Here is a 57,671-nt window from a genome sequence, read left to right on the forward strand (position 1 = left end):
CTCGGACTGATCGAGAAGCAGAACAAGGCTTTCCGCACCAAGGAGGCGATGTTCAACTGCGAGATGATCCCGGCCGAGAACGTGGGCGTGAAACATGCGAAATGGGACCGTGAGGACGGATACTTCGTGCCGCGCGACTGCTACAACAGCTACTTCTACCGCGTAGAGGACAACTCGCTGACCATCCTCGACAAGTTCAAACTGCACGGTGCGCCCTACATCGAACACCTTACGGGTGGTTCCGCCCTCCACATGAACCTCGAGGAGCATCTCTCAGAACCACAGTACCGCCAGCTCCTGCGTGTTGCGGCACAGGAAGGCTGCAATTACTTCACCTTCAACATCCCCAACACCATCTGCAACGACTGCGGCTATATCGACAAGCGTTATCTGCATGAGTGTCCCCGCTGTCACTCCAAGAACGTGGATTACCTCACCCGCATCATCGGCTACATGAAGCGCGTCAGCAACTTCTCCGTTCCCCGTCAGGAAGAGGCACACCGACGCTACTACATCAAGACTTCTGCCGAATCTTCCCAGAAAGGAAAGGGCGTGGAAGAACGTGAGAAAGCACCGGCCGAAGTGAAATGACATAGAGCCACATTTACTCATCACGACCAGCGGAAGCCTGACAGTGTATTGTCCCAGAAGGGGCAGCACTGCCAGGCTTTTATATTCGGCACACAGCATCTCATATAAATTACAGCACCGCATTTGTCTTCCCGGGAGCCGGGACATCTGTCCCCAACAGCCGGGAACACTTCAAGATGAAGTTCAATGCTTGAGGTTGACTACCTTTCATCTTACATTCAAACCTGGTCGACGAGGATTCCTGTAGTATGACGATCCGGATGGTTGACGATAAAAACAGTATTCAACTTTCATCTAACGTTTTCATGGACTTTCCTCTAAAGAGAAAAGCAAATTCTTTATCCCGAAGACTTAGAAATCACAGATTTTATGTAAATTTGCAATGTGAGGAATAAAAACAGACAAGCTATGAAGCATTTACGCACAATCCTGACAGCAGCAATGCTCAGCATTGTTCTCTGTTCATATAGCCAGGAACAGAAACGGTTCCGGATCGTCAACGGGAATGGCATGGAGGCGGTCATCAGCAACTATGGAGCACGCCTCGTCTCGCTGACAGCCTACAACTGGAACGGCAGACTGGAGCCAGTCGTAAAAGGTCATGCCCATGACAATGATTACCAGAACGACAAGAGCCTGGGCGCCACCCTCGTCTACTTCGGGAAGAACAATGAAGAGACGCTGTCTGGGAAGACATGGGAAGTGGTCAGCTCGGACAATCAGTCCGTCTGCCTGCGATATGTGACTTCCGAAGGAGAGAACGGACTGGACGGGAAACTGAATGTGACCGTCACCTATACCCTGTCGGATCAGAATGCACTGGACGTGGACTATCGCATCACGACGACGGCCCGGACACAACTGGAAGTGACAAACGGGATCTGCTTCAATCTGTCGGGAGACATGCACCGCTCCATCCTCAAGCAGCATCTGTGGATCGACGCTTTCCTGTCCAACGCCTACAACAAGCAAAAGCAGCTGACGGGAGTACTGCAGCGCATAAGGAACACACCGTTCGACTTTACCAAACCACGTGAGATCGGCGAGCGCATCAGGCGCACGAACAACGGATATGACAATGCCTACCAGCTGCGCCATCCTGACAATATGCAGAAGCCGGCCGCCATCCTCTTCGACGCACAGAGCGGCCGCGCCATGACCGTCTATTCAAGCGAACCGACACTCTGCATCAACACTTACGGCAAGGCAAGCAGCAGCATCTCCCTGCAGCCCCTCCACTCAGGATACAATAGCGGCATGGAAAAGATAAGCCAAGGACTCGAGCCCGGGCAGGTCTTCCACGGTGCTACGGTGTTCTTCTTCACCACCGATCCTCCATTGCTTATGCGGACAAAATAACACGGGACTATCCAGCTCGTCCTGCTGCTCCCTATAAGTTCCTACCTACAGGTATCCATCGCCTATGCAACTTGAAAAAGCTCTAATTATCTTTAAAATACTTGTCGGGTGACTACTGAATACTTATATTTGCAAGTGAATGAGAAAATATATTTTCATAATAGCAGCCGTTCTGTGTACACCGCTGTATGCACAGAACACAGAAGGGGAACACAACGGTGACACTTCCGCTGTGGAACCCATAGAGTCGGCACGTCTGCAAGGACCACGTGAAGCCACCGAAGCGGAGAAAGCGTATGCGAGGAGACTGGCAGAAGACCGGGAACAGCAGGCACAGATAGACAACAACCTGCCTCTCATCACAGAGAACGGTCAAACCGTTACACCCGGCGGGTTCTATTATCCGGGCTGGGGATACGGCATCGGGCTATGGAGACTGCATGAGGGACTGAATGTAAACCTCGGTGCATCGGCCTTTGCGAGCTTCGGGCATGGAGACTATCACGGTGCAGGCTTCTCACAGGATGTCTCGCTGATGTATGTTACCAACCTGTCAAAGAAAGCGACATTGGCAGTAGGCGGATATGTGAATCATCTCACTTACCGCGGCGACAACTACTTTGTAGGCGGTGTCAATGCTGTTCTCGGCTATCAGTTCAATGAACATTGGAGCGCCTACGCATTCGTACAGAAAGCCTTTACTTCAGACAACTTCCGGAATACCTTTGGATATGCCGGTTACGGTTCACCTTACTGGGGCGGCTATGGAACCTGGGGATACTCCTCCTTCGGCTACGGTCTGGCAGCATACGGATACGACCCGACAGGATGGGACTACGGTGCCGGCATCAGCCGCTATATGGACAGAATCGGTGGCGGCGTAACCTATCAATGGGGTTCCCACAATCAGAACTCCATCTCCGTCAATGTCGAATTTGACCATGTCCCCGCTCAACGCAACGGCTGTTACAACACCGGCAGATATGATTATCCGGTAAGATAAAGGATCATCAACAATCAACAGGAATCCTGACAGGCAGCAGACTGCCGTTTGTCAGGATTCCTGTTTTCATTTCGTCCACCTCAGGCGGAGGCTGTTAAGCACGACACTGACACTGGAGAATGCCATCAGGGCACTTGCCCATGAGGGGGTAATCTGCCAGTCAATGCCGAAAGCATAGAGCAAACCGGCGGCAAGAGGGATGCAGACGATGTTATAGACAAACGCCCAGAAAAGGTTTTCCCAAATCATACGTACCGTATTGCGACTCAGCCGAATCGCCTCCGGAATCGCAGAAAGGTCATTCCCCATAAGCGTCATCTGGGCGACATCCATGGCGACATCCGTCCCCTTCCCGATGGCAATACTTACATCCGCCAGTGCCAGAGCCTGTGTGTCATTGATGCCGTCACCGACCATGGCGACACGCTTCCCTTCGGCCTGCAGCTGCCTGACAAGATTCTCCTTGTCCTGCGGCAGAACCCTGCTGTGGTAGTGCCTGATGCCCGCCTTGTCCGCCCAGTAGCGGGCCGCTTCCTCCTTATCACCGCTCATCATATAGACATCTATTCCGTCCTTCTGCAGGGATTCCATCGCTTCACGGGCATGAGGCTTCAATGTCTCGCGTACTTCAAGGGGAAGGTTGTCAGCCTTTGTAAAGTCGATGTTCCTGTCAGGAATGGTCAGTGTCCCGGTCTTGTCCGTTATCAAGACATTCACCTTGCGCAGGCTTTCCAGAGCTGTGGCATCCTTAATGAGTATCTGCTTCTGGGCGGCTTTTCCGATACCCACCATGAGAGCCGTCGGGGTCGCCAGCCCCATGGCACAGGGACAGGCGGTGACCAGCACCGCCACAGCCGACATGATAGCCTGAGGAAGGAAAGCGCTTCCTCCGATAATCCACCACGACAGGAATGTGACAAAGGAAATACATGCTACGACTGGGACAAATACCAAAGCCGCCTTGTCTACAACCCGCTGCACGGGAGCCTTTGACCCCTGCGCCTCCTCCACCATACGGATGATGTGAGCCAGGGCCGTGTCTTCACCGACCTGACAGGCACGCATACGGAACTTTCCCTGACTCGGTATCGTTCCGGCCAGTACCTTTGCACCCTTCTTCTTCTCTGCCGGAGTCGGCTCTCCCGTAATCATGCTCTCATCGACGTATGCGGCATCTGCCGTCATGAAGCTTTCCGCAGATATAACCTCACCGTCAACAGGCACTTTCTCGCCGGGACGCACCTCCAAGACATCCCCCACTTCTATTGTCGAGACAGGGACTTCCTCTATCTTTCCGCCCTCAACGACATGGGCGGTCTTGGGTGCCATGCCCATCATCTGGCGAATAGAGGACGCCGTACCGTCTTTGGCTTTCTCCTCCAGCAGGCGGCCTGTCAGAACAAAGGTAATGATCATTACCGACGCATCGAAATAAGTATGCCACACAACACCTCTACCCGTCCATGCCACATCACCCCAAAACGTATTGAAGGAGCTGAACAAGAAGGCTATGCCGGTAGACAATGCCACCAAAGTATCCATGCTGGCAGCACCATGGAGCAGCTGCTTCCATGAAGAGACATAGAACTGACGGCCGCAATAAAGCATACTTGCCAGGGCTATCAGCAATGACACCTGGTTGGAAACATCATGCGAACCAAGGTCTATCCACTGCATCGACACACACATTACGGCTATTGCAAACAGCCATGACAGCAGCGTCCTGCGCTTCAGCAAGATGTGCTCATGCTTTTCTATCTCCTCTGCCGACGTCTTCCTGTCAATGACCAGATCATAACCGATTCCATTGATCTCGGTCTTCATCTTCTCAAGTGAAATCCTGTCAGGATCATAGTCTACAAGAGCCGACCGGGCCGGAAGCGACACCGAGGCAGAATTAATGCCGTCAAGTCCATTCAATTTCTTTTCTATATTGGCCGAGCATGCCGAACATGCCATACCAATAACAGGAATGGTCTGTTTCATAATCTATCACTTTTTATCGAATAATTCTTCTGTACAAGGGAAAAGAACCCTTGCCAGATCCACAGAAAGAGACCCCTGCAAAACTCTATTTGTCTCAAAACCATATATTTGATTATCAATAGTCTACGCTTTACGAGGGTCTCATGCAAGGGAGCTTTGCAGAAGTCTCAGAAAGTGGGCAAACAACTCGGACAAGTAAAACCTCATCTGCGGATCCGCCACCACTTTCCACGATTCCATCAGACTTAATATGTCTCTTTAGACCGCACACTCCATCCAGACGAAGAACCAACTATCCGGATGAATCGCAGCGGCTTACAGACTCATTTCATAGCGTCCACTATTGTCAACGGCCGCTTTCAGTTGATCAGGAGTCACCTTGTTCTCATCATACTCCACCGTGACATCAGCATCCTCAAGACTGGCTTCAGCAGTCCGGACACCTGCAACAGCCTTTAAGGCTTTCTCCACATTGGCCTTGCAATGTACACACTTCATACCACTTACTGCAAATACTTTCTTTTTCATTATTCCTGTTCCTTTCTTCATTAATACAATTCATAACAATAGAGGATACTCATCCCCTATCGACTGCAAAGATACATATATATAACAAAAGGTACGTTATAGAATTATGGATAAAAATTACAAGATTCCCTCCATTATCCATAACCAACCAAACAAACACACGAAGCACACTTGGCCAACAACATATTTTCTTGACCAAATCTATCCATTTACGGTTAAGTAACAAGAGAAAAAGACAAGAATATTGTTAATTTAATGTTAAATAAAGGATTTACTTAACCGAAAAAGCTTATTTTATATACCTTTGTGGACAAGTAAAGGCAAGTACTTAACCAAACAGAAAGTGATAAGCCCCCATGGATGCAGAAGAACTAAAAACAATCATCTCATTAGGAGAGAACAGCCGCGTTGAGTTCAAAGAACACTTCAGCAAAGACATTGCCATTGCAGACGAGATTGTCGCATTTGCAAACAGCAAAGGCGGCTACCTCATCTTCGGTGTAGAAGACAAGTCGGGTAAAGTCAAAGGATTAAGCTACGAAGAGATACAGAGAATCAGCGGCCAAGTAGGCAATACAGCCAACGAGAACATTCGCCCTACGCTTTATGTAGAAAGTGAAACCGTAGCCATTGAAGGCAAGAAACTACTTGTCATACATGTCAAGGAAGGCATAAGCAAGCCTTACAAGGACATCAGCGGGAATATTTTCGTCAAACAGGGAGCAGACAAACGACGTATTACAGAGAACAATGAACTTCTGGAGCTGTTCTACGAATCTGGTACTTATCATCCTGATGAAGAAGGCGTAAAGCATACAAGCATCGCAGACCTTGACAAATGGCTGGTAGACAAGTACCTCATGGAAGTGTTCCACAAGAAAGCCTCCGACTTCAGCCTCCCTTTTGAAGCCCTGATGCGCAACATGCAGATCACGACCTTAGACGGCAGGCTGACCTTGGCCGGACTTCTCTATTTCGGCAACATGCCGCAGATGTTCCGTCCGGAAATGGTCATTAAGGCGGTTTCATTCTACGGCAACAGCATCGGAAGTACCAGCTATCGGGACAGCAGAGACATTGACGGGACGATTCCAAGGCTCTTTTCCGAAGGGATGTCGTTCCTCCGAAGCAATCTGCATGCCTTACAGGACGGACAGAACTTCAATTCCGTTGGTCACCTGGAGATTTCAGAGATCGCCTTGGAAGAAGTCCTGCAGAATGCACTCGTCCATCGCGACTATCTGAAACCAGCCGCTATCCGTCTGCTCATCTTCGACAACCGGGTGGAAATCATATCTCCCGGCAAACTGCCTGGAGGAATGGATGTAGACGACATAAAGCTCGGCAACAGCTTCATACGCAACCGTCTGATGGCAAGTTTCTGTGCGAAGACGATGCTTTACCGCGGATTGGGTTCGGGTATCATCCGCGCCATGAACGAGTATCCGAAGATCGACTTCATCAATGACGAATCGGGAAACCAATTCAAATGTGTACTTTACCGTCCTGTTTCGTATGACATGCCGGACATGGTGTCCGAGCCCATAATGGAATATGGCCATCCGTCAAGGCGCATTTCCAGTATAGAGCGATACTGTCCAGAACTTCCCAAGGAAGAAAAAGAACGTGCAGAGAAGATCCTCAGGTTCTGCATGACACCCAAATCGATACTCAACATGATGGAACTGACAGGATATAAAAGCCGGACGAGTTTCCGTCGAAGGATTCTCACACATCTGCTGGATGCACATTTACTGGAACCTACAGACAGGAAGAGTCCCAACAGTCCGAGACAGACTTATATCACAACCTCACTTTATTGAGGCTGTGATATTTTCGGTTCTTCCATTTTAATCAGAGACATAGCCAAGACCGTCAACCGTCTGTGCTGTTATCATCCTCCGATACAAAACCATTTTCATTTTAATACGTGAAAACACAGACAAGATTTTGAAAAGTCATTACATAATTTCAAATAAATCAACTGCAAATAAAAACAAAGCGTGCAAAAATCAGGTCTGTAACCAACAGTCAATCAATAGGTTATTAAGCCGTCCGCAAAAGGTACTTGATTGGACTTCAAAAGGGCGTTGGTAACGTCGTAAGATAATTCTTAAAATGTATCTAATTGATAAAGAAGAAGTTACCTTGTGATACAAACTAAACAGGTAACGATTTGGAAACGAGCGAAGTGCTATTAATCGCATGTTTCTACATCAACAAAGAACGCTTGTTATTCTGTTTGCAAAGATAATCATTTGCTTTGAATAACAAGCGTTTTTGATAAGAATTTCGCTCTTTTACTTCATCATTGAGTTTTTGAGCGATTGGAAATAGATAGGAGCTGTTATATACTTCTCCCTCGCTTCTTCTTTTTCTTGATTTGGTTCCTAAGTTTATGTTGCCATGCCATCTCGGCATAATCATCACCGTGTGTCTGTGGATTGATAAGTCCACCTGCCCCCGAAATCATTTCTTCGGCTGCATTCAAGGCGGTGCTTGCTACATTTCCTACGGCTTGTGCAATAGATGAACTTTCGTTTGCTTTTGTAGGCGGTATGTATGAACGACTGGGAGGAACAAGTTGATAGCCTGTGTCTGATTGAACTTTATTCTTTGTAGTCTTATCTGCTATTGTGTGAGCTTTTGTTATCGTCTCCTTTGTTTCGGCTTTATTGGCTATCTCAAAGTTCTTCTGCAAGGAACGGTATCCGAACTCTCTGCCGATTTCAGAAGCTTTGAATGTCTGGCCACAGTGGGAGAACTTCAAACCATATACTTTGCCCTGCTTGTTCTTCAAGCGTTCGATGGTTACACCACTCTTGTTAAGGTCGTAGAGGAACATGGAGTGTCCCGTGATGCCTGTGCCTTTGTATTTTTCAAGTAGGGCATAGCAAATCTTCTGTATTTGTTGCTTGGTCTGTTCTCTCGTAGGATTGGCTTTTGCTTTCTGATGCTTTCTTTCCGCCCTGACCTCCTTTGCGATAGTCAAGCCTTTCGAGCGGCTGATTTCCTCCGCCACTCTTGCTGCCCTGTTGCTCACGAAGGTTGTATCGTAGACCTCTCCGTACAGACTGATGCGGTTGGCAATGATATGAATATGCCTGTTGTCGGTATCTTTATGCGTTACTGCTACCCATTGGTGGTTGTTAAGTCCCATTTGGTTGGCAAACAGATGGGCTATCCGCATGAGTCCAGAAACGGACAGCTTTTCCTCATCCTGTGGTGCTATACCGATTTCGATGCGGAGGAACTTGTTTCTGCATCGTGTGTTGTAATCGCTGACCACTTTCATTTCCTCGTAGATAGCCTTCGGTTCCCTGCTGCAAAGATTGTGAAAGGCAAGCCGATTGCCAAGCTTGCCCTCCCGGAAAATATACTCCAGCGCATTGCTGCCGTGCGCTATTGCCTTACACTTTCCTATCATCTCTTGTCATATTTAAGACCTTATATATCTCATCGTCCACACGAAAATGAGGGTCGTAGAATCGCTTAAATGCCTCTTTTGCAAATAAGGAAAGGTTCTGTGTAATATGTACCCACCTCTCGTCTTTTACTTTGATAAGGTTGGAAATCTGCCCATAGAACCTGCCCGTATGCTGGAGTATGGCAATAGCTTCCCTTTCATTGTCGGTCATCTTAGGAACAGTAGCCACTTCTCCATTTAGGAGTATCTCACGGCAGTAGTCTGAGAATTTCCGCCTCGTACTTTCTGCCTTTGACTTGATACGTTGCTTTTCCTCTAAGGTACATCTTACCTTGATGAACTCCGTCTTGTTCATCTTTTGCTCTTCCTTATTCTGTTGCTGCCATTTGGCAGTCTTTTTATTATATCTGTTCATATAAAAGTCCTCTTTTCATTGTTTCTTAAATTCTGAACACTGACCGATGAGAACGGAGTAATTACGGTCTAACCTCCCCGACAGTCTGACAAGGGGAGCAAGAGCAGTTTGTGGGTACAAACTGACGTCTTGCAATGTCAGTGATAAGACCATTTACGCACGAGGCGTTTTGCAGTCGAAAAGTGAATGCCGTGCATTCTGTGTTTAACTGTGTTCGTGGTGTTCTCATTATTCAGATGTCTGCTTGCTAAAAATATGATGTCATATTTGCCCAAATATGACGTCTCATTTACGAGAATATGACATCATATTTTAATGCGATAGTAGGATTAGAGCGGGAAATAAATCTTTTGAAATTCATCCCTCGCCCCCTTCCTGCGGTTTATAACCTTCTCCATTTCTCTATGTCTTCTCCATATTCATCCAGATGCTGACGAACGATGTTCTCAACAAAGCTTGAAAGGTTGCTGCCTCTGTCGCCTAATCTACGCACGATGAAGTCGGCACGTTCCTGCGTTTCCCTACTCAGATAGACCGCCTTCCGGTTGTTCAACTTAGTCGGCACAAGATAGGCTTGCTTGTAGGCTTCGAGTGTTTTCTTTCTCATCTTGGCACTGATGCGTTTCTGAACGGTTACGTTCTCAGCATTCCTTGCAGGCTCGGAGTGCATGGTATTCTCTGTGTCCTGCTTGTTTGTTGGTCTTTCTCTTTCAGGAACCGCAGTCGCTTCTTGTGAAGTAGATTCGTTCTCTGTTTCATCTTCCACACCCAAGAACCATGAAAGGTCTTTGTCGCTCATCATAGTTTCCTTTTCCATTTCTATTTCATTTTAAGTTTAATCTGTTTTGATTTCTTGTTTTGTCCTGTAATTGATATGTGTGTCTGTTCCTGCGCTTTCCGTTTCTGCTGCTCACGGACACGGCTGACATGAAAATCGTTGAGATCCTTGAAGTCTTGGAAATGTATGTTCATGTCCTCAACATGGAAGCCTGCCTTTATGAAATCTTGAACAGCCCTCCGTCCTGCTTCATCATTGTCAAGGAAGGCACACGGATATGGGTGAGGTGTCGGTCATTCAAATAGCGGATAGTCCTTGCCACGTTGCTCACGGAGTTCATCACAAGGCAGCGGTTGACAACTTTTTCTTTCATTGAAAGGAAAGATAAAAAGTCCATAAACCCTTCGAATACACAGATTGGTTGCATTCTGTCCGTTATCTTATCCGTGAATATCGGAGTAATGTCCTTCGGGGCTATCGTTCCCTTGAACGTCTTGTCGTCCCGAAGCTCATAGCCGCCAGAGAGATTGGCAAAGCCAATGGCTTGATAGCGCCTGCCCCTTACCTCATAGCTGATACATTTGAGGAAAGGCATAGCCTTTTCCAAGTTGATGCAACGCACCTTTGTAAGGTACTCCTGAAAATGTGGTGGCAGAGTGTCTGATATTTCTATCAGTCTCCTTGCTCCATTTACAACCATCACAGGCTGGGAATTATTTGACACGAAGTCATTAAGAGAGCTATATGTGCCATCATCGGGAGCGTTCTGCCCCAAACGGCGGATGGCTTCAGATAGCGTGCAGCCCTCCATACGAATACAGAGGTCGATGATACTTCCACCCCTACCTTCGCCATAATCTATCCAAAGGTTCTTCTCTGTGTCCACCTTGAAACTCGGATGCGTTTCCTCTCTGAGTGGTGAGCGGTACAGCGCATAGGAAGGTGTCCTACGTACAGGTTTGAAACCTTTCCTTTCAAGATACTCTACGATAGAGTATCGCTTGATGAGTGATAAATCTTCTTCTTTCATTGTGATATGTTTTAATTGAATTGATTAAATAATTTTTGTTTGAATGACAATAGTGTGTTTGAATGATATTTGAATGGTAGTTGAAAGAAAAACTCTTTTCTGAAGTTTTTCCCCTCCAAACTTTTTCATCTTTCTTCTTACTACATATTGTTTTAAGTTAAGTAATTGATTTACAATATATTTTTGTAGTACCAAGTCATACTACGAACTTACGACATACGGCTACTACATTTGGTTGCTGCAATAACTTGGCAAGGGACAAGGGAGTATCTTCCTTATCTTATACACATAAATAGGACTGCCACCCTCACGCCGCTTGCTCACTTTCTCAAAGCCAGCCCTTTTAAGGGCTTCTCCCATACGTTTGGAAGTCAGGGGCTGCCGTGTATAGATACCCAGATAGGTAAGGATTTCCGTAGTGGTCATATAGGAGCAACGGGGATTATCATCAGTTGGCTTCTCGAAGCAGCGCAATAGCAGTTCCGTTTCTGCGGTCTGCACTTGAAACTCCTCGCTCTCCTGGTATAGTTCTGCTATCTCATCATCGTCAAACCAATAGCGGAAACCTGCGCTGAGCAGGGCTTGGGCTTCAGCATAGACACTGTCCATAGATATACTCTTGGCCCCCTCAATGTCAATGGACAGCACTTCAAAGGGCAGAAACCGTCTGCTGCCTGTCGGGTCTGTCAGAAAGTCGTTGCCGTTCACTGATGCCACGAAACTTGCCAAGTGGGGATGTTCCTCGACATACTTGTCGTAGGGCATGCGGTACTTGACCATCGGGCAAGTGATGAGGTTCTTCAGTTCATTCTCGTCACGCTTGTTGAGTGCTTTGAGTTGGTCGTCGATGTTTACGATAAGATTCTGCCCGATATAGGTGAGCGTGTCCTTCTCCTGCGGATATATCTTGCCCGTATAGCTGTAACTGTGCAGGATAGGAGGGCATAATAAATCCAAGAATGTTGTCTTGAACTTTCCCTGCTCACCTGTCAGCACGAGGCAGGTGTGGTTACGGCACTCACGATCGTCCATAGCATTGGCAACTACTGCCACGAGCCATTTGGTGAGATATGGTAGCCATTTTTCATGATTGCGCACCACAACGCAACTTGCCAGTTCGGGAATGGCTTTCAGTGAAAGAGAGGAGATACTACTATTACCTTCATCACAGCCTATATCCACCAATGGCAATGCCTTGAAATACTCCTGTATGGGATTGATGCGTGGAGAGAAACTGCTCTCGATGATGGAGTACAGGTTATCCGATGAGGTTATTATCCCGATGTCATTGTCTATCTCCCTGCGGAGTGTATTGATTTCATAGCGACCCACCTTTGAGAAGTGAGCATCATTCTTGCTACGATATTCGGTTCTTCCCAATACCGTATTGTATCTGAACTCGTAGTGAGTGGAGAGATAGGCTTCTATCTCCGAGTTCTTGGAAAACTTCCTTCTTGTATGAAATTCGCTGTTTCCGCCCTCAGATTTGCCTTTATCTGCATTCTTCTTCATTATATGATTGGTTTGGTTTCTGAGAGTGAAGTTATGAAGAGAACAGGAAAGTGCCAAGCATTCGGAGAGTGCTTGCATAATGTTGCGCACATTGGCAATGAATTTCTCACAGATTTCAGGTAGGAAACTGTCGGAAAGCATGGATTTAAGCCCCAAACAAGAGGACAAGTATAGAAATGATGCAAGAAAGGAATGTGTTTATTTGCTCCAATCCGAATAGCATTGCGTCAGATAAAACGGATATGATAAAATGGAGTATGGAGGCAAAGAAAGAGAGCGACAATCCTTTTGTCTTTTCCTTGTTTTTCCCTGTATTTCCTTGCTGCTCTCTCGTGCTTTGAAGTATGGCAAACACATCATACTTTTGCAGACAGAAACGTGCATTAAGGCGCAATACAAAAAGGAATTACAAACAAAACAACAATAAAATTATGGGATATTTTATCATTACGGATTCAAACTGGGCAAAGCTGAGGAACGAGATACTCAGCCTTGCCGAGACATGCCACAAGGCATTCGGGGAACAAAGCAGGCATACCGATTGGCTGCACAACGGGGATGTGTGCAGGCTGCTCAACATCAGCAAGCGTACCTTACAGCACTATCGTGATACGGGTGTCTTGCCCTTTGCCCAAATCGGGCATAAGTGCTACTACAAGCGTGAGGATGTAGAATGGCTGTTACAGACAAAATCGGAGAAATCAAAAACAGACAAATAAAAGAACGAGAAATAAGACAAGAGAACGATGGAACAGGTAAGGGACTTAAACATGGAGGCTGACGACATGCAGGTGGTGCTGTCCGCTATCAGCAGTGTAAGTAGAAGGATAAAGGAAGTAGCACAAACCCACAAACCGCTGTTTGGTGGAGAACATTTCCTAACGGGCAAGGAGGTGTGCGAGCTGCTGTATATCAGCCCCCGCACCTTGCAGGACTATCGGGACAGGAGGATTATCCCCTACACGCAGTTTGCTGGGAAGATACTCTATAAGGTGTCAGATTTAGAGAGAATGCTAAAAAATAGCTACAGGGAAAAAGATAAGATGAGGTTGAAATATTGACAATGCCACATAGCACTTGAGTTGATATATACCAGCCCAAGTGCCATGTATTGAATAGATACTTATATCTACATCTTTAATTTTCAGGTAAACCTACTTCTGGATTGAATGTTACAAAGACTTTTTTATTCTGGGCAATATTTACCTGTCCATTATATGCAATATTAGATTCTTCATATTTCATGTTTGGTCTGGCATAGTACACTTTCAGGTTATAATTACCAGATGTCAATTTGCTAATCTTAAAATTAACGTCGTATTTGCAAATACAATCAGCCAGTGCATCAAGGACATTATGGTACACGATAAGGGTTATCTGATTATCTTGATTAGCAATATTCACATAAATCTTTCTTACGGAACAGTTGGCTTTCAAATCTTCCAGTAGACACTGGGCTATACCGTCTTTGTCCAACTCTATACTTAATTTTGCTGGAATAGCATTGTTTTCTGCATAGAAGTCAGGACGTGTATCTGTCGGAGAGATGCTTAACTTACAATTAGAATTTGCGACATCATAAATTCTTAATGGCTCAAGAGATACCTTCTCAGAGGAACATGCAGATAATCCACAGAAAAGGATTAGGCTGTAAAATACTTTTTTCATAATTACAAGGATTTTATATGTTGATATTTATATAAACGTAATTACAAGTTATTTCTTGCTTATATTATTACGTATTTCTGTTATTAATGAATAAACGTATCTGACACTTTCCAAGCCTAAATCATGATTTGTGTCATGTTGTAGGATGGATACCCCTTTTTACTTTATACATAAATGATAAATTTTATATGCCAAAGCTCCATTGCCTTGACATTTGAGAGTAGAAAGGCCTCCTAAAAACACGAAGCATGATAAATCACCTGCAAGAAATTGATCATTCATGTTTTATAATTTAGACAAATTAAAATTATCACTGAACTGAAAAATGTCAATGACTCGTTTCTTGCTTGCAAAAATATAATCAAAAAATCTGTATTTCGAGAATCCTCAAAGCGCAACCGACCAACCAACCAATTATTTAACTTTATCAGACGGTTTGTAGGAGGATATGAGGAGAAATGAAGTGGAAATGGCTATAAAATATCATACCTGAAGGTGCACAAAGTCCAAGTGATATTCCCTTTTATTCGTGATACAATATAATGGTATAAAGGGCAATGAATAAACAAATACTGTGGTTAGAGAATATCATGCCCCCTTAAAAAAATAGCCCTCTTTGATACGATAATCAAAAAGGGCTGAAATCCGCAATAAAGACATACATTTTATGGATAGTGTTTACTATTCAATCAACTTCCCGTGTTTTTTGAGTATTGAGAGAAACTCTCCCCATTCTGCCGCTCTTTTTTCTTTTGCTTTTTGAATGGCCTTGTTCTCTTTAACATATTGACTATTGTCCTCAATATTGCGTGGGTAACAGTCACTCAGATAAAACTTGCCAGATTCTGAAACTAATGATAAGTCTGTGAAGATTTGACTATTGAAAGATGACACAAACGTTGAGATATGGAGTAGAACCTTACCATACGAATGTATTTCTATGTTACGATAAATGGGAAAGAGCAGACTTGTCGGCTCAAAATCTTGAAAAATAATCTCACGGGTCTGCGCGTTGAAAGACTTGATGTTGTCAAGTGTAAAGAGATAGGGGCTTGAAGCGGCTCTTGTCATTCGGGCTGTCCCTATAGCAAACAATTCCGTTTTCGATGCTTGCACTGTGGGAGTTGAAGCAGACTCATCTTCATTGCTGCAACCAATAAACAGCAACGAGAAGATGAACGCTTGTAATACACAAAAGTACCTTTTCATAATTTGTTGGATTTAATTAGTTATTATAATATGTGATCGTCAATTATGTTCATATACTTCTTTATTTCTGCCATTAAGGAATAAACATGCTTAACACTTTCCAAGCCAAAGACATGATTATCCTTGCATCTGTTTTCAACCATATCGGCAAACGCTTGAATTTCCGAGAAGAACCCTTGTGACACAATTTGGTTATTCCCAACCGTTGGTACAAAACCATTCCTTCCGTATAGGCTGACAACAGTTGCATTATTTTGGAATACTTTTTCCAATGGGATTCCCCATATAGCAGAGTGTCTTGGGGAAAAATCGAGTCTTTCCATTCTGTCCAATACATATTGTCCTTTGTCCGTACTGATACTTAATTGTTCCTGTGCATCCTGCCAAGAGTAATCCGTTGATAGTTCCAGCATCCCTGTTATACCTTGATGCTCCAACACAATGAATAAGGTCTGGGCACCATCCTTGCTGCACATTTCCTCTGCTGCCTTTACCCTTGCTTTACCAAAGAGAAACGTAACATAGTCAAGAGGATGGATGAACAGGTCGAGCATGGCATCACCCTCCGGGTATAACCCCGTAAGATAGCGATAATGATAGTGCCGTTCCCCTCCAATTCTCAATTGTTTTTGCAGGATTTGAGTGGCTGGGGCAAAACGTCTTTGCAGTCCGACAACGATATGTTGTGACCCGTATAATTTGACGGTATCGGTCAAAGACTTTAGTTCCCTCTCGTTCTCACACGGTGGTTTCTCTATGAATAAGGACTTCCCTGCTTTAATGACTTCGTTTGCTATATGAAAGTGCGAATGTGGATTAGCAGCCACAAAGACTCCCGAAACCGTATCATCATTCAAGATGTCTTGTAAAGAAGTCGTACCTTTTACTCCCTTGTACTTTTGAGAAATCAGCCCGGCTTTCTTCTCCGAGGTGCAGCAGATGTATTTCAATGGCAACTGAAGATATTGTATCACGGGCAACAGATTGCTGACACAATGATTGCCAAGACCTACAAGAGCATACTGTTGGGTGTAGATATGGTTCAGTTCCCTTATGCTTCGCATATTCTTGTATCTGCCGATGATTTTGTCTATATATCCCATAGTTTACGCTGTTATTTGCTTGAAATGTTCCTTATAGGTGATTTGCGTGTTGCTGGTCCATTGATATTTTCCGTAAAACAATTCTATCAGCCGTTTGGGAAACATTATCTCCAGATTTCTCAACAGGATAATATCATACTTCCGGTGATAGTTTATCCAGCATTGATTACACGCTTTGGAGTGTTGACACTGAATCTTACAGGTTTCCTTTGAATTGAATATCTCGTCAAGCGTGTTCTCATGGATGTTGCCCAAGACCACGTCCAAATTCTGGCACAACGGGACATCACCATTGGAATGGATGACTAACTCACTGAAAATGCTATGGCACCTCAGTTTCAGCCTGTTATTCTTCCATTCGTCATACAGGGCCACAAAATCAAAATTTTCATCCGTTTGATGTATGGATGAAGGTATCTGACGAATGAAATTATCATCATTGGCTTCCATCAAGTCCTTGGTCGTGTCAAAGAATGACATTGTACTATAAATGCCAATACGCACGTCTATGCTATATTTCTTGGCACAATCTATGACATGCTTCATATCCTCAAACGAGTTCCACGGAGAAAGGCAAAACATCAAGGAAATGGAGACAATATCCCTACACGCCTCTATAACTTCAATAACCTTATCATATCCATCCCTGCCACGCATATAGAGATAGGTTTCTCTGGTGCCGTCAAGTGAAATATACAGATGCTTGGGGTGATGATTTTTTACGGCAGATATTACCTTGTTTACCGCAAGACAATTAGACAGCAAAGTATAGTTGGGGTGATGTTCGTCAAACCATCCCAATATCTTGTCTGCTTCGGGATGAAGGATAAACTCACCTCCCTCCAAGCCGACCGTCGTGCGTTTCGTTATACATTTGCTGTTCATTATCTTGATGATGTCGTCTAATCTTAAATTTTCCGTAGGTTTCTTCCAAATGGAACAGTGCTTGCAACGTGACTGGCAGTTGGTAGTGGAATATATCATCAAGGAAGTAAGTTCCTTATGCCGTCTGCGTATTACATTGTTGGCAAATACTATTCCGTTGTGGATGTAGTCATAAATACTGTACATTCTTTCTTTTGAGTTTTGTCTTTTATTGTTAAGAGCAGAAAACCACGAAAAGACTGCACAATATTTATGACTTTTTTATCTATTTATTTCATTTACCAAGTAAGCCGCAATCCAAATGGTACTGTTATGATGAACGGATGCTCTGTGCGGTAGGTTTCAAGGCCACTGCCATTCCCGAAGTAATAGAACATGTTAGGTTCTAAATACAGACTGAAAGGTTTGAATAGCCTATACTGAACACCGATACCTAAGTTCACAGACCACTGATAACGTGGCTTGATGTCACTCTTTAACGTGTAGGACGAGTCAGACGTTATGATATACTTCTTATCAAGTGAACTGTGAACTGGCATCTCGAATGTCACTCCACCGGTCGTATAGGCATTGAATCGTCCCTTGCTCCATATACGATAGGTCAATCGCAATGGTATGCCCACATAATCAATCTTCTGGGTCTTCAACAAGGTCGCACCATGAAACTCACTCTCAAAATCAGACTTCATTCTTGTGTAAGTCAATCCTGTTCCAAAAGTCCAATGGGAACTTAGTTGCTTGTTGAGCGACAAACTAAAGGTCTGGGGGCGGTAGTGATGCGCCTTCTCACCTAAGGAAGCGTTGCCCTCTGTTGCATTATTCAGTGCTATCCATGACATTTTTGCCCTCTCGACGGAATCCATCAGTGCATTGTTCCGAACTAAATAATTTACATAATCATCCCATGTATATAATTTGGCCGCAGCCCCACCATTAGCGTAATCTACTACTGATAGGTAGTTCAAATTGGACATGGCTCCATTTGCTCCGGCATTAGATGAATAGCCGAAGTTAAATGTCCATGGGTATTTCTTCTTATTGCTGACACTAGGCGACATACTTTCATTCAATGCTATCATCTTATCTTGTGGTGTCTGTGGAATGCAGTATAAAGAATCGTTTGTTCCGATACCTATAGCCAAATGTTTTTGCAGGGAGTCTACGTTGAATAGTAATGCTCGTTGTTCTATTTCAGTACTGTCAGTTAACACTTGCGAAATTATATTTTCTTTAGAAATAATTGTACCTGCAGAACTTCTTCTATTATTACCGTTAATATTTGGCGAGGTAGAATATCTTGACTCTTCTTTCTTCAGAGTTCCTAATCCTTTTTGAACATATTTTGATTGACTCTTATGAGTGTTTGTAGCAGTAGGTCCGTTATCGGAAGTCTCAACAGTTTTATCTCTCGTTACGAAATAGATATAAACCGGTATCAGAATTGGAAGCAGGAAGAGCATCCAATAATTAATCAGCATTGCACGCAATGTTTTCTTTGCCCTGAATAACTGGGAAGAAGAACTGTGCGGATTGATGCCGAGCTGTTCTCCTATCTCCTTGTGGGAAAGACCTTCTAAGACTGAGAGCTTGAAAACTTCACGATTCCCTTCTGGTAAGGACTCTATCGCTGACAACAATAGTCCGAACTCTATCTTTTTCTGTTCCTCACATGCTGCTTCCTGAATTTCTATATTCAAGCAAGATAAGGGTATGGCTTCTTTTTCTGTGTTTTGGAGATATTTTAAGGATAGATTTCTTACGATTGTTATCATCCAACCTTCCAATTTTGATTCATCTTTCAAATCTTGGATAGACATGAAGATTATAATAAATGCATCATGCAAAATATCGTGAGCTGAATTATCATCTTTTACATAATGCCGACATACGCCTAAAAGTCTCTTGGCATATGTCGTATATAGTTCTCCAAGAGCTTCTTTATCCCCTTTTTTACAAGCGTCAATCTGTATCATGTTATTTTAAGCAAGGGAATATCCCTTTTTGTCTAAAGGAGTCTATTAGCCCAAAAGACTGCACAAACTTTTGTTAAATTTCTTTGTTTTAACTTTTTATAACACAAGAGAGACTTTGCAAAAGCATTATGTTATTTCGGTATGTCACTTTGCAAAAGTACGAATTTAATGGCAAATAGCATATTATTAATTGGAAGTTTATAATTAGGAGTAGTATGTAGTGTTTAAGTAGTAGTTACATATTTATCTTACTAACTACACAATACTTCTTTTTCTTTCACCGAATTATCCCTTATTGTAGTTATGTAGTAAGATATAATTCGGTGAAAGAAAAAGAAGTATTGTCATCAGTTATCCGTGTTGCCTATCAGGAATATCGGTGTTATGGTAGCCATCGGTCGTTGTACCGTATGGCAGATATAACTTCTGAACAAATGCGCTTCCGTGCTGTCCAGCTGAAAGGATAGGGCAATGATGATTGGAAGCGGATAGAGCGGAGCATAACCTTTTAGTTGTTTGTTTGCATAAATATTTTCCTCGCCTGCACTCCTTTCATCAGGGTGCAGATTGGAAGACTTCACCAATATTTGCAGTCTGTAATTGAGTTTTCTCCATGTTACACCGAAGAAATTCACGAGTTCGTTCTCCGTCATGGCTATTTCACCATATCCCTTGCGAACGACCTGCATTCCATCAGACCAACCAAAATAACTGCGTTGATTGGCAGCGTTTGTTCTTATTTTTAAATTGTTGTTTGTCCTCATGCCGTTTCCTCCATTTTATAGGTTATAATATCCGAAAGTTCACAAATCTCTCTCCGCAATACCTCTCTTAATTGCCGATTGTTTGGCTATAAGCCTGTCCATATCCTTTGAAATCTTGTTGTCCGTTACCTGCGCATAAATCTGCGTGCTTGATATGGAGGCATGCCCCATCATCTTGGCTATGCTCTCAATAGGTATTCCTGCGCTTAGACACATCGTGCCAAACGTATGTCTTGCCATGTGGTACGAAAGTCTTTGACGGATACCGCAAGCCTTACCCACGATGCTCAGGTTCTTGCCAATCACACTACGGCTGCAATGAGGTTGAAAGACAAGGCTGTCGCCTTTTTCTTTCACCGTCTGCTGTTCTTCGTTTCTTGCCTGCTCTTTCCTATAATAGTTGATGATAGCTTCCGCTATGGGATGCAACGGCACGACAAACTCAACCTTTGTCTTCTGACACTCTTTGCGTATATACATCTGTCCATCCGCTGCCGTTTGGATATGCTTGTATTTCAAATTCTCCATATCTGAGATAGCCAAGCCTGTGAAGCAGGAAAAGATGAACATCAGTCTTGCCAACTCTGCTTCCTTGTCATTCATACTCATTGCCATAAGTTTCATTACATCGCCCTTTTGCAAGAAGCGTATCTTCTTTTCATCCTTCTCATACTTGGCGTTATCAAGCGGATTGCAGCGGATAATCCTCCTGCTCACCGCACGAAACATCAGTCGGCTCAGCCAACAGAGATTGGTATTGACAGTCGATGCTTTCAGCCCACGCTTCTTAAGAAAGAAGCGGTATTCCTCAAACAAACTCTCCGTAATGGTGGCGATAGATATGTCTTGTACTCCTTTGTTATCGATAAATTCTCGGAGATTTCTATCAGAATAGTAAAGGTTCAGATAAGTCCCCTCTGCCCTTGACTTTCCAACGCTTTCCTTGACGGCTTGCAGTTCCGCCTTGCTCATGGCAAGGAGCGTGGTGGGGTTAGTGGCAATGCCTTGCAAACTGTTCTTGATAAGTTCCACACTTACCACTCCGTCCCTCGTCAATATGTCCCGATAGGTTTTTTCTATCAATTCCCTGAACTCATTGATTCTTTGGTTGGTCTTCCTATTGGTTGTCAAACCCTGTTTGGAGTTCCACTCGGAGACTTTACACTCTTCTCCTGTGGTAATGGCTGTGTTCTTTCCGTCTATGGTGATACGGCAGAGAATGGCGGTATTGCCGTCTGCCTTAGTTTTCTGTCTGTTGATATAGAACAGTATCTTGAATGTACTTCTCATTATGATTTTAGTTTTAATATGTCTATTGCTAAATACTCATCTGCATATCCTCCGTGAAAGAACGGAAACGATTAAACTCCTCAAAGAGTTTTTGGGGTGTAACCTTTGCATAACGCTCGGTCATGCTTACATTGCTATGTCCGAGCATCTTGCTCACCGTTTCAATAGGAACTCCTTGCTCAAGCGTAATGAGCGTGGCAAAGGTGTGTCTTGCCGTATGCGTGGTAAAGGGAAAGGCTATACCCTCTCTAAGGCGCAATGCTTTAAGATACGACTGATAGGTGGCATACTTCATCTGTGGCAGCAGTCTTTCCCTTTCTTCGCTTCGATACTTCTCTATTATCCTAATCGCTTCGGGCAACAACTTAATACGGCAAAGTACACCTGTCTTCTTCCTATTGAACTTCATCCAAAGATTTTCCTCATCATCACGGACAAGATGTGTCTTACTTAATCCCATTAAATCACAATAGGCTGCACCTGTATGACAGGCAAAAACAAACAAATCCCTTGCTGTTTCCATTTCTTCCTCCAACTCTCCGAAGTGGGTATTCATTAGTTTGTCAAGTGAACGTCTGTCAAGTGCCTTTGGGAGTTTCTTATCACCTCTTGCTATCTTTACATTAGCAAATAATAAGGTGTCAGCCAATCCTTCACGGTATGCCAACCTGCATACGGTCTTTATTTGGGATGCAACTGCATAGAAACTACTTTCCTGAAACCCTAATTTGTTCAAGTAATAGTCCCTGAAATCATAAATGAAATTTTCTGTAAGTTGCGAGAAAGACAAATCTTCCACCTTGTACTTGTCTTCGATAAATGTCCGAAGATTATTACGGGTAGTATAGTAATTGGAAATTGTTTCTCTCTTAATGTCAATTCCAATATGTTCTTTCTTCTCCCTGATGAGGATGTCCAATCGTTCGATAAGCATACATCGTGTCTGTACGCTGCCTTGAAACAGTTCCTTTACATCGGTTGCGTCAAATGGGCAACCTTTGGAAAGTAAGGCTTGATAAGCCGACTGAACAGACAACAGCAAACTCTCCAACCTGCCGTTTATCTCTACTGCCTCACGACTCTTGCCGTCCACTCTACTCTCACGGGGATTCCACAACTCTGGATTGCAGGAGAGTTTACAACTGAACTGGGCAACATTCCTTCCAAGTGTGATACGTCCCATAATCGGAGCCTTGCCCGACTTGTCAAGACCGCTCTTTTTGAGGTAGAGCAACACCTTCATTTTCTCTTGTTTCATACGCTTTAATTTTTATGGGCAAAGTTACCCGAATTAAAGCGTTCCTCACTTATGCAGAAAACTGCCGACCATAGCAAAAGCCACACGAGCGAAAATAATTCAGTTACCGAACATTACTCCATCGTTACCTATCTCAAAATCAGGTAATGCTTTGGTAACTGAACTTTTGCCTAAATCTGCATATTCCTGCCCTTTTTGAAAAGAGCACTTCTATGCAAATCGTTCTGTTTCTTCCTCATTATCAATTAGTTTACGCCAACTTCGACTTTTCTTCATTTTCGTTGATTAGTTACACGCTAAAAGAGCACCTGTTGCAAGTCAATCAGGCATCTTTTAGAAGCCAAAAGAGCATGTGTCAGCTTTGAACTGCATAAAAATGTTTACAAACAGCGATAGTATGGGAATAAGTCGTTTGTAGAAGACAGAAAGACAGGCTGATGGACAGGCGTCGCATCAATTCGCCTTTCCTGCATTTTATCCTGTAGTTTATCCCCCTTTGTAAGACCATCTGATTTTGGATAGTCATACCGTGCAAGTGCATAAGCCTTTAATTCTATTTCCAATCTATACCTTTAACGGGAAAGCCATATTTTCTCCGTTACCGCCGTCTGGTAAACCTTTTCCACACAAGCCCGTCACGGACTCTTACCTGTCTGCATTCCAGCGACAAGGCAAGTTCAGACTCACCACCTTCCGCCGATGATCCGATGTCCGGCACATGCCGTGTCGGCGGCGAACACCGGGCGTGCTGAGGGCTAACACCTCTGCAATCTGCGGGAACGTGTGCAGCTTGTCGTGGAAGCAGCATTGTACTGCCAACCGCCAACGTAACCTTATCGGATGGAAAAGGAACGCTTCTTCCCCAGGCAATAGGGAAATCCTCGTTTAACGGAACACGCATAGGCATCTACGACTGTCAAGGTCTGCCAGACTGCAATGATTATCTGTCAATTCAGACTTCCGAATTCTTTTCTTTAACAATAAAAGACTACTTTTGCAAACGAATAGAAATATATACAACTATGGATGTGAAACATGCAAAGCTCATCGCGGCTATGACCGAATACGACAAAGGAGATCCAAAGCGTATTCAGCATTTCATGAAAGTACATGACTATGCCGCTACTATCGGGACACTCGAAGGACTTGATGCCAAGACGCAGGACATCCTTGAGTCTGCTGCCATTCTCCACGACATCGGCATCCACATCAGCGAACAGAAATACGGATCCTGCAACGGCAAGTATCAGGAGATAGAGGGGCCGGAGGAAGCGCGGAAACTGATGACACAAATGAAGAACTTCACAGAAGAAGAGACGGAACGCATCTGCTTCCTCATCGGGCATCACCATACGTACAATTCTATTGAGGGGATGGACTATCAGATTCTTGTAGAAGCAGACTTCCTCGTCAACCTCTATGAGGACAGATGGTCGGAACATGCCATCAGCTCGGCCTGCAAGCACATTTTCAGGACGGGGACCGGTATCCGCCTGCTGAAACAGATGTTCGACCATAACGGATACAAGACTTCATCCCACAGGGAAGACGACTGACACAATGAAAAGAAGAAGAGGACATGTTCGAATGCAATTCTCTTTCTGATAATCTTACACCATGAGACAAGGCAATAAAGAAAAGACCATTTCAAAACTCGATTCCGAGTAAGGAAATGGTCTTTTCTCCGTTTTTCAGAGGCTCTCCATACAGATTAAAGGCGGTCAGACGATAGGTAATCAATATTTTGACACACCCTCTTCTAAAATCTGCAAAGATTGGACTGGAAATCCACATCCACGCCCTTTGCAAATCTATCCTCCAGCCTTATGCTCTACCTTCCCCATCCATCACACAGCCTGCACACCTTTCTTCAAGAAGCCGGACCGACAGCGGAGCAAGGACAGATTTACCTATAATTCATTGCATGCAGCTACTTACCAGAGCTTCAGGCGATCTGCCTCCGGGATGAAGAGCTTGTCGCCCTCCTTCACACCAAAAGCCTTGTACCATGCGTCAATATGCGGAAGGGCACCGTTCACACGCCACTCGCCCAAGGAATGGGGATCGCTCTTCACACGGCTGCGTATCTCCGCCTCGGTGATATTGTTGGCCCATACGCCAGCGTATGCAATGAAGAAGCGCTGTTCAGGCGTGAAGCCCATGAGGGTCTTTCCTTTCCTGGCTTCTGCCGTCTTTTCAAACGCATTGAAGGCAACCTCGAGACCACCGTGGTCGGCAAGATTCTCACCTAAAGTAAGTTTCCCATTTGCATTGAGGTCCGGCAACACTTTGATGGCACTGAAGAAGTCGGCATACTTGGCCGTACGGGTCTCAAAGTTCCTGCCGTCTTCCGCAGTCCACCAGTCGGTCATATTTCCATCCTTGTCATAGTGACGTCCCTGGTCGTCAAATCCATGGGTCATTTCATGTCCGATTACCACGCCGATAGCACCATAATTGAAGGCATCATCCGCCTTGGGGTCAAAGAACGGATACTGGAGAATACCTGCCGGGAAGCAGATCTCATTCGTCGTCGGATTATAATAGGCGTTCACCGTCTGGGGTGTCATCAGCCACAGATCCTTATCGACCAGTTTACCCGCTTTCTCCCTGACGGCATCTTCTGACCAGAATCTTTGACAGGTCTGTACATTCTCGTAATACGACCTGGCCGGGTCGATCCTGAGTCCACTCAGGTCTTTCCACTTGTCGGGATACCCCACCTTGACATAGAAAGCCGAGAGCTTCTCGAGGGCAGCCCGCTTCGTCGGTTCACTCATCCAGTCCTGTGCCCTGATGCGTTCGGCAAGACTGATCCGGAGATTCCCGATAAGATCCTCCATGCGTCTCTTGCTTGCTGCGGGGAAGTAACGTTCACAATAAATTCGTCCGAGCGCTTCCCCCATCTGCCTTTCCACCTGCTGTGTGGCACGTTTCCAGCGAGGATAGTCCTGCTTCGTCCCGCGCATCGTCTTGCTGAAGAAGTTGAAATATTCAGCACGGACGGCATCGCTCAGATAGTTGGCTGAAGTGAGGATGGCACTCCATTCCATACGTGCACGGAGTTCATCGGCGCTCTCGGTTGAAGCCATTTTGTCGACACCTGCCAGGAAAGCCGGTTGCCCGACGACCATCGACTGGATATATTCACTCTTAATGCCTTCCGCATTCGCCAGCTGCTCAAGAGGTATTGCCGGGTACTTCGCCTTGAACTCCTCGAGTGTCATCTTGTTGTAGTTGGCTTCCACATCACGCAGCTCCGTACGGCTTTTAGAGATTAACGCCAGCATCGTCTCGTAACGCATCACGGCATCACGTCTTGCCTGTGCCTGGCTGTCGGAGAATCCATAGAGACGGAACATATTGGCAATGAACTTCCGATAGGCATTCCGGATGTCGCTCGTCGCCTTGTCATTGTCAAGATAGTACTCTTTCTGCCCGAGGGTCAGCCCGCCCTGGGAGATGTTGAGGATATTCATTTTCGCATTCTTCTCATCGGCATCAAAGCCGTAGTCGAACGGAACACCGTAGCCAAAGACGGCATACTTCAGCTGGAGCGCACGGAGATCCGAAAGCGTCGCTGCACCTTCCATCTCGTCAAGCAAGGGTCTGACAGGATTGATCCCTTCCTTATTACGGCGTACAGAATCCATGGCGAGCCGATAGAAATCACCCAGCTTTTTCTCGACGCTTCCTGTTTCTCCCTGCTTCTTGAGCAGGTCTGTAAGGATCGTATTGATACGTTTGTTATTGTTCTCCTGTAACTGGTCGAACGATCCGAAACGTGAGAATGCGGCAGGGAGCGGATTGCGCTTCTGCCATCCTCCTGTGGCAAACGTAAAGAAGTCGTCAGCCGGACGGACGGACTTGTCAAGATTCTCGGCTCTGATACCTGCCTGGCCCTGCGCCATGCCGGCAACCGGAGCAGATGCAATGAGCATCATTGGTAAAAGTGTCTTGATTTTCATATTCTAATAAGTTAAAAGTAAAATCTTCCTTTCTACAGCCTCCCCCTTGCTTCTTCCGCAACAGGAAGCGGGACTGGTCAGTTCTTGAGCGTCTCCAGCTCTTCCGAAAGCACCATCCATCTGTCGTTCTCTTCATCAAGTTCCCGCTGGATATTGGTATATTCCGTTACGAGTTCCATATCTGAAGCATTTTCAGGCACCATGAGAAGTTCATCCAGTTTCCGTTTACGATCTTCCAGTTTTGCTATCTTCGCCTCCGAATCTTCCACGGCACGCTGCGCCTTACGGATCTTCTTCTGCTGGGCCTTGTGTTCAGCATAGGCAGAGGCTCCGGCATTCCCAGTCCCTTCCTCTCCCTTTCCTTTCGGAGAAGAAACTGGCGACTGGCGATCATCGCGTACCGGCAGGTCACGGCCGGTGCCTCCTTTCTCTGCAGAAAAAGGGGGGAGGGCGGAAAGCCTTTCAAGATAATCATAGATTCCTCCCAGATGTTCTCTCACACGTCCACCGCCGAACTCATATACTTTACTGACCAGTCCGTCGAGAAACTCACGGTCATGGCTTACTATGATCGCCGTACCGTCAAAGGCTTTGATGGCTTCCTTCAGCACTTCCTTTGAGGGAATGTCAAGGTGATTCGTCGGCTCGTCAAGAATAAGGAGATTAACAGGTTCGAGCAGAAGTTTGATCATGGCCAGACGTGAACGCTCACCGCCCGAAAGCACCTTGACACGTTTCTCAGACGTTTCGCCGCCGAACATGAAAGCACCAAGAAGATCGTTGATCTTCAGGCGCATCTCACCTGCCGCCACCCTGTCTATCGTCTCATGGACCGTAAGGTTTTCATCCAGCAGCTGCGCCTGGTTCTGTGCGAAATAACCAATCTGCACATTATGCCCGATCTTCAGTGTACCTTCAAAAGGAATCTCCCCCATGACACACTTCACGAAAGTCGATTTTCCTTCACCGTTCTTTCCGACAAAAGCCACTTTCTCTCCTCTTCTGATTGTCAGGTTCACGTCTTCAAAAACCGTCTGTCCCGGCCCGTCGCTGTGCAGCCTGCTGGGATAAACCTTCTTGAGGTCTTCCGCAATGACAGGATAATCCCCGCTCCTCAGACAGGGAGGAAACTTCAGGTGCATTGCAGAGTTGTCCACCTCGTCCACCTCTATCGGCACGATCTTTTCCAGCTGGCGGATGCGTTGCTGTACCTGTACCGCTTTGGTAGCCTGGTAACGGAAACGTTCGATGAACGCCTTCGTATCGGCAATTTCCTTCTGCTGATTCTCATAGGCACGGAGCTGCTGCTCGCGGCGTTCACGGCGCAGGACGAGATACTCGTCGTACTTCACACGGTAGTCTTCCACATGGCCGCAGGTGATCTCCAACGTACGGTTCGTGACGTTGTTGATGAAGGCACGGTCGTGACTCACGAGAACGACAGCCTTGGCACTCTGCAAGAGAAACTGCTCAAGCCACTGGATAGACTCTATATCAAGGTGGTTCGTCGGCTCATCCAGCAGGAGCACGTCAGGATGACGGAGGAGGATCTTTGCCAGTTCGATGCGCATACGCCATCCGCCGGAGAACTCACGTGTAGGACGTTCAAAGTCTTCCCTCGTAAAACCGAGTCCCGTCAGCGTGCGCTCAATCTCAGCCTCATAGTTCTCTCCTCCCATCATCATATACCGTTCATGCTCCGTCGTGAACCGCTCTACAAGCGCCGCATACCCGTCACTCTCATAATCGGTACGCTCGGCCATCTCCTGCTCCATCTTCCTGATCCGTTCTTCCATCTTCGTCGTGTCGGTAAAGGCCTTACGCGTTTCTTCCTTCACGGTCGTATCGTCAGACAGCTTCATCACCTGCGGGAGATAGCCAACGGTCGTATCGTTGGGGACAGATACCGTCCCTCCTGTAGGTTTCTGCAGACCGCAAAGAATCTTCAGCATCGTGGATTTCCCGGCACCGTTCTTGCCTACCAGGGCTATCCTGTCGCGCTCGTTGATGACGAAAGACACATCCTTGAACAATGGCTTCACGCCGAACTCCACCGTCAAACCCTCTATTGCTATCATTTCTTCTCTTCTGTTTCTATGTATTGAAAAACAAATTTAATAATGTCCTCAGCGGGACTTCTCTGCATGCAGCTCCTGGCGCACAGACAAAAAAGTATTCCTGCAGAGACCACATTCTTATTTTGAATAGAAAAGCCCCATCCTTATTTTGAATAGAAAAGCCCCATCACAACCGTCACGGCACAGAGCCAAGAACCCGGGGAATGCTTTCCCATGAAAAAAATCGCCATGGACTTGTATCTTCCTCCAGCAAAGACTGTACGCTCTTCTTCAGGAACCGCCTCCCGATGAAGTTGTTGATGCACTCACCCTCCATGAACAGCTGTCCGAACTGCCGCCACGAATCTGCATGGATACTGATGAAGTTGATTTTATCACGGCAGAGGGCTTCGACTTCGTGGAAAGACAGGTATCCTACTTCCACGGCAGAGGTAAGGACATAAAGGTCCATCCCTGCTAAAAACACGGAACGTGCGAGATTGCCTTCCTCGTCATGCGCTTCTTCCAATGCGTCTAAGGCATTGGAAACACCAGCGGCATCATCCAATCCGAAATCTCTTCTGAGCAGCTTCCGCAGGCTCTCAACTTCACTACCTCCCAAGTGTCCGAACTCCATCAAACGCAGCGGGACACCAGAAGTGAGGACGGAACGGAAAGGACAGCTTAACGCCAAGGCGAGATTCTCAACCGTCGGACTGCACTGTTCCCCTACTTTCAAAGCCGCTTCATAAGGAGCGTACTCGGCCAGCCTCTCGCTTTCGAGTTCGGATTTCCCCTCTGCAACACCTTCTTTAAAACTTTCTATGAGTTCTCTGACAAATTTGAACATAACATGATTCTTACAGTCCTTACACCTCCCGGCCACGACGGTACATTCTGATGTACAGGCATGCGGCTTCCTGCATCCCAACCATCCATGGACTTTTGCAATGGGCAAATATACATAAAAACTGTGATTTATAAGCCAGCGGGATGAAGAAAATGCTTTTCCTTTAGAGGAAAGGGTGCAAAACTTATGCCTGAAACAAGGCGTGCCGGAGACTGGACAGCCTCCGGCACGCTTCCGTCTATGTTCTCCTTCTTACTGACGCTGGGCAAGATGGCTGTCGATATGTGCGACGGCGTGGCTTGACAAGTGTGCGAAAGAGTCGAGGATGTCCTGTACATTCCGTTCTTCCTCGACCTGCTCGTCTATGTACTTGGCGATGAAGTTCTGTGAAGCACGGTCCTTCTCCTCATCGGCGACATCTGCCAGACGGTTGATGAGCCCCGTGACATTCTGCTCGTGAGCCAGCGTGTCGACAAAGGCCTCCTTGGCATCGGCCCAGCTTGTCTTGACAGCCTCAATCGCAGTAAGACACACCTCACCTCCGCGCTGAAGAACGAACTGCGCCATGTCCATCGCATGCTGTCTCTCTTCTTCAGACTGCTTGAACATCCAACTGGCGAAGCCCTTCCAGCCCTCTTTACGGAACCAGAACGCCATCTGCAGATAGAGGTTTGACGACCACATTTCGGCTGCAATCTGTGCGTTGAACGCATCCTGCATCTTCTTTGTCATATTCATTTTCTTACTCTCCTGAATTTAAATATTATTAATAGAAAAATCTTTCATCCGTTGTCGGCGGACAATTTACATTGCAAAAGTAACAATTTACTGTCAGCAGTCCAAATATAGAACCATATAATCACCCTCCGGCGACTACTCTATCACGACCGTAGTCCAGCCGTGCCGGTCTTCGACCGTTCCGTACTGGATACCCCGGAGCGTCTCATAGAGCCGTGTCGACCATGGGCCGGGCTTGTCGCCGAAACGGTAGACCTTGCCGGTTTCCCGGTCATCGAGCCGGGAAATGGGGGAAATGACAGCCGCGGTACCGCACGCGCCGGCTTCCTCGAAGCTGGCAAGCTCTTCCTCGGGAACAGGACGACGTTCCACCTTCATGCCCAGGTCCTCTGCTATCTGCATCAGGCTCTTGTTGGTGATGGAGGGCAGGATCGAGGTCGATTCAGGCGTAATGTAGGTGTTGTCCTTGATGCCGAAGAAGTTGGCCGCACCGCACTCGTCAACATACTTCTTCTCCTTGGAGTCGAGATAGAACTCGGAGGCGTACCCTTCCTGGTGCGCACGCCGGTTGGCTCTCAACGACGCAGCGTAATTCCCGCCCACTTTGTACATTCCCGTTCCCAGCGGCGCCGCACGGTCCGCATCACGGACAATCACATACGAATTGGTAGAGAATCCGCCTTTGAAGTAAGGACCGACCGGTGTGACGAAGATCAGAAAACAGTATTCCTCGGCAGGACGGACCCCTACCTGTGCAGACGTACCGATCAGGAGCGGACGGATATACAGAGAGGCTCCGCTCTCATAGGGCGGTATGTAAGGCTGGTTGAGACGGACGACCTTCTTGACCATCTCGACAAACAGCTCCGTAGGGACCTCGGGCATGACAATGCCGCGGCAGGTACTCTGCAGACGGGCTGCATTCTCTTCCATGCGGAAGACACGCACTTTCCCATCAGGACAGCGGTAAGCCTTCAAGCCCTCAAAGGCTTCCTGACCATAATGAAGACAGGTCGCGGCCATGTGCAGTTTCAGATATTCATCCGAACAGACTTCCACCTCTCCCCACTTTCCGTTACGGTAATAACAACGTACGTTGTAATCAGTTGGTACATAACCGAATGTCAAGTTTGACCAATCCATATTTTTCATATTATATAAGTATTTAAATTCAACTTAATGACTCTGAAACACAAAAGTACATAAAATCGGCTTACCATGCAAGTCCATTTAGATTTTTATTGACTTCAGTCATGTTCTTCCTCCGTGAGCAGGGAGGTTCTACCGGTCGGAAAGCAGCTTCTGTATCTCGTCATCCGTATGCTTCAGCTTCTGCTTACAGAGCTTTATAAGCCCCTGCGCCTGCTTCAGCCGGGAAGCCATGGAATCCACATCCAGTTCACCGCGTTCCATCTTCTCTACAATGTCCTCCAGCTGGCGGACAGCCTCTTCGTAATTCACATCTTCCATTCTATTCGTTCTTTTTTTCATTATGCTTTTGCCGTTACAGGACCGCCATTGGAAAAAGAGCCCGGAATCAGGGAGCAGGGGAAAAGGACTGCATCCCGACATGCCGTTTCCACGATTCTCACATTGAAGACTGTCTCCGATGCTCGATCCTGCTGTCGGCCTCTCCCGTCGCAAACCTCGTCGTAATCATCTCTCCTTCCTCCAGCTCTGCCGCACTACGGACCGCCCTGCCTTTGTACAGCGTAATGCTGTATCCCCGCTCCAGCAGCAGGGAAGGGTCGAGAAGATGCAGGCGCTGGTCAAGCATATCGATCCGGTGTCCTTCGGCGGACAGACGGATCTTCAGGCCTGACCGGAGCCGTTGCCCCAGCAGATCGAGACGATAGTACGAACGATGCAGAAGTTCAGCCGTCTTTTCCGAAAGGTTCCGGGACAGTCTCTCAAGCCGTGCCTCCTCCTTCGCACGGACTACGGAAAAGAGCACCGGAATGTGCGACTCCAGATGGCGGATGCGCATCTTCTCCGCCTCCATCTTCCTCCTGACTCCGTCGGCAATGGCCGTCTGCGCACGCTCTATGCGCCCGAGCGTCACCGCCAGCTGGCCAATGAGAAACGCTGCTGCCGCCGTCGGTGTCTTCACACGCAGGAACGACACCATGTCCAGCACGCTCTCATCACGTTCGTGTCCGATACCCGTTATGACGGGAAGGGGGAAATTCGCTACGTTCTCTGCAAGTTCCAGCGTGTCAAAGCCGCTGAGGTCGGCCGTCGCTCCCCCGCCCCGGATGATGACGACGGCATCGAACTCGGACTCACGTTCGTTGATGCTGTCCAATGCGGCTATGATGCTCTGCTCTACCTGCTCGCCCTGCATGACCGCCGGGAAAATCTCTACACGGAACCGGAATCCGTACTCGTTCGTTTCCAGCTGGCTGCAGAAGTCGCCATAGCCTGCTGCCGTCTCAGAAGAAATGACGGCAATGCGCTGGGCGAACAGGGACAGACGGAGTCCCTTCTGCAGGTCGAACACCCCCTCTGCCTGCAGCCGGCGGACAATATCGCGGCGTTTACGCAGCATGTCGCCCATCGTGAACTCCGGGTTGATGTCATCGACGATCCAGGAGAAGCCATACTGAGGATGGAACTGGGCATGCACCTGCAGCATCACCTTCATCCCGGCATGTATCTGCTGTCCGGTAATGCGGACGAAATAAGGGGAAATGGCTGACCATACATTGCGCCAGCACTTGGCTGAGGCACGGGCTATGGGCACATTGCCGGTGTCGTCCTTCTCTATCAGTTCCATGTAACAGTGTCCCCGGTTCTCCCGCACCTCGGAGAGCTCGGCTTCTACCCAGTAAGCACGTGTCAGGGCTGTGTCGATGACGTCTGCTACCAGACTGTTCAGATCGTAAAGCGTGAGTGCCTTCGTCATATTCCTTGAATCTTCCTATACATTAAGGTCTGTCTCTGAAGCGCCGTCCGTATCCTGAAACCCGGATCCTGAAGGTTCCTTCCACGGTCAGCCCTGTGTGCAACGTGTAGCCGACTGGTAGGCTGACCAGAAGTCAGGAACGCCATATCCCATGATATTGTCAGGATGGAGGAGGTTGCTTCCCACGCTGCGGACAAGCTCGATGATTTCCTTCGCAGACTTATGGGGCAGAGCCTGCCACAGGCAGGCCACCATGCCGGCTACAAGCGGGCAGGCAAACGACGTACCCGTGTCAGGCGTGATGTACCCCCTCCCCGACACCACATTCGTAGGACATCCATAGGCCATCACATCGGGCTTGACACGTCCGTCGGCAGTAGGCCCGACGGACGAGAAGGCAGCATTCACACCGTCCGGAGAGATCGCCCCCACCGTAAGGATATCGGAAGCGTCAGCCGGGACGTTGACTTTCTTCCACGTCCCCATCCCGTCATTCCCAGCACTGTTGACCAGGATCATGCCCTTGCCTGCCATACGGGAGGCAGCCCGCGATACGGGAGCCGTCCGGCCGTCCAGGTCCGGATAATGATAACTCGTCGACTTGTCGTCATAGCCATGGTACCCCAGGGAGGAGCTGACGACATCTACTCCGACAGAATCGGAAAACTCGACAGCTGCGATCCAGAAGTCCTCCTCTGCCGAACTCTCCGTAAGATAATCCTCCGTACGCAGCAGCCAGAAGCCGGCTTTGGGAGCCGTCCCCACAAAGACCGTCGGCTGGTTCATGGCGATCGTGGACAGGGTCTTTGTCCCATGATCCATCTCTCTGAAGACATCCTCGTCGTATCCGGCCACGAAGTTACGTGTGCCACAGACATTCACGTTCTTGAAGGCCGGGAGCCTGTCCACATTCATGAAACCTGCATCCAGAACGGCAATCGTCATCCCCTGCCCCATAAAGCCCAGGTTATGCAGCCGCCTTCCGCCCAGACTCTCCAATTGTTCCTTGCCCATTCCATAGTAGTCGTGGACGGTAGAGTCCAGCACCTGCAGGTCCGCGCGGTAACGGACACGCTGGGACAGAGGACGGAGCGAATCGGGAGAGACAAATACCAGTCTGCTTTCCTTCACGAACGGCAGCCTCCTCAAGTCCTCCAGGGCCTTCCGGTCGCTGCCTCGGACAAGGACAGAATTGTTCCACTTGCTCACGGCCACGACCTTTCCACCGGCCTTCCTGATCCGCTGGACATAGGCGGGCGTCACGGGAAGGTCGGTAGAGTCAAGTTTCAGCCCCTGCCGCTGCCGCCGGAAGATGGAGGCCTTCGAGAGAAACTGTTCCGGCTTATCCAGCGTATAGGGCGTACCGGCCTTGTCTGCCAGCGTAATGCGGAACATGTAACATTTTCCACCGGGATAGGCTATCAGACCGCCGTTGCCCTTGCCTGCCCACGCAAGCGACGTGACGAACGAGAGCAGGAACAGAATATGTATCCTTAGGTTATCTTGCTTCATACCCTGCAAAATTACACAAAAAATATTGGATTACCTATTGGAAAAGCGGGGAAAATAAAAAGGATTCCCGCCGAACGGGAATCCTTCTCTGTGCGCCCTTAGGGACTCGAACCCTAGACCCACTGATTAAGAGTCAGTTGCTCTACCAGCTGAGCTAAGGGCGCCTGCCGAACGAAAAAGGCTGGGTCAAAAGCCTGTCTGTGTGCGCCCTTAGGGACTCGAACCCTAGACCCACTGATTAAGAGTCAGTTGCTCTACCAGCTGAGCTAAGGGCGCTCATTTTCGTTTTGCGAGTGCAAAGGTATAACTTTTCCGTGAACCAGCCAAACTTTTCCGCTTTTTTTTAGTCAGAAACACCTCCCGGGTACAATCCCGGTTACAATCATTGCCCTCCTCAAGCACTCTTCCATGGCGGATTTCCGGCGGAACTCTCCCCTGTGTTTGTCCTTTTGCAGACAAGAGCCGGTCCTCTCCCTGAAAACTGTACAACAGCCCATTCGGATGAAAGAAAGTGCAGAGAAAGATGTATTCAGGTATGCTCAGGAACAGACTACACATCGCCCTCATACGCCGGGAATCCTGTTCCCAGTGCCTGGGAAGCTCATTCCCAGACGTTGGGAACAGGATTCCCAAGCGGTCGGGAATATCATTCCCATGTAGCCGCTTGCAGGATATATTGTACAGTCTCATGTCTTTGGCTGACTGCTTTTCGTCTTACTTCTAAACCGGATGGCGGGGCAAGAACTTGTTTTTAAACGTCGTCTGCCGCATCTTGTTTTAATCATATTAGAAGTTTACACTTTCTTTCCGATGACATGGAAAGATGGCATGAACAACATTTCCACCGTATGAATCAATGTTCGGGAAGTACATGGAAAAAGGTCTGGAAGAATTAGGAGAATCAAAAATAAAACATTATTTTTGCAGTAGAATCTATTTACTGAAATTCTGTTCATTATGCTGGGAGCAATCATTGGTGATATTATCGGTTCCGTGTACGAGTTCCATAATACGAAACGGAAAGACTTTCATCTGTTCACGCCGAAAAGCAGGTTTACGGATGATACTGTGATGACGTTGGCTGTGGCCGAATGGCTGACGGAAGACAGAAGTCACGGCAAAGAAGAACTCGTGCGCCGGATGCAGACATTAGGCAGACAGTATCCGACTGCCGGTTATGGCGGGAAGTTCATGCGGTGGCTGTACAATCCGAAGCCGGAACCTTATTACAGTTACGGGAACGGATCAGGCATGAGGGTAAGTCCGGTTGCCTTCTACGCACACAGTCTTGACGAGACGCTGCACCTGGCCGAACTGTCTGCGGAAGTCACGCACAATCATCCCGAGGGCATTAAAGGGGCAAAGGCCATCGCATCGGCGATTTACCTTGCCCGCACAGAGGCGACGAAGGAAGAGATCAGGTCCTATGTGGAAGAGAACTTCCTGTATGATCTGCACCGGTCTCTGGACGATTTCCGCCCCGCCTACACTTACGATATGTCCTGCCAGAAGACCGTTCCTCCGGCTATTCTGGCGTTCTTGGAGGGTCATGACTTTGAGGAAGTAATCCGCCTTGCGGTCTCCCTGGGAGGTGATTCCGACACGATAGCGGCCATGGCAGGCGGTATCGCACAGGCTTTCTATGGTGTTCCGCGAAAACTCGCCACCTATTGCTATGCCCTCCTGACACCTCCTCTCCGCACTATCCTTGACAACTTCGAGGAGATGCTGGGCTGCCGTGAAAGCGAGCCTTTCTGTCTTGAACGGTTCGTGGAGGCACAGGAGACAAACGGCAAATACCAGCAGGCTCTTGTAGAACTGGAGCATGGGCATAAAACGACGCATTGGATATGGTATGTCTTCCCGCAGCTGAAAGGTCTCGGGCACAGTGCCTATGCCCAGTACTACGGTATCGCTGATGCCGACGAGGCATCCGCCTACCTTGCTCATCCCCTTCTGGGCAGCCGGCTGCGCGAGGCTGTCCATGCCGTGCTGACACATGGCGGAAAGGATATTGAAGCGGTGATGGGCGGCCATATTGACACGCTGAAGCTCAGGTCGTCCATGACGCTCTTTGATGCTGTCTGTCCAAACGATGTCTTCGGAAAAGTCCTGGACACTTTCTACAAAGGAAACAAGGATGAGTTGACGATAGAAAGAATGAAGAAAAGATGAGGAAGAACGTCTGAATGTGACAGAAGCTCTTTTTTATGTGAAAGAGATTCTTGTCTTGGGTTACATAGGCTCTTATATTGAAAAACCAAACAGCTTGCCTATCGGCTTGACGGGGAAATGAATGAAAAGAACAGTCTTTTTAGTATTATCGATTGCAGCAGCACTGACGGCAATGGCACAGGGAAAAGCAGGAACATGGTCGGTGATGCCTCGGGCAGGAGTGTCAATCGCTTCCCTGACCAACAGTTCTATAATCTACGAAAATGCAGACGGAGAATCTCTGGAGACAAAGCCCCGCACCCTGCTGGGATTTACCGGCGGGCTGGAAGTGATGTATCAGACTTCGGATCTGGTCGGGCTGTCAGCCGGCATATCCTATGTACAAGGCGGCTGCAAGTACAAAGACATGATGATGAAGGGTGACATACTCCACGATTATTATGTCCGCATGGATTATATCGCAGTACCCTTGTTGTTCCACAGTCACGTGACTTCTGGACTCTCCGTCAAAGTCGGCGTAGAGCCATCCTGTCTGGTCAGGGGGAAATCACATGAAGAGCATCTGTTCTTCGACGAAGATGCAGAGGGGAAAAGATCCAATGCCCATGAGATTGAAATGAACGAGAACATCAGGAGCGGATTGCGTACCTTTGCGCTCTCGCTTCCTGTCGGAATCAGCTACGAGTATGAACATGTAGTGCTGGATGCCCGCTATCATGTGGGACTGACCAACACTTTCAAGGGCAATGCGAGCAGACGGAGCAATGTCCTGGAAGTAGCAGTAGCTTACAAGTTTGATCTTTAGCCGAATACCGGAAGAACCGGGCCGGTACACCGCATAGACAGACAAGATAAGCCAAGAAGGAGAAGGCACTATCCCAACAGGGACGCCCGTCCTTACTCTGCGTCGTCTGGCAGGATGGTGTCTCCCATTCCCGAACAGCCCGGCTGCCGAGGAGATTCCTTGCGGGCTGGTGGGAAAATGAGAGGACTAGAGCAAATCAGTAGAAGTAACCTGGCTTTGCCTCATCTTAGACTTGCCGAGACTGCAAAGAGCCGTCATCCCTGGAACAGAAAGGCATGGGGCATCATTCTCGCGCCTTACCTTTTGGAATGCAAAGGCAAGGAATATCTATTTCAGCACCTTGGCGAGGAAACGGGAAGTGTAACTTTCCTTGTTCTTCGCCACAGTTTCCGGTGTTCCACAGACCATCAGGCGGCCACCTCCACGACCACCTTCCGGCCCCATGTCGATTATGTAATCAGCAAGTTTGATGACATCAAGGTTATGCTCGATGATAAGAACGGTATTGCCCCTGTCGACAAGTTTCTCCAGTACATCCATAAGGATCCGAATATCCTCAAAATGCAAGCCGGTTGTCGGTTCATCAAGGATATAAAGGGTCTTCCCCGTATCTCGCTTTGCTAGTTCCGTCGCCAGCTTGACACGCTGGCTCTCCCCGCCGGAAAGCGTGGTAGAACTCTGCCCGAGCTTGATGTATCCCAGGCCCACATCCTGCAAAGCCTTGATCTTCGGAAGAATCTGCGGTACGTTCTCAAAGAACTCCACCGCCATGTTGACCGTCATGTCCAGAACATCAGCAATAGACTTGCCCTTGAAGCGTACCTCAAGCGTCTCGCGGTTGTAACGCCTGCCATGACAGACCTCGCAGGGAACCATCACATCAGGCAGGAAGTTCATCTCAATGGTCTTATAGCCGTTCCCTCCACAGGCTTCACAGCGTCCACCTTTTACATTGAAGGAGAACCGTCCGGGCTTATACCCCCGTATCTTAGCCTCGGGAAGATTAACGAAAAGCTGACGGATATCAGAGAACACACCTGTATAAGTAGCAGGGTTGCTGCGGGGCGTACGTCCGATAGGGCTCTGGTCTACATTCACCACCTTGTCAATATTGTCGATGCCTTCGATTTTCTCGTACGGCATCGGGTGCTTGAGGGAACGGTAAAAATGCTGCGAAAGGATGGGCTGGAGGGTCTCATTGATCAGCGTACTCTTGCCCGAACCCGATACACCTGTAACGACGACCAGCTCGCCCAAAGGGAACGTCACGTCTACATCCTGAAGATTGTTCCCCCCGCAGCCGACAAGCCGGATCGTCTTTCCGTTTCCCTCCCTACGCTTCTTGGGGATTTCAATAGCCCGTTCACCATTCAGATACTGGGCGGTAAGGGTATGCGTCTTGAGCATGTCAGAAGGTTTACCTTGAAATACGACCTCTCCCCCCTTGCGCCCGGCCTTCGGCCCGATATCTACGATCCAGTCCGCAGCACGCATCATATCCTCGTCATGTTCTACCACAATCACCGTGTTGCCCATATCGCGCAGCTCTTTCAGCGAATTGATGAGACGTTCGTTGTCGCGCTGGTGCAGCCCGATGGACGGTTCGTCAAGAATATACAGGACATTGACAAGCTGAGAGCCGATCTGCGTGGCAAGTCGGATACGCTGGCTCTCACCGCCGGACAGCGTGGCACTCTGCCGGTTCAGGGAAAGATAGTCAAGTCCCACGTCGAGCAGGAAGTCGATGCGCTTGCGGATTTCCTTCACGATCTCGGAAGCGATTATACGCTGTTTCTCGTTCATGGACTCCTCGACATGACCGATCCACTCCTTCAAGTCAGCAATGTCCATCTCCGCCAGTTCGGCGATATTCTTTCCTGCAATCCGATAGGACAGTGCTTCACGGTTCAAACGATGTCCATGACATTCCGGGCAGGGAGCTTCGGCAATGAACTTATCCGCCCATTTCTTTCCGGCAGACGAGGCTTCGTTCTCCATGACCGTACGGAGGTACTTGACAATGCCGTCGAAAGATACAAAATAATCTGATGTCGTATGAACCAGCTCCTTCGGGATCTTCAGTTTCTCCAGTAAACCATATAGAATCTCCTCCATTCCCTCCTTGGGAATATCCTTGACGGGGGTTTTGAGATTACAGTCGTATCTTTTCAACAAGGCATCAATCTGCCAGAAAATCATCTGGTTCTTGTACTTCCCAAGAGGGACAACGCCCCCCGCATGGATGCTCAAATTGTCATCGGGGATCACCTTCTTCAAGTCTATCTCGTCAATGACCCCAAGCCCTTTGCATCGTGGACACGCTCCTTCCGGAGAGTTGAAAGAAAAAATATTGGGAGCCGGATCCTTATAGGCGATCCCCGTCACTGGATCCATAAGCCGTCTGGAGAAATACTTGCCCTCCCCGCTTTCACTGTCAAGGATCATAATCAGACCGTCTCCCTGTTTCATGGCAGTCGACACCGTCTTTGCCAGCCGTTCCCGAAGTGTCTCTTCCTCCGTACTGCCAAGCTTCATCTTGTCTATAACGACCTCGATGTTATGGTTCCTGTAGCGGTCGACCTTCATGCCCCGTACCAGTTCCTGCACCTCTCCGTCTATACGGACATACAGGTAGCCCTTGCGCCGCATCTGCTCGAAAAGTTCACGGTAATGCCCTTTTCTGTTGCGTACAAGCGGGGAGAGGATATAGATCTTACGCCCCTGATAATCTGACAGGATCATATCGACGACTTTCTCTTCCGTGTATTTCACCATCTTCTCACCACTCATATAGGAGTAGGCCTCTCCGGCCCGGGCATAGAGCAGACGGAGATAATCGTAAATCTCCGTCGTCGTACCGACCGTAGAGCGCGGGTTCTTGTTTGTGGTTTTCTGCTCGATGGAGATGACCGGAGACAGTCCGGTGATTTTGTCTACGTCGGGACGCTCCATGTTACCGAGAAAGTTGCGGGCGTACGCCGAGAAAGTCTCGATGTACCTGCGCTGCCCTTCAGCGAAGATGGTGTCGAAAGCAAGTGAACTCTTCCCCGAACCCGACAGTCCCGTGAAGACAGTAAGGGAGTTGCGGGGAATGGTTATATCAACATTCTTCAGATTATGCACTCTGGCACCGAAGACTTCAATTTTTTCGTTCATTAAAAGGGAAATAATAGGCGATGAAAAGTGATAATGACCTCTGACAGGAGAGCGGGAAAAGTGATGCGCAATCAGTGTGCAGCCTGCGTATAGCCTCGGAGCAGGTTGACATCCCTTCGGATACGGAACTCCCTCCCGTCAGCACCCTTGGCAGTGACATTGACAAAGTATGTCCCTTGGGCAACGTCCCTGCCCTTGTATTTACCGTCCCAGCCGCCGGCGGGGTCGTCCCATTCATAGAGTTTCTGTCCCCAGCGGTTGAAGATAACTGCTTTGAACGACACAATACTCTTGTAGCCGGGCTTGGCGCGGTACACGTCATTGATTCCGTCACCATTCGGTGAAAAGGCGTTCGGCATCTGCAGACTGCTCTCACTGATGGAGACATTGATCGCATTGTAGCGTGTGGTATCGCCGTTCAGGATCTCATAGAGCACAACCCGTGTCGTTCCAGCCTCCGTAAAGATGTATTCCGTATCCTCATCATAGCGGATGAGGTAGGCTTCACGGGTGTTGTTCTGGTTGAAGAAATGCCACTCATAATTTGTAGCAGGATCATGGCCGGATGGCGGATTGGCCGAAAAGGTCACCGTCAATGGCGCCGAACCGGCATAGGTCTCGCCCGCTGCTATCGTACCTGCTTCTCCCTCCTTATCTGTGAACTTGCCTGAAGGCTGGCAGTCCTGCGCCCGACTGGATACGGAGAACAGGATTGTCAGCATTGCAGCAAGCAAACTTGTCTTACGTGGTTTCATATCCTGTCTGCTCTTTATGCGTTACTGTAAATTGTAGAATCATGCAAAAGTACATATTTTTTCTCATTCAAACAAGCAAAAGCACCTGCCAGAACTTTATAATAACGGGGTAGCTGTGTTTTTGTGTTTTTTTTCACTCTACCCCTTTTGGTTACAGATTTCTTTTGTATATTTGCACTTGTGATTTTAAATTGTTGCTTTTCAAATCAAAACATAGGTGCATGAGAAGTTATCTGAAATATCTCTTGTTATTATTCGCTGTAACATTCAGTTATAGTGTCCTTGCACAAACCGTCCAATGGCGCGACCAGCACAAGGTGAAGCGCAAGGAGACGATCTTCGGCATTGCAAAAGAGTATGGCATAACGATACCACAGCTTCTTGAAGCAAATCCCTCCATGAAGCAGCCCGGATACGAGCTGAAGAAAGGAGAACTCATCTTTGTCCCCTTCTCCAAGGAGGGGGACTTCAAGCCTGACGGTACCATCATGGGGAAAACCGGCAGAACGGCAAAGCCCGCCAATCCCGTTGCACCAGTCCCCGTGAATGCCGTCCGCGTCGGCATCATGCTTCCATTGCACAATCAGGACGGCGACGGCAGACGGATGGTGGAATATTATCGTGGCGTACTGCTGGCTCTTGACCAGCTGAAAAGCGAGGGAATCACGACAGACGTGCATGCTTGGAATGTGCCGAAAGGGGCCGACATCCATACCACACTGCTCGAGCCGAACGCAGCCAAGCTGGACATCATCTTCGGGCCGCTATATTCAGAACAGGTGAAGCCGCTGGCAGACTTCTGCCGCAACAACGGCATCAAACTCGTCATTCCGTTTTCCACCACCAGCAACGAGGTCGGGTCGAATCCCAACGTCTTCCAGGTCTATCAGACCGACGCCACACTGAACAACAAGGCAATAGCCGCTTTCCTGGAGCGTTTCCAGAAATCGCATCACCCCGTATTCATCAACTGCAAGGATACGAGCAGCCAGGTAGGAGATTTCACCTCCAGCCTGAGAAGACAGCTTGAACTACAGAAGATCAAGTACGACCTGACCAGCACCGGTTCTTCTGCCGCCGATTTCTCCAAGCATTTTGATGCGACCCGTCCCAATGTCGTAATCGTCAATTCCGAAAAGAGTCCGCAGCTCAATGAGGTGTTCGCAAAACTCGATCAGATGAAGAAAACACATCCCGGGATTGCCGTCAGCCTCTTCGGCTACAACCAGTGGTTTGTCTATCAGGATTATGACCTCGACCAGTTCTTCAGGTACAACACCTACATTCCATCCACCTATTATTATAACAAGGCTGCGGACAAGACGAAGAGCCTGGAGGCAAAATACAGCGAGAGGTACGGAGAGCCTATGTCGAAACAGTATATTCCCCGCATGGCACTTACCGGATACGATCAGGCGGAGTTCTTTGTCCGTGGATTGAAGGCGTATGGAAAGGACTTCAAAGGAACCGCCGCCGAGGTGAAGTACCGGCCTTTGCAGACACGCTACGACTTTGTGCGTGTAGGGCAGGGCGGATATGTCAACGACCATTTCCAGCTGGTTCATTTCAAGACAGACCAGACCATGGAGAATCTTGTGTACTAATCCCTGCGAAGTGTAACAGCACTTTTCTGAACAGATGAATTATAAAATCTCAAAAATACTGTTTGCCGCTCTGTTTCTGCTGCCGATGACCGCCGTAGCGCAAGTGGGACAGCACCGGAACGATTTCGCCATCGGCGTGAACGGCGGCTGCGTGCTCTCCAACGTAGGCTTCAGCCCCAGCGTAACACAGTCTTTACACGGCGGCGTAACAGGCGGACTGAGCATTCGGTACGTATGTGAAAAGTATTTCAATACCATCTGCTCCATCTATGGAGAAGTAAACTATGCCTCCATCGGATGGAAAGAGAAGATCCAGACGGGCGCTGACCAGCCTGTCATCAATGCCAACGGGGCCGCCGAATCCTATTCACGCACAGTCGACTACATCCAGATACCGATCTTCGCCCATCTTGCATGGGGGCGCGAACAGCACGGTTTTAACTTCTTCTTCCAGGCAGGACCGCAGATAGGCATCTACCTGAAGGAGTCAACCTCCAGGAACTTCGAAACGCCCAATCTTGCAACCGACGGCACAGGGCGCAGCAATGTGACGGTCGCACAGGAGACCATGCCGGTAGAGAAGAAGTTCGACTACGGCATCGCCGCCGGACTGGGCATGGAATACAGCAACCGGCACATCGGCCATTTCCTCTTCGAAGGACGCTATTACTATGGACTCGGCAACATCTACGGCAGTTCCAAGAAAGACTATTTCGGGAAATCGAACCATGGCAATATCGTCATCAAGGCAACCTACCTCTTCGACCTAACAAGAACAAAGTAATCATTAACCTAAATTTTTATCATTATGTTTGAGAACCAACCAAAAGCACTGTACGCATTGGCTCTTGCCAACACAGGCGAGCGATTCGGCTACTATACCATGATTGCCGTGTTCGCATTATTCTTGAGAGCAAATTTCGGCTTGGAGCCGGGAACGGCAGGACTTATCTACAGCATCTTCTTAGGCCTTGTTTATTTTCTACCATTGATCGGCGGCATCATGGCAGACAAGTTCGGCTACGGCAAGATGGTCACCATCGGCATTCTGGTCATGTTTGCCGGCTATCTCTTCCTGTCCGTGCCTCTGGGAGGCGGGACCGTGGCATTCATTGCCATGCTGGCGGCCTTGTTCCTCATCAGCTTCGGGACAGGTCTGTTCAAGGGTAACCTGCAGGTAATGGTAGGGAATCTCTACGACACACCGGAGCTGGCAGACAAGCGCGATTCCGCATTCTCCATCTTCTATATGGCGATCAATATCGGTGCGCTCTTCGCACCGACAGCAGCCGTAAGAATCAAGGAATGGGCAGAGAACTCGCTCGGCTATGCGGGCAATGATGCCTATCATTTCTCCTTTGCCGTAGCCTGCATATCACTCATTGTGTCAATGGCCATCTACTATGCTTTCCGGAGCACCTTCAAACACGTAGAAGGCGGCGAACCCAAGAAAGACAAGAGCCAGAAGGTGGCCGTAGAAGAACTGACACCGCAGCAGACCCGGGAGCGGATCGTCGCCCTCTGCCTTGTCTTTGCAGTCGTAATCTTCTTCTGGATGGCATTCCACCAGAACGGACTCACCCTGACGTATTTCGCGGACGAATTTGTCAATCCTACCTCCTCGGGCATCCAGAGCATGGCATTCGACGTCGTCAATCTCGTAATGATCGTCTTCATGGTCTACAGCCTGATGGCATTCTTCCAGGGAAAGACCCCCAAGGCGAAAAGTATCTCGGCTGTCGTATTCCTCTTTGCACTGGGCATCCTGGTCTATAAGTACAACAACATTTCCGGCACAGTCAGTGTCAGCGCACCGATCTTCCAGCAGTTCAACCCCTTCTATGTAGTTGCGCTGACTCCTATCAGCATGGCCATCTTCAGTTCATTGGCAGCCAAGGGCAAAGAGCCGTCTGCTCCCCGCAAGATTGCATACGGAATGATCGTTGCCGGCAGTGCTTACTTCCTCATGGTAATGGCCTCACAAGGTCTGCTCACACCGGTAGGACAGAAAATGGCAAAGGCTGCCGGTGAGACTGTCCCGTATGCCTCCGCCAACTGGCTGATCGGTACTTACCTCATACTGACCTTCGGCGAGCTGCTGCTCAGTCCGATGGGCATCAGCTTTGTCAGCAAGGTCGCTCCTCCGAAATACAAGGGTGCGATGATGGGCGGCTGGTTTGTTGCCACGGCCATCGGCAACCTGCTCGTAAGTGTGGGTGGCTACCTCTGGGGCGGTTTGTCCCTGACGGTTGTCTGGTCTGTTTTCATTGTACTCTGCCTCCTCTCCGCAGCTTTCATGTTCCTGATGATGAAGCGGCTGGAAAAGGTGGCATAGCATCCGGTCGACAAAAAGAAAAAGTGCATCCGGAAGATTGTCGGTGGCAATCTTCCGGATGCACTTTTTTTGCATATCAAGCAAGGGGATCCAAGGGGACACCCGTCCTGCTGCAGGTTCTACGCATACAGAAAGGCATCCCCTCCTGCCTTCGGATACCGGCCGGAACCGCCCTGAAGCGCTTCACTTGTAGCCGGGGCTACTTTTTCTTCAGGACAATCTGCCGGCTTGTAAATTCATAGGCACGATCGAGGACACCGAGCAGCTGGCTCCATCCGGCAGCAGGGACACACTGCTGTTTATAAACCTTCTGGAATGTGATGATCAGCTTGTCATTGTCTACATCGGCATTTGTGTTGAAAGACATGGCTTCGTTGTCAACATTATTGTTGAGTTTCCGCAGGCTCTCCGCTGATACGGCATAGCCTGACGGAATGTCAAGCCTGACGGTAACAGCGAGTGTGCTGGGATAGTCGTAGTTGACATCAGTGTCGCGCTGGCGGTCCCGGCCCTCGATATGCGCCTGCTGCCCGAAAAGCTGCCCCACGGAAACGACAAGGTTACGGCCGGCCTTCTTTACCAGTCCGTCCATCTGATAGTCGGTCGTATAGGCAAACGGCTTGTTGTTCTCTCCGCAGCTGTTCACGGTTGTCGCATTGATCTTCACAGGAGCTTTGTCATGATAGGCTTTGATTTCCTCGGCAAAGTTCTCCGCCACCGCTTTCTTGTCCTGTTCGGCACGCTCTGCCGCCCTTGCCTTCGCCTCGTTCGGCTTTAGGAAAAGCTCGTCGGCAAAGCCCTGGTAGCCGTAGGGCGCACCCCATGCCTTGCTCAGTTCGTCGGCTGTCGTCAATCCTGGGATGACATTCTCCTTCTCACATCCTGTGAGTGTCGTCTTCCGGATGAGGTTCAGCATCGTACCGTCAATGGCAGCTTCGATTTCCTCTTTCTCCACATTGTCGGAAGCCTTGCTCAGAGCGAGCCTGAACCTTGTGAACGGTCCTTTCTGGAATTTCTTGGGCTTGTCGGTGCTGATGGCATCCCGGTTCTGATAGATGGACGGGATGATGTCCGAGCTGATGGCATTCTCGAGCGGGAAGTAGCATTTACCGCTCTTGAGCATGATGAAACGTGTCGCGTTGCCGTAGTTGATGAGCTTGTCCATAGGCTCGTTATAACTGTTGGTAACCAGTGCACGCGAGTAAGGAATCTTCAGTTTGTCGAGGACATAAGGAAACAGGCTTGAGAAATCGAATGATTTTTCGTAAGGTTTATTGAATACCAGGGTCTTCATCACCATGAAGTTATACACGTAATCGGCCTTTTCCTCGTCACTGCCCAGTTTCTTCGCATCTTTTACAGCCTTTTCAAACTTCTTGTTCAGCGTCCACTTCGGTTTGTACTCAGCCCAGGGAGTCCAGGCATCTTCCTGTATGACCTCAGCCGGAGGGTTCGCCTGCAGCCCTTTCTTCTTCGCACTCTTCGGCATATACTCCAGTGTGACGTCCGCCGTCACATAGAGCATGGTGTAAGGTGCCTGCATGATAGGATTATAGGCGTAGTCGGGGAACGTCTTGTCGAGGTTCTTTGCACGGACATCCAGCACGATGTCTCCGTCTTTCTCGCTGGCGGTGAAGTCCGGAGCACCGTTCATCGTGCGGTATTGCGTGCAGAGGTGCTTGTCGATGGCGCAGTGGATCTGGTAGTCGAGGATAGGATATTTGCCACCGAAGAGGAACAGCACCGGATCGATGTTCTCCTCTTTCAGCTTGTCGTAATCGTAGATGAAGTAGTCGATCATGTCGCCTACCTGCAGGTCGGGTACGGCCAGCTTGGCACGCTTGTCCTTTCCGTTCTTGCCTTCGTCGTCATTCTTGTATTCGTCATTGCTCACTTCCTTGACGGTGCCGTCCGGCTTGATGACCTTCACACCGAGGACACTCTTGTGTATGTCCGTCCACCATCCTGCGTTGTGCGACTTCTCATAGCTCTGAATATCGAAGGTAGAGTATTTCTCCAGAGCAGCTTTGTCGTTGATTTTCATGAGGTAGCGCCGGATATGGACGGCTTTGTTGTTGGCGGTGACTCCGAGTTCCAAGAAATTGAAACTCGTGCCTTTGTCAACGGTCAGTTCCTCGTAGAAAGCCATGACCACGGCCGACTCGTTCTTGTACCGGGCAGGTACGGTGCGATTGTTGAACTGTGGCAGGTCTTTGCCCCACACTTCTTCTTTCACTTTCTGGACGTACTTCAGATAGTCGTCGTTGTCGAAAGCCATTGCCGGCAGTGAAAGAAGCACCAGCAGCAGCATTGCTAATTGTTTTTTCATATTCGTATGTTGTCAGATGTTTTTATTGTTGTAGCAGAAGCGGAAACCAGTCTGGAGCTGAAAAGTCAAGCCCCGTTGCCTCCTTCACCGCCTGAGCACCACCTGTTCGTTACAGGCATCTTTCCATTTGCTTACGGCCTCGTTCCATTTCGGGATATTGGCAAGCGGTATGCGGCGGTGATTGATCTGCATTTTCTGATGGAAGACAATGGTGTTCCCCTTCCTTGAAAACCTGCAGGTAAGCACACCTTCCGGGGTCGAAAAAGTCTTGGAAGGTGGCAGATAGTCGACCTTGTAACCTGCAGGGACGGTGAGCACCGCCTGCCTTACGATATTACACCGAACAGGCAGATAATAGTCGTTGACACGCCGGGCGGTGTCGATGCGGCTGTCGAAGAGGTTGTTGTGCGGATTCAGCTCGATGTAGACTTCTCCGTCCATCAACTGCACGGCCGCCTTGTTGGTGATGCTGCCTGTGAAGCGTGCCCATTCGTGCCGGGCGTCCTTGTCGGCCCACTTCACGTCTGTCACGGTCATGCTGTGGGAATCGGAGTTCAGATTGCTGCCCAGGATGTCGTCACGGTTCTTGTTGCCGGCATCGTCTATCGTGCTCATGAACCACTCCTTCATGTCGCCGCGGAGATTGTAGGTTGCCTTTCCGACAAGCGCATCTCCCTGCAGGCTGTACTGATAGACAAGACTGTCGATGGATGCGTCAGCTCTCTGTATCGGTACGATCTGCATCAGCGGTCTGTCCCCATTCTCGATCATCGCTTCCGAACCCTGTATGTACTGTGGCGTATAGGTGTACGGGATGTGGTTGCAAGTAGCGTCCATATACCGTGTCTTCCCCTTGTAAAAGAGCGTGCAGATGACGTGATTGGCACTGGCGAGTGTCGGCACGTCGCTCATTCTGTAAGGAATCTCATCCGTACCGATGTCCGTCAGCCGGGCATCAAACCCCTGTGCCTTGAGGAGCGTCTTCAGCAGCAGAGCCATGCCTTTGCAGTCTCCATACCGTTTGCGGAGCACCTCCTTAGGGGTGTCCGGGCGGTGTCCGGACTGTCCGGCTTCAAAAGCCACATAGCGGATATGGTCCTGAACCCACCGATAAGTATTGCTGATACGGTCCTCTTCCGTCCTGCTGTCCCGGTTGATTTCCTGCAGCAGTTCCTTCAGACCGGGTATCTCACAGTCTACATCTGCCATTTCCTTCGACCAGCTGTAAAGCCCGTTCACATCCTTGAAGGGACCTATGATCAGCAGATAAGGATAGACGCTCGACATCGGCGGCATCCTCTTCTCCTGCCTCATCCGGTCGGCATCCGTCATGGTATATTGGTAAATGTCGGCATCCGCAGTCGTCCTGTGGTCTGTCCGGATGTTGAATCCCTGGAAGTTCATCTCCTTGATGCGGTATCCTGCCAGCTGTCTGGGTATGGTGACCGTCACGGTCTTGCTGCGGATGAAGTAGTCCTCCAGCAGGTACAGCCTCGTGAAGTATTTGATGTCCTTGAAAGTCCGGTCGTAAGAGACGGTACAGGTTTTCCCTTTCTTGTCGATATAGCCTTGTACGACACAGGCCTTCGTGTCGTCATAGAAAACGTTTTCAGGCGTGACGTTCTGATAGGTCTTCTGTCCTCTTCCCGACACGTCGTCCAAAGTGATGAACTCGCCGTACAGTATGTCGGTCTCCGGACGTACCGTGCCGGTCGAGTTCGACTGGTAGGTAATTTCCTTTGAGTTCTTCACAATGGGTTTTCCATGTTCAAGCGTCAAGGTGTACTGTTCGTTGCATTGTGAGACGAGAATCTGGTCGTCCCACTGTTGTGCGTGCGATGCCGATGGTACCAGCATCAGCATTGCGGCTCCTGCTGACAGGAAGAGCTGTTTTGGGTAGCAGTTCATATTCTGTTATGTATTTGTTGTTTCAATTGTATGCGTTGGCTTGAATCCCTGGGACAGGCGATTGCCGGAGTCCCGCCATACGGCCGGGGCGGTGTCCGGTCCTATGGGAATGTTGTTCCCAGGCGTTGGGAATGTTGTTCCCAGACGTTGGGAATGTTGTTCCCAGGCGTTGGGAATCCTGTTCCCAAGTGCCGGGAACGCAGTTCACGATACTCCCTATGACGGGAGCTTTGTAGCTGTCCGGCGTATAGATGGTCAGCCGTCGGCCGCCAGCTTCTCCGCCAGATACTTCCCTGTCAGGCTGTCCTTGCATCGGGCGACCTCCTCGGGCGTACCTGCTGCGACGAGCTGTCCGCCCTTGTCGCCGCCGTTGGGGCCGAGGTCGATGACGTGGTCGGCACATTTGATGACATCGAGGTTGTGCTCGATGACAAGTATGCTGTGCCCACGGTCGATGAGGGCATCGAAGGCATGCAGCAGCCGCTGGATGTCGTGGAAGTGCAGGCCTGTCGTCGGTTCGTCGAAGATGAAGAGCGTCGGTTCCTGCTGCTCCTGTCCGATGAAGCAGGCGAGTTTGACACGCTGGTTTTCGCCGCCGGAGAGTGTCGACGAGCTTTGTCCGAGCTTGATATAGCCCAGGCCGACATCCTCCAGGGGCTTCAGTCTGCTGACGATCGCCCTGCGCTTATGCTTGCTGAAGAACTGGATAGCCTCGGAAACGGTCATGTTCAGAACGTCGTTGATGTTCTTTCCCTGGAACTGTACGTCGAGGATTTCACGTTTGAAACGCTGTCCGTGACATTCTTCACATTCCAGCACGAGATCGGCCATGAACTGCATTTCCACCGTGATGATTCCCGCCCCCTTGCATTCTTCGCATCGGCCACCCTCGGTGTTGAACGAGAAATACTGCGGTGTATAGCCCATCTGTTTGGATAGCTGCTGTTCGGCGAAGAGCTTTCTGATTTCATCGTATGCCTTCACATAGGTAGCCGGGTTGGAACGTGTGCTCTTGCCGATGGGGTTCTGGTCTACAAATTCTACGTGTCTGATCTGTTTCCAGTCGCCGCCCAGCGATGAATATTCGCCCGGCGTGTCGGCTATCTCGTCCAGGTGACGTTTGAGGGCAGGATAGAGGATTCCCTTTACAAGGGATGACTTTCCGCTGCCGCTGACTCCTGTCACGACGGTGAGTACATTCAGCGGAAACTTTACGTCCACTCCTTTCAGGTTGTTCATGCGTGCCCCTTTCAGTTCTATCGCCATGTTCCATGGGCGTCGGCCGGCAGGAATTCTGATGACTTCTGCACCGGTGAGATACTTGATGGTATAAGAGCGTGGATATTGCTCCAGCAGCTGTCGCGATGCCTTGTCGGCAGCATCTTCAACGTTGTTCTTTATCTGCTGGATGTCCGACACTTTTCCCTCGAAGACGATTTCGCCGCCCAGGCGGCCTGCATCCGGCCCGACATCAACCAGGTAGTCGGCGGCACGCATGATTTCCTCGTCATGCTCTACTACAATCACTGTGTTGCCCAGTGCCTGGAGTTCTTTCAGTACATGGATGAGGCGGGCTGTGTCGCGGCTGTGCAGTCCGATGGACGGTTCGTCGAGGATGTAGAGCGATCCGACGAGTGACGAGCCGAGGGAGGTGGTGAGGTTGATGCGCTGGCTCTCGCCTCCGCTCAGCGAGTTCGACTGCCGGTTGAGCGTCAGATAGCCCAGACCGACGTCCAGCAGGAACTGCAGCCGGCTTTTTATCTCGGCCAGCAGTCTCCTGCTGACTTCCTGCTCGTGGGCTGTCAGTTCCAGCCTGTCGAACCATTCCTTCAGCCTGACAATGGGCATATCGACAAGGTCTGTGATGGCCTTTCCACCGATCTTCACCCACGTAGCCTCTTTCTTCAGCTTCGTACCGTGGCAGTCCGGACAGACCGTCTTGCCCCGATAGCGGCTCAGCATGACACGGTACTGTATCTTGTACTGGTTCTCTTTCACCATCTGGAAGAAGGAGTCAATGCAGACACGGTCGTGGATGTCTGCCTTCCTCTCGCCGGGCAGCCCTTTCCAAAGGCTCTCCTTCTCGGCCTTCGTCAGTTCATAGTAGGGCTTGAAGATGGGGAAGTCGTCTTTTGCCGCCCGCCGGCAGAACTCCTCTTTCCACGTGGCCATCTTGTCGCCGTGCCAGCATTGCACGCAGCCGTCATAGACGGAGAGGGAAGAGTCGGGGATGACCAGCTTCTCGTCGATGCCGATGATGCGTCCGAACCCTTCGCACGCGGGACAGGCCCCGAGAGGGGAATTGAACGAGAACATATTGTCGTTCGGTTCTTCAAAACGGATGCCGTCGGCCTCAAACCGGGTAGAGAAGTCGTAGGTAATCCTGGCGGGGAGAATCATCAGCTGCATATTGCCGTCGCCCTCATAGAAGGCGGTTTCGCAGGAGTCGGTGAGCCGGCTGACAGCGTCTTTGGAGCAGTCGACTGACATACGGTCGATGACCAGATAGATTTCCTTTTCCGGTCCTTCCCTCTCTTTCTCTTTGGTTTCCACATCAGGATGCGTACGCAGCCAGTCGTCTATGCGCATGAAGTCGTCATCGGCATAGATGCGGGCATAGCCTTCCTGGAGTTCCATTTCAAGCTGCTGCCGTGTGCTCCGGCCGTCCACGACATGGAGCGGGGCGAGGATGCAGAACTTTGTCCCTTCCGAGTAGGACTTCACCTTCTCTATCACATCCTCCACAGAATGATGTTTCACCTCCACGCCCGACACGGGGCTGAAGGTGCGGCCTATGCGGGCATAGAGCAGGCGCAGATATTCGTAGATCTCGGTGGAAGTACCCACCGTCGAGCGGGGATTGCGCGAGATGACTTTCTGCTCGATGGCGATGGCAGGGGGAAGGCCTTTGATAAAGTCGACCTCCGGCTTCGACATTCTGCCCAGGAACTGGCGGGCGTAGGCCGAAAGGCTCTCCACGTACCGGCGCTGCCCTTCGGCGTAAAGCGTGTCGAAGGCCAGCGAGGACTTACCCGACCCGGACACTCCGGTAATGGCCACGAACTGCTCCTGCGGAATCTTCACGTCGATGTTCCTCAGGTTGTTGACCCGGGCGCCTTTCACCTCAATATACTTCACCGTTGTATCTTTTTTCATTCCTTTCAACTTTCTTCTGTACAGTCCCCATCAACTTTTAAAAGAGTTTTAAAGGAGCCATGGGGATATGCAAAATTACAAAAAACTTTTGGTTCTTTCTGATATTTGATTTATATTTGCAGCCACTATTTTATTTTTAAGAACAGAATTATGAGAGTTAAGAAACTATTTGTGATGGCTTTGATGGCGTGTCCCTTAATGGGGATGGCACAAAGCACATACGAGCAGATCAGCGACCCTGCCGGGATGACACAGGTGGAGAACAAGAAGGTGAGTGAGGCTTTCCAGCAGTGGCTGAGCCAGTACGAGGAGTGCGGCCGCAAGATCAATGAGGTGTCCGAACAGTACCAGCGGGAAGTCGAGAAGCGCGGCTATCCGAAGAAAAAGACCGTACAGGCGAAGATGGCACTGGTAAACCAGTACATCAGTCTGCTGAAGCAGGAGCGTGACTCACCCGACCTGAACCAGGACCTGGACGTAGAGAAAGTGAACAGCAAGATAAACATGTGGCAGAGCCAGCTTGAAGGTCTGGCAGCCTTGCTGAAGAAGATTTAGCAGAGACTCCCCACGCAATTTCACGGGCGGGGCATGCAAAAAGTCCAGCCGGCAGAGACTGACAAGGTCGTCAGTATCCGCCGGCTGGATTTCTTTCACACACGTTCTGCGGGACGGGACGGTTCTATTGCTCCATGCCTTCAGTGGTCAGCAGGACTTTCTTCTTTCCTCTCCTCGCTTCAAAATAAGGCGGCTCGTCCCTCAGGGAGATGCTGTCGTAACTGAAAGGGGCGACGACCGTATCTCTTCCGTCGGGAAGGATCAGGCCGAGTTTCCCGCCCAGCTGTGCAATGACCGGCATCGTACGCAGGTCGTCGACATAGACATAACAGGTGCGCAGGAACTCGTACTTGGGTTCGACGAGCGTACGCCCTCTGTGGTCGAGGATGCCGAACTTTCCCCTGCGTTCAATCACTTCATGATACTGGATGTATATCTCACGGATGAGATTCAGGTATCTGACCATCTTCCGCTTGTCGTTTACCAGCGTGACAAGATAAGCGAAGGTGTCGGAGTAGTTGGCCATTGCACGGGCCAGGACAATCTTCATGTCCAGTCCCTTGATGGCTTTCCGGTTGAGGTCGATGTACCGGGCTATGGCGGTTTCCTTCTCGCGCAGCGGAAGGTCTTTCAGATGCTCTTCAAAGCGCAGCATCTGCTGTTTGCTGCCGTGCATGGCCTTGATATATCGATGTATCTGCCGTCCCATCTCTATACATACGAAATGACGGATCTGCTGCTCTTCTATGGGGTCAGCATACTCCTGGTTGAAGTTGTCTTGCGTAATCATGGGCTTTGTCTTTTATTGTTTTCGCCAAAGTTACGGACTTTTCACTGTTCTGCCAAGAAAAAATAAGACTTTTTAGCAGGTGGAAGGAGGATAAAGTGCCCGTTCAAGGGAGCAGCGGCTGACAGGCGACTGACGGTCGGTCAGCAGGGACATCCGCTCCCGTCTGTCTGCAATACGGCAGGTTTCCCGGACCGACGGTTCCGGAACCATGCCTGACGGGATGTCCGGGCCGTCATCATGCGCCGGACACCGGCGGACGGAATGGAGGATAAAGAAGAGCGAGAAGGGGGATGGGGCTGGAAGCGGCAGACGGAGAACCCGGCAGGGGGGATCTACCGCAGTTCTTCCTTGTAATAGAGTATCGCCTTGATGACAATCTGTTCTGCTTCTTCGATGGTGCAGTGCAGTCTGCCGCCTGACGCGTCAGCATGGCCGCCGCCGTTGAAGAATCTTGCCGCCATGGGCTGGCAGTGGAAACCATTGCTGGAACGTAGGCTGACCAGTACGAGGCAGGGCTTCTCCGTGTCCTCACGTAAAGAGATGCTCAGCTTGAGACCTTTGATCTGCTGCGGGACGTTCACAAGCCCCTCCATATCGCCCTTGATGAAATGGAACTTCGTCATCTCCTCTTTCGTCACCGTGTAATAGGAGGCGTGCAGCTCCTCTATGACCTTCATCTTGTTGAGGATGATGTGTGCACGCAGGCGCAGCGCATTGGAAGAATAATTATGGAATACCCGGTTGTAGATTTCATCCTTGTCGATTCCCTTTGCCAGCAGCTGGCCGATGATGTAGAATATCTCGGGACGGGAGGAATTGTAAGTGAAACCGCCCGTATCCGTCATCATGCCGCAGTAGATGCAGGCCGCACACTGTCTTGTCATTTCACCGTATCCTCCCAGCTGGCTGATCAGCCGGAAGACGATTTCGCTCGTACTCGACATTTCCGGGTGAGAGACGGTCAGGGCATTGTCCGTGTCAGGCTCCAGATGATGGTCGACGAGCAGGCGCAGGGCTTTACTGTGCTCGAGCACCTCCTGCATGGCATCCACACGCGAGTTCTGGTTGAAGTCGAGACAGCAGACGAGGTCGGCTTCCCGGAAGGCCTTTTCCACCTCCTTGGGACGCCTGTCGTAACGGATGACACAGTTATGTCCCGGAAGCCAGTGCAGGAAATCGGGCGTGGCATCGGGCATGCAGACCTTGATGTCGGTCTTGCCGATCTGCTGCAGATAGTGCATCCATGCCAATGAAGAGCCGATGGCATCACCGTCCGGCGACTTGTGGGCGCAGATTACAATGTGTGTGGCATGGGAAAGAAGGTTGCGAAGGGTCGCAGTCTCTTCCGTGGACAGTAAGTTCAAATCCATTCGTTATAAGCGGTATAATGCGTTTATGAGGGCAATAAAGAAGGATGTGGCAGCCTCCCCGGCAATGGAAGGGAAACCCGGCAGCCCCTGTCCCCCACGCCGGCCTTGCCTCTGAACAGGCACAGGACAGGTATCGGGAACAGGGGATGGACATCAGAACAGCTTGGTCGGATAGACACCTCCGTCGACCAGCGCCCGGATCTTGTCGACCACACTCTGCCGGTCGGCAGCATAAGTGACGCCGAACCACTTGCTGGTGGTATCGAGGACTTTCACGGTGGCTGTACCGTCGTTGATCAGTTTGTTCACCATCAGCGGAATGAAATACTCCGACTTCTTGTTCTCCATGTTCTTCGGATCAGAGAGAAACTCCTTGAAATAGGCCTCACTGTATTCAAAATAGTCAGGCGTGAAACCCCATACATTCATGGAAACCGGCGTGTTCTCACCGACTGCGACCCAGTCGCCCTTCTCATCTTTGTACTTGATTTCACCCTCCCGGCGTTCGATCTCCGTTCGTTCCACAACGGTCGTCAGATTACCTTCCGCATTGGTCGAGCAGATGCCGCGGGCCACCGTACCGTTCTCACTCAGCGTATTGCCGACACGGAAGCCCACCATGGCATAGCGGTTTCTGGCTCCCTCCGGAAGGTCTGCAAGGAACTTCCCGATGACCTTGAAGCAGTCGCGGTTATAGAAATCGTCACAGTTGATGACGCAGAAAGGTTCCTTGACGACATCCTTCGCCATCAGTACGGCATGGTTCGTGCCCCATGGCTTCTCGCGCCCCTCCGGTACGGAAAATCCCTCCGGAAGTGCGTCAATGCTCTGGAAGACAAGCTCGGCAGGGATATGTCCTTCGTATTTCGACAGTACCTGACGGCGGAACTGCTCTTCAAAATCCTTGCGGATGACGAAGACTATCTTTCCGAATCCGGCCTGAATGGCATCATAAATGGAGTAGTCCATGATGGTTTCACCGTTGGGTCCCAGTTCGTCGAGCTGCTTCAGCCCGCCGTAGCGGCTTCCCATTCCTGCCGCAAGAAGCAATAATGTAGGTCTCATTTTTCTTTCTGAATCGATGGTTTATATAATTGTTCGGATTGCAAAGGTAGCAAAAAGATGGGAAACTCCGCCATCTTGCAATGCCAAAAATGTCACAGCCACAAGTGCGGGGGCACGCCGCACGGCATGCGACCGTTTCCTGCCGGTGCCGCTCCGGACTTGCGGGGGCTCGCCCTCCATGCGTGGGGACGCGGAATCCGACATGCCGGGCAACGACGGAGAGACGGCGGGGGGACGATCCGCAATGTTCCTGGGCGCGGTTCCGGATGAGCCAGAAGAAAGGGGAAAAAGCGGAAACGAAAGGTTGTTTCCTGCCGTTCCGCTTGCATATCCAGGTTTTTCGCATTATCTTTGCATGCAGTTAGAGAAATCATCTACACGTAGAGAAAATATTATCTACATGTAAATAGTCAAACCTCTACATGTTGATAAAACATTATCTACATGTAAATAATACTAAGACACCGCACGATTTAAAACGTGCAGGGCGCAGGTTGTGAACAGAAAACTCCAGAATACTGAAAGAAATGACCGTCGACTACAAACTTTTAAAAACACATGGCAGACTGCCGAAGAACAGAGAATACAGGGCCGTCACCATAGAGAACCGGACCGTGGGGCTGGAACAGCTCGGGGAAGAGATACAACGGGCAACGACGCTGACCCGCACGGACATCCTCGGGGCAGTCAGTGCCTTGAAAGACGAAATCGTGCTCCAGCTCATGTCGGGCAACGCCGTGCATCTGCCCGGACTCGGATACTTCTCGATCGCCGTGAAGGGAGACCTCTACGAGGATCCCCGCTCCCACCATCTCCGCCTGCAAAACCCCAAGGTGCGCACCGTGAAGTTCCGCCCAGA

General features: G+C 49.2%; 44 protein-coding genes, 2 tRNA genes and 1 pseudogene (2 of these 47 cut by a window edge). 14 read left to right on the top strand and 33 right to left on the bottom strand.

Translation table 11 applies throughout. The features are described from left to right. The 3 genes from nrdD to J4864_RS02790 all read left to right on the top strand — a co-directional run. On the top strand, positions 1-591 hold the 3' end of the coding sequence (gene nrdD, locus J4864_RS02780; RefSeq protein WP_007368682.1) for an anaerobic ribonucleoside-triphosphate reductase. Its footprint begins 1,566 nt before the window's first position; the window shows 591 of its 2,157 coding nt (coding positions 1,567-2,157); its start codon lies off the left edge, out of view; it ends in the stop codon at positions 589-591. Between the two features lie 408 nt (positions 592-999). Next, positions 1,000-1,950 (top strand): aldose epimerase family protein, encoded by a 951-nt coding sequence (locus tag J4864_RS02785; protein WP_007368683.1) that lies wholly within the window; start codon positions 1,000-1,002, stop codon positions 1,948-1,950. Positions 1,951-2,089: 139 nt separating this feature from the next. Continuing rightward, the gene (locus tag J4864_RS02790) at positions 2,090-2,953 is read left to right on the top strand and encodes a hypothetical protein (protein WP_211814516.1); all 864 of its coding nucleotides are present in this window, start codon (positions 2,090-2,092) and stop codon (positions 2,951-2,953) included. Between the two features lie 66 nt (positions 2,954-3,019). Here J4864_RS02790 and J4864_RS02795 read toward each other — a convergent pair whose 3' ends face one another. After that, on the bottom strand, positions 3,020-4,939 hold the full coding sequence (locus tag J4864_RS02795; RefSeq protein WP_211814517.1) for a heavy metal translocating P-type ATPase: 1,920 nt from the start codon (positions 4,937-4,939) through the stop codon (positions 3,020-3,022). Positions 4,940-5,254: 315 nt separating this feature from the next. Beyond that, the gene (locus J4864_RS02800) at positions 5,255-5,467 is read right to left on the bottom strand and encodes a heavy-metal-associated domain-containing protein (RefSeq protein ID WP_211814518.1); all 213 of its coding nucleotides are present in this window, start codon (positions 5,465-5,467) and stop codon (positions 5,255-5,257) included. A gap of 356 nt (positions 5,468-5,823) precedes the next feature. Between J4864_RS02800 and J4864_RS02805 the strand changes: the two genes are divergently transcribed. Further along, positions 5,824-7,290, top strand: coding sequence for an RNA-binding domain-containing protein (locus J4864_RS02805; protein WP_211814519.1), 1,467 nt, complete (start codon positions 5,824-5,826; stop codon positions 7,288-7,290). Positions 7,291-7,814: 524 nt separating this feature from the next. On the opposite strand, the gene J4864_RS02810 is transcribed toward J4864_RS02805, so the two are convergent. From J4864_RS02810 to J4864_RS02830, 5 genes and pseudogenes are all read right to left on the bottom strand, one after another. After that, positions 7,815-8,894 carry a relaxase/mobilization nuclease domain-containing protein gene (locus J4864_RS02810; protein ID WP_007574560.1) on the bottom strand — a complete coding sequence of 360 codons (1,080 nt, stop codon included), beginning with the start codon at positions 8,892-8,894 and terminating at the stop codon, positions 7,815-7,817. Beyond that, positions 8,878-9,309: a plasmid mobilization protein gene (locus J4864_RS02815; protein WP_007574559.1), complete on the bottom strand. Its 432-nt coding sequence runs from the start codon at positions 9,307-9,309 to the stop codon at positions 8,878-8,880. Before J4864_RS02815 ends, J4864_RS02810 begins: the two co-directional genes overlap by 17 nt. 382 nt (positions 9,310-9,691) lie before the next feature. After that, entirely contained in the window at positions 9,692-10,126 is a 435-nt protein-coding gene (locus J4864_RS02820) for a DUF3408 domain-containing protein (protein ID WP_007574558.1), read from the bottom strand. A 2-nt stretch (positions 10,127-10,128) separates the two neighbouring features. Next, positions 10,129-11,117: pseudogene (locus tag J4864_RS02825) on the bottom strand (toprim domain-containing protein). Positions 11,118-11,342: 225 nt separating this feature from the next. After that, complete coding sequence (locus tag J4864_RS02830; RefSeq protein WP_211814520.1) at positions 11,343-12,707, bottom strand: virulence-associated E family protein; 1,365 nt, start codon at positions 12,705-12,707, stop codon at positions 11,343-11,345. A 353-nt stretch (positions 12,708-13,060) separates the two neighbouring features. On the opposite strand from J4864_RS02830, the gene J4864_RS02835 reads away from it, so the two are divergent. Continuing rightward, on the top strand, positions 13,061-13,348 hold the full coding sequence (locus J4864_RS02835; RefSeq protein ID WP_007574553.1) for a helix-turn-helix domain-containing protein: 288 nt from the start codon (positions 13,061-13,063) through the stop codon (positions 13,346-13,348). 27 nt (positions 13,349-13,375) lie between these two features. Then, on the top strand, positions 13,376-13,690 hold the full coding sequence (locus J4864_RS02840) for a helix-turn-helix domain-containing protein (protein ID WP_007574551.1): 315 nt from the start codon (positions 13,376-13,378) through the stop codon (positions 13,688-13,690). Between the two features lie 76 nt (positions 13,691-13,766). Here the strand turns inward: J4864_RS02840 and J4864_RS02845 are convergent, their stop codons facing one another. The 8 genes from J4864_RS02845 to J4864_RS02880 form a co-directional block, all read right to left on the bottom strand. Next, positions 13,767-14,297, bottom strand: a complete 531-nt coding sequence (locus J4864_RS02845) for a hypothetical protein (RefSeq protein WP_007574550.1) — start codon at positions 14,295-14,297, stop codon at positions 13,767-13,769. A gap of 681 nt (positions 14,298-14,978) precedes the next feature. Next, entirely contained in the window at positions 14,979-15,506 is a 528-nt protein-coding gene (locus J4864_RS02850; RefSeq protein WP_007367232.1) for a hypothetical protein, read from the bottom strand. Between the two features lie 23 nt (positions 15,507-15,529). After that, positions 15,530-16,609, bottom strand: a complete 1,080-nt coding sequence (locus tag J4864_RS02855; RefSeq protein WP_007412263.1) for a Gfo/Idh/MocA family protein — start codon at positions 16,607-16,609, stop codon at positions 15,530-15,532. 3 nt (positions 16,610-16,612) lie between these two features. Further along, on the bottom strand, positions 16,613-17,680 hold the full coding sequence (locus J4864_RS02860) for a radical SAM/SPASM domain-containing protein (RefSeq protein ID WP_007574549.1): 1,068 nt from the start codon (positions 17,678-17,680) through the stop codon (positions 16,613-16,615). Positions 17,681-17,772: 92 nt separating this feature from the next. Beyond that, a complete protein-coding gene (locus J4864_RS02865) occupies positions 17,773-19,467 on the bottom strand; it encodes a sigma-70 family RNA polymerase sigma factor (RefSeq protein WP_211814521.1) in 1,695 nt (564 codons plus the stop codon). Between the two features lie 347 nt (positions 19,468-19,814). Further along, on the bottom strand, positions 19,815-20,231 hold the full coding sequence (locus J4864_RS02870; protein ID WP_007574547.1) for a hypothetical protein: 417 nt from the start codon (positions 20,229-20,231) through the stop codon (positions 19,815-19,817). Positions 20,232-20,270: 39 nt separating this feature from the next. Next, positions 20,271-21,521, bottom strand: a complete 1,251-nt coding sequence (locus J4864_RS02875; RefSeq protein WP_211814522.1) for a site-specific integrase — start codon at positions 21,519-21,521, stop codon at positions 20,271-20,273. A 28-nt stretch (positions 21,522-21,549) separates the two neighbouring features. Continuing rightward, the gene (locus tag J4864_RS02880; protein ID WP_007574545.1) at positions 21,550-22,779 is read right to left on the bottom strand and encodes a site-specific integrase; all 1,230 of its coding nucleotides are present in this window, start codon (positions 22,777-22,779) and stop codon (positions 21,550-21,552) included. A 1,022-nt stretch (positions 22,780-23,801) separates the two neighbouring features. On the opposite strand from J4864_RS02880, the gene J4864_RS02885 reads away from it, so the two are divergent. Next, positions 23,802-24,335 carry an HD domain-containing protein gene (locus J4864_RS02885; protein WP_211814523.1) on the top strand — a complete coding sequence of 178 codons (534 nt, stop codon included), beginning with the start codon at positions 23,802-23,804 and terminating at the stop codon, positions 24,333-24,335. Between the two features lie 378 nt (positions 24,336-24,713). On the opposite strand, the gene J4864_RS02890 is transcribed toward J4864_RS02885, so the two are convergent. The 10 genes from J4864_RS02890 to J4864_RS02935 all read right to left on the bottom strand — a co-directional run bounded on the left by J4864_RS02890 (position 24,714) and on the right by J4864_RS02935 (position 35,085). Beyond that, the gene (locus J4864_RS02890; protein ID WP_211814524.1) at positions 24,714-26,747 is read right to left on the bottom strand and encodes a M13 family metallopeptidase; all 2,034 of its coding nucleotides are present in this window, start codon (positions 26,745-26,747) and stop codon (positions 24,714-24,716) included. Between the two features lie 77 nt (positions 26,748-26,824). Then, positions 26,825-28,825, bottom strand: coding sequence for an ABC-F family ATP-binding cassette domain-containing protein (locus tag J4864_RS02895; RefSeq protein ID WP_211814525.1), 2,001 nt, complete (start codon positions 28,823-28,825; stop codon positions 26,825-26,827). A 175-nt stretch (positions 28,826-29,000) separates the two neighbouring features. Next, positions 29,001-29,654 carry a hypothetical protein gene (locus tag J4864_RS02900; RefSeq protein ID WP_211814526.1) on the bottom strand — a complete coding sequence of 218 codons (654 nt, stop codon included), beginning with the start codon at positions 29,652-29,654 and terminating at the stop codon, positions 29,001-29,003. Positions 29,655-29,906: 252 nt separating this feature from the next. Then, positions 29,907-30,392, bottom strand: coding sequence for a ferritin (locus J4864_RS02905; protein ID WP_211814527.1), 486 nt, complete (start codon positions 30,390-30,392; stop codon positions 29,907-29,909). 135 nt (positions 30,393-30,527) lie between these two features. Next, positions 30,528-31,544, bottom strand: coding sequence for a branched-chain amino acid aminotransferase (locus J4864_RS02910; protein ID WP_211814528.1), 1,017 nt, complete (start codon positions 31,542-31,544; stop codon positions 30,528-30,530). Positions 31,545-31,673: 129 nt separating this feature from the next. After that, positions 31,674-31,862, bottom strand: a complete 189-nt coding sequence (gene xseB, locus J4864_RS02915; RefSeq protein WP_211814529.1) for an exodeoxyribonuclease VII small subunit — start codon at positions 31,860-31,862, stop codon at positions 31,674-31,676. Positions 31,863-31,980: 118 nt separating this feature from the next. After that, positions 31,981-33,297 carry an exodeoxyribonuclease VII large subunit gene (gene xseA, locus J4864_RS02920; RefSeq protein ID WP_211814530.1) on the bottom strand — a complete coding sequence of 439 codons (1,317 nt, stop codon included), beginning with the start codon at positions 33,295-33,297 and terminating at the stop codon, positions 31,981-31,983. A gap of 87 nt (positions 33,298-33,384) precedes the next feature. Beyond that, a complete protein-coding gene (locus J4864_RS02925; protein WP_007368699.1) occupies positions 33,385-34,809 on the bottom strand; it encodes a S8 family serine peptidase in 1,425 nt (474 codons plus the stop codon). A 91-nt stretch (positions 34,810-34,900) separates the two neighbouring features. Further along, positions 34,901-34,973 (bottom strand) — tRNA-Lys (locus J4864_RS02930). Positions 34,974-35,012: 39 nt separating this feature from the next. Further along, a tRNA-Lys gene (locus tag J4864_RS02935) sits at positions 35,013-35,085 on the bottom strand. A gap of 681 nt (positions 35,086-35,766) precedes the next feature. Between J4864_RS02935 and J4864_RS02940 the strand changes: the two genes are divergently transcribed. After that, positions 35,767-36,984 carry a DUF1810 family protein gene (locus J4864_RS02940; protein WP_211814531.1) on the top strand — a complete coding sequence of 406 codons (1,218 nt, stop codon included), beginning with the start codon at positions 35,767-35,769 and terminating at the stop codon, positions 36,982-36,984. Between the two features lie 121 nt (positions 36,985-37,105). Continuing rightward, positions 37,106-37,789, top strand: a complete 684-nt coding sequence (locus tag J4864_RS02945; protein ID WP_211814532.1) for a porin family protein — start codon at positions 37,106-37,108, stop codon at positions 37,787-37,789. Positions 37,790-38,116: 327 nt separating this feature from the next. On the opposite strand, the gene uvrA (J4864_RS02950) is transcribed toward J4864_RS02945, so the two are convergent. Continuing rightward, on the bottom strand, positions 38,117-40,945 hold the full coding sequence (gene uvrA / locus J4864_RS02950; RefSeq protein ID WP_211814533.1) for an excinuclease ABC subunit UvrA: 2,829 nt from the start codon (positions 40,943-40,945) through the stop codon (positions 38,117-38,119). Positions 40,946-41,016: 71 nt separating this feature from the next. Next, positions 41,017-41,700 (bottom strand): T9SS type B sorting domain-containing protein, encoded by a 684-nt coding sequence (locus tag J4864_RS02955; RefSeq protein ID WP_007368704.1) that lies wholly within the window; start codon positions 41,698-41,700, stop codon positions 41,017-41,019. Between the two features lie 221 nt (positions 41,701-41,921). Here J4864_RS02955 and J4864_RS02960 point away from each other — a divergent pair, with 221 nt between their 5' ends. Genes J4864_RS02960 through J4864_RS02970 form a run of 3 tightly spaced genes read left to right on the top strand, consistent with a single transcriptional unit; the run spans position 41,922 to position 45,639 of the window. After that, on the top strand, positions 41,922-43,304 hold the full coding sequence (locus J4864_RS02960; RefSeq protein ID WP_211814534.1) for an amino acid ABC transporter substrate-binding protein: 1,383 nt from the start codon (positions 41,922-41,924) through the stop codon (positions 43,302-43,304). Positions 43,305-43,338: 34 nt separating this feature from the next. After that, positions 43,339-44,088: a porin family protein gene (locus J4864_RS02965; RefSeq protein ID WP_211814535.1), complete on the top strand. Its 750-nt coding sequence runs from the start codon at positions 43,339-43,341 to the stop codon at positions 44,086-44,088. Positions 44,089-44,112: 24 nt separating this feature from the next. Beyond that, positions 44,113-45,639, top strand: coding sequence for a peptide MFS transporter (locus tag J4864_RS02970; RefSeq protein WP_007368708.1), 1,527 nt, complete (start codon positions 44,113-44,115; stop codon positions 45,637-45,639). A gap of 199 nt (positions 45,640-45,838) precedes the next feature. On the opposite strand, the gene J4864_RS02975 is transcribed toward J4864_RS02970, so the two are convergent. The 3 genes from J4864_RS02975 to uvrA (J4864_RS02985) form a co-directional block, all read right to left on the bottom strand. Further along, positions 45,839-47,968 carry a hypothetical protein gene (locus J4864_RS02975; RefSeq protein ID WP_211814536.1) on the bottom strand — a complete coding sequence of 710 codons (2,130 nt, stop codon included), beginning with the start codon at positions 47,966-47,968 and terminating at the stop codon, positions 45,839-45,841. Positions 47,969-48,052: 84 nt separating this feature from the next. Next, positions 48,053-49,876 (bottom strand): DUF3858 domain-containing protein, encoded by a 1,824-nt coding sequence (locus J4864_RS02980; RefSeq protein WP_211814537.1) that lies wholly within the window; start codon positions 49,874-49,876, stop codon positions 48,053-48,055. A gap of 255 nt (positions 49,877-50,131) precedes the next feature. After that, positions 50,132-53,032, bottom strand: coding sequence for an excinuclease ABC subunit UvrA (gene uvrA / locus J4864_RS02985; RefSeq protein WP_211814538.1), 2,901 nt, complete (start codon positions 53,030-53,032; stop codon positions 50,132-50,134). Between the two features lie 150 nt (positions 53,033-53,182). On the opposite strand from uvrA (J4864_RS02985), the gene J4864_RS02990 reads away from it, so the two are divergent. Further along, positions 53,183-53,587, top strand: coding sequence for a hypothetical protein (locus tag J4864_RS02990; RefSeq protein WP_211814539.1), 405 nt, complete (start codon positions 53,183-53,185; stop codon positions 53,585-53,587). A gap of 124 nt (positions 53,588-53,711) precedes the next feature. On the opposite strand, the gene J4864_RS02995 is transcribed toward J4864_RS02990, so the two are convergent. The 3 genes from J4864_RS02995 to J4864_RS03005 all read right to left on the bottom strand — a co-directional run bounded on the left by J4864_RS02995 (position 53,712) and on the right by J4864_RS03005 (position 56,812). Further along, positions 53,712-54,377, bottom strand: coding sequence for a hypothetical protein (locus J4864_RS02995; RefSeq protein WP_007368713.1), 666 nt, complete (start codon positions 54,375-54,377; stop codon positions 53,712-53,714). Between the two features lie 332 nt (positions 54,378-54,709). After that, entirely contained in the window at positions 54,710-55,747 is a 1,038-nt protein-coding gene (locus J4864_RS03000) for a DHH family phosphoesterase (protein ID WP_211814540.1), read from the bottom strand. A gap of 153 nt (positions 55,748-55,900) precedes the next feature. Then, complete coding sequence (locus tag J4864_RS03005; RefSeq protein WP_211814541.1) at positions 55,901-56,812, bottom strand: glycosyltransferase family protein; 912 nt, start codon at positions 56,810-56,812, stop codon at positions 55,901-55,903. Between the two features lie 527 nt (positions 56,813-57,339). Between J4864_RS03005 and J4864_RS03010 the strand changes: the two genes are divergently transcribed. After that, positions 57,340-57,671 carry the 5' portion of an HU family DNA-binding protein gene (locus J4864_RS03010; protein WP_211814542.1) on the top strand. 277 nt of this gene lie beyond the right edge of the window, so only the first 332 of its 609 coding nucleotides appear in the window; it begins with the start codon at positions 57,340-57,342; its stop codon lies off the right edge, out of view.

Source organism: Prevotella multiformis (genome assembly GCF_018127985.1).
In the GTDB taxonomy this organism is placed as follows: Bacteria; Bacteroidota; Bacteroidia; order Bacteroidales; family Bacteroidaceae; genus Prevotella; species Prevotella multiformis.

Coding starts and splice junctions, on each gene's coding strand:
- J4864_RS02870 (WP_007574547.1), bottom strand. CDS start 20,231: ATGAGGACAAACAACAATTTAAAAATAAGAACAAACGCTGCCAATCAA.
- J4864_RS02795 (WP_211814517.1), bottom strand. CDS start 4,939: ATGAAACAGACCATTCCTGTTATTGGTATGGCATGTTCGGCATGCTCG.
- J4864_RS02990 (WP_211814539.1), top strand. CDS start 53,183: ATGAGAGTTAAGAAACTATTTGTGATGGCTTTGATGGCGTGTCCCTTA.
- J4864_RS03005 (WP_211814541.1), bottom strand. CDS start 56,812: ATGAGACCTACATTATTGCTTCTTGCGGCAGGAATGGGAAGCCGCTAC.
- J4864_RS02980 (WP_211814537.1), bottom strand. CDS start 49,876: ATGAACTGCTACCCAAAACAGCTCTTCCTGTCAGCAGGAGCCGCAATG.
- J4864_RS02995 (WP_007368713.1), bottom strand. CDS start 54,377: ATGATTACGCAAGACAACTTCAACCAGGAGTATGCTGACCCCATAGAA.
- J4864_RS02895 (WP_211814525.1), bottom strand. CDS start 28,825: ATGATAGCAATAGAGGGTTTGACGGTGGAGTTCGGCGTGAAGCCATTG.
- J4864_RS02850 (WP_007367232.1), bottom strand. CDS start 15,506: ATGAAAAGGTACTTTTGTGTATTACAAGCGTTCATCTTCTCGTTGCTG.
- J4864_RS02905 (WP_211814527.1), bottom strand. CDS start 30,392: ATGAATATGACAAAGAAGATGCAGGATGCGTTCAACGCACAGATTGCA.
- J4864_RS02830 (WP_211814520.1), bottom strand. CDS start 12,707: ATGCAAGCACTCTCCGAATGCTTGGCACTTTCCTGTTCTCTTCATAAC.
- J4864_RS02800 (WP_211814518.1), bottom strand. CDS start 5,467: ATGAAAAAGAAAGTATTTGCAGTAAGTGGTATGAAGTGTGTACATTGC.
- J4864_RS02940 (WP_211814531.1), top strand. CDS start 35,767: ATGCTGGGAGCAATCATTGGTGATATTATCGGTTCCGTGTACGAGTTC.
- J4864_RS02970 (WP_007368708.1), top strand. CDS start 44,113: ATGTTTGAGAACCAACCAAAAGCACTGTACGCATTGGCTCTTGCCAAC.
- xseA (WP_211814530.1), bottom strand. CDS start 33,297: ATGACGAAGGCACTCACGCTTTACGATCTGAACAGTCTGGTAGCAGAC.
- J4864_RS02875 (WP_211814522.1), bottom strand. CDS start 21,521: ATGAGAAGTACATTCAAGATACTGTTCTATATCAACAGACAGAAAACT.
- J4864_RS02805 (WP_211814519.1), top strand. CDS start 5,824: ATGGATGCAGAAGAACTAAAAACAATCATCTCATTAGGAGAGAACAGC.
- J4864_RS02910 (WP_211814528.1), bottom strand. CDS start 31,544: ATGAAAAATATGGATTGGTCAAACTTGACATTCGGTTATGTACCAACT.
- J4864_RS02835 (WP_007574553.1), top strand. CDS start 13,061: ATGGGATATTTTATCATTACGGATTCAAACTGGGCAAAGCTGAGGAAC.
- J4864_RS02820 (WP_007574558.1), bottom strand. CDS start 10,126: ATGGAAAAGGAAACTATGATGAGCGACAAAGACCTTTCATGGTTCTTG.
- J4864_RS03000 (WP_211814540.1), bottom strand. CDS start 55,747: ATGGATTTGAACTTACTGTCCACGGAAGAGACTGCGACCCTTCGCAAC.
- J4864_RS02855 (WP_007412263.1), bottom strand. CDS start 16,609: ATGGGATATATAGACAAAATCATCGGCAGATACAAGAATATGCGAAGC.
- J4864_RS02860 (WP_007574549.1), bottom strand. CDS start 17,680: ATGTACAGTATTTATGACTACATCCACAACGGAATAGTATTTGCCAAC.
- J4864_RS02840 (WP_007574551.1), top strand. CDS start 13,376: ATGGAACAGGTAAGGGACTTAAACATGGAGGCTGACGACATGCAGGTG.
- J4864_RS02880 (WP_007574545.1), bottom strand. CDS start 22,779: ATGAAACAAGAGAAAATGAAGGTGTTGCTCTACCTCAAAAAGAGCGGT.
- J4864_RS02955 (WP_007368704.1), bottom strand. CDS start 41,700: ATGAAACCACGTAAGACAAGTTTGCTTGCTGCAATGCTGACAATCCTG.
- J4864_RS02810 (WP_007574560.1), bottom strand. CDS start 8,894: ATGATAGGAAAGTGTAAGGCAATAGCGCACGGCAGCAATGCGCTGGAG.
- J4864_RS02845 (WP_007574550.1), bottom strand. CDS start 14,297: ATGAAAAAAGTATTTTACAGCCTAATCCTTTTCTGTGGATTATCTGCA.
- J4864_RS02925 (WP_007368699.1), bottom strand. CDS start 34,809: ATGAAGCAAGATAACCTAAGGATACATATTCTGTTCCTGCTCTCGTTC.
- J4864_RS02965 (WP_211814535.1), top strand. CDS start 43,339: ATGAATTATAAAATCTCAAAAATACTGTTTGCCGCTCTGTTTCTGCTG.
- uvrA (WP_211814533.1), bottom strand. CDS start 40,945: ATGAACGAAAAAATTGAAGTCTTCGGTGCCAGAGTGCATAATCTGAAG.
- J4864_RS02975 (WP_211814536.1), bottom strand. CDS start 47,968: ATGAAAAAACAATTAGCAATGCTGCTGCTGGTGCTTCTTTCACTGCCG.
- J4864_RS02815 (WP_007574559.1), bottom strand. CDS start 9,309: ATGAACAGATATAATAAAAAGACTGCCAAATGGCAGCAACAGAATAAG.
- J4864_RS02900 (WP_211814526.1), bottom strand. CDS start 29,654: ATGTTCAAATTTGTCAGAGAACTCATAGAAAGTTTTAAAGAAGGTGTT.
- xseB (WP_211814529.1), bottom strand. CDS start 31,862: ATGGAAGATGTGAATTACGAAGAGGCTGTCCGCCAGCTGGAGGACATT.
- J4864_RS02790 (WP_211814516.1), top strand. CDS start 2,090: ATGAGAAAATATATTTTCATAATAGCAGCCGTTCTGTGTACACCGCTG.
- J4864_RS02960 (WP_211814534.1), top strand. CDS start 41,922: ATGAGAAGTTATCTGAAATATCTCTTGTTATTATTCGCTGTAACATTC.
- J4864_RS02885 (WP_211814523.1), top strand. CDS start 23,802: ATGGATGTGAAACATGCAAAGCTCATCGCGGCTATGACCGAATACGAC.
- uvrA (WP_211814538.1), bottom strand. CDS start 53,032: ATGAAAAAAGATACAACGGTGAAGTATATTGAGGTGAAAGGCGCCCGG.
- J4864_RS02785 (WP_007368683.1), top strand. CDS start 1,000: ATGAAGCATTTACGCACAATCCTGACAGCAGCAATGCTCAGCATTGTT.
- J4864_RS02890 (WP_211814524.1), bottom strand. CDS start 26,747: ATGAAAATCAAGACACTTTTACCAATGATGCTCATTGCATCTGCTCCG.
- J4864_RS02945 (WP_211814532.1), top strand. CDS start 37,106: ATGAAAAGAACAGTCTTTTTAGTATTATCGATTGCAGCAGCACTGACG.
- J4864_RS02865 (WP_211814521.1), bottom strand. CDS start 19,467: ATGATACAGATTGACGCTTGTAAAAAAGGGGATAAAGAAGCTCTTGGA.